Origin of the sequence: Cellulosimicrobium sp. NPDC057127 (genome assembly GCF_042670945.1) — a bacterium.
Classification (GTDB): Bacteria; Actinomycetota; Actinomycetes; order Actinomycetales; family Cellulomonadaceae; genus Cellulosimicrobium.
On sequence record NZ_JBHUUP010000004.1, the window covers coordinates 113,765 to 167,307 of the forward strand.

Sequence of the window (53,543 nt, forward strand, 5' to 3'; positions counted from 1 at the left end):
GCCAGGACCCCGTGTTCTTCCCCGCGGGCGGGTCGACGATCAACGGCGTGTCGAAGCCGGGCGAGATCGTGTGGTCGCGCGTCTACATCGCCGACGGGATCCTCCAGGTCGACCTCGGCCGCGCGAGCGTCGTGGCGCTGCCCGAGGAGGAGACGCGTCGCCGCAAGGAGGCGACGAACCCGGAGTGGCCGATCATGCACGCGGTGCTGCACGGCGTGAGCCGCGACCAGTTCATGGCCCGGCACAAGGCGAACCACCTCAACGTCGCCTACGCGCCCGACGCCGCGACCGCCGACCGTGCACTCACCGCCAAGGCCGCGTTCTTCGCCGGTCTCGGCATGCCCGTCCACCTCTGCGGGGACACCACCCTGTCCCGCTGAGGTGGTCCGACGAACCCCGGGTTGCGCGCCGATCCACCGCCCGGACGGCGCGCAACCCGGGGTTCGGCACATCCGGCCCCCGGTAACCCGGGGTTCGGCGCATCCGGCCCCCGGTAACCCGGGGTTCGGCACGTCCGGCCCCCGGTAACCCGGGGTTCGGCACATCCGGAGACCGGTAACCCGGGGTTCGGCACGTCCGGAGACCGGTCAGCCCGTGACGCGCGGGCCGCGCCGGGAGCCGACGACGCCGACGACGGCCACCACCGCGAGCGCACCGAGCAGCGCGCCCCCGGTGTTGAGGACGACGTCCTGCACGGTCGGGACGCGGCCCGGCAGCACGTTCTGCGTGAGCTCGATCGCCGCCGACAGCGCCGCCCCGGCGAGCGTCACCACGCCGACGGTGGCCCACGCGCCGGGCACCGTGCCGCGACGGCGGCGGGCGCCCTCGCGCGCGAGCAGCAGCCCGAGCGCCCCGAAGGGCAGGAACATCACGACGTTCGCGGACGCCTCGAGGACGGGCAGCGTCATGGGGATGCCCAGCCCGCGCAGCACGTCGAGGGTCGCGGTGGCCCAGCCGGGCGCGGCGGTCGACTGCGGCGAGGGCCACAGGGTCACGACGAGGACGGCGGCGAGGTAGGCGGCGAACGTCCACGTCAGGAGGCGCATCGGCCCAGCGTAGGCGCGGCGCGGCCGTGGGGGCGGACGAGGGGCGGACGACGGGCGGCGACGTCGCCGGACGACCAGGCCGTCGGCACCGGTCCTGCCCTTCGACGCGCGGAGCGGCGCGTTGCTCGGTTCACTGGGCGCCATGGTCACCGTCGGCTTCCACGCCTCCCACGAGCAGATCCCGCCCGGTCCCCTCCTCGACGCGGCACGTCGTGCGGAGGAGGTCGGCTTGGACGCCGCGATGTGCTCCGACCACCTCGCGCCCTGGAGCGAGCGCCAGGGCGAGTCGGGCTTCGCGTGGTCGTGGCTCGGGGCCGCGCTCGCGACGACGACGCTGCCGTTCGGCGTCGTGACCGCGCCGGGCCAGCGCTACCACCCGGTGATCGTCGCGCAGGCGATCGCGACCCTCGGCGCGATGTTCCCGGGCCGGTTCTGGGCCGCGCTCGGCTCGGGCGAGGCGATGAACGAGCACGTGACGGGCGACCGCTGGCCGACGAAGGCCGAGCGCGACGACCGGCTGCGCGAGTGCGTCGACGTCATCCGCGCGCTGCTCGCGGGCGAGGAGGTCACGCACCGCGGGCACGTCACGGTGGACCGGGCGCGCGTCTGGTCGCTGCCCGACGTCGCGCCGCGCCTCGTCGGGCCTGCCGTCACCCCGGCGACGGCCCGCCGCCACGCCGCCTGGGCGGACGGCCTGGTCACGGTGAACCAGCCGGTCGAGACGCTGCGCCGCGTCGTCGGCGAGTACCGCGACGCGGGCGGTCGCGGGGCGCTCGCCCTCCAGGTGCACGTCGCGTGGGGCGCGGACGACGAGGCCGCGTTCGCCGTCGCCGACGACCAGTGGCGCTCGAACCTCCTGCCGCCGAGCGTGAACTGGCACCTGGAGACCCCCGAGCAGTACGACGCCGTCGCGGCGCTCGTGCGGCCCGAGGAGGTGCGGGGCACGGTGCTCGTCGAGCACGACGCGCAGCGGTTCGCCGACCGGGTCGCGGAGATGGTCGCGTGCGGGTTCGACGAGGTGTACCTGCACCACGTCGGGCAGCAGCAGGACGCGTTCCTCGACGCGGCCGGCGAGGCGCTCCTGCCGCGCCTGCGCGAGGCCGCGGGCGCCGCGACCGGCGGCACGGGTGCCGCCACGACCGACGGAGGTGCGGCGTGAGGATCCGCGACACCGGCGACCTGTGGTGGAAGAACGCCGTCGTCTACTGCCTGGACGTGGAGACGTTCATGGACTGGAACGACGACGGCATCGGGGACTTCCCGGGCCTGCTGCAACGCATCGACCACCTCGCCGACCTCGGCGTCACGTGCCTGTGGCTCATGCCGTTCTACTCGACGGCGGACCGCGACGACGGCTACGACATCACCGACTTCCTCGGGGTGGACGAGCGCCTGGGCGACCTGGGCGACGTCGTCGAGCTGGTCCGCACGGCCCGCGACCGGGGCATCCGCGTGATCGTCGACCTGGTCGTCAACCACACCTCGGACCGGCACCCGTGGTTCCGCAGCGCGCGCCGCTCCGTCGACGACACGTTCCGCGACTTCTACGTGTGGCGCACCGACGAGCCGCCGCCCACGAAGGACCAGGTGGTGTTCCCCGACCAGGAGGACGGCATCTGGACGCTCGACGAGCGCACCGACCAGTGGTACCGGCACCGGTTCTACCGGCACCAGCCCGACCTCAACACGGCCAACCCGCAGGTGCGCGACGCGATCGCGAAGACGATCGGCTTCTGGCTCGAGCTGGGCGTCTCCGGCTTCCGCGTCGACGCCGTGCCGTACGCGCTCACCGACGCCGCCGCGAACCCGGACGACGAGATCGACGACCCGCACGACCTCCTGCGCGTGCTGCGCGCGTTCGTCGGCCGCCGCTCGGGCGACGCGATCCTCATGGGCGAGGTGAACCTGCCCTACGTCGACCAGGCGCGCTACTTCGGTGACGGGCAGCCGACGGACGGCGACCCGGGCGGCACGACGAACTCCGAGCTCACCATGCAGTTCGACTTCAACGCGATGCAGGCGATGTACCTGTCGCTCGCCCGGCACGACGCCGGCCCGCTCGCCGCGTCCCTGCGGTCGCGCCCGCCCATCCCGCACGACACGCAGTGGGCGACGTTCGTGCGCAACCACGACGAGCTGACGCTCGACAAGCTCACGGACGAGGAGCGCCAGGAGGTGTTCGCGGCGTTCGGACCCGAGGAGGAGATGCAGCTCTACGGGCGCGGGCTGCGCCGTCGGCTGCCCCCGATGCTGGGCGGCGAGCCGCGCCGGGTGCGCATGGTCTACGCCCTGCTGTTCAGCCTGCCGGGCACGCCCGTGCTGTTCTACGGCGAGGAGATCGGCATGGGCGAGAACCTCGACGTGCCGGGGCGGCTCGCCGTGCGCACGCCCATGCAGTGGACGTCGGACCGTCACGGCGGGTTCTCGCGCGCGAACGCCCGCCGGCTGGCCGCGCCGCTGCCCGACGACGGCTACGCGCCCCAGCACGTGAACGTCGCCGACCAGCGGCGCGACCCCGACTCGCTCCTGATGTTCGTGCGTCTGCTCGCCCACCGCTACCGCGAGTGCCCCGAGCTCGGCTGGGGCGAGCCGCAGGTGCTCGACCAGCCGAACCCGGCGGTCCTCGCGCTGCGGACCACGTGGCAGGACGCCTCGATGGTGACGCTGCACAACCTGTCACCGGACCCGGCGGTCGTGCCGCTCGAGCTGGGCGAGGTGCCGCAGGACGCGCGGCTCGTCGACCTGCTCGACGCGGACGACGTCGAGTGCTCGCCCGACGGCGCGGCCGAGGTCCGGCTCGACGGGTACGGCTACCGCTGGCTGCGCATCACGCACCCGGGCTCGCGCCGGCTGCTGTGAGCCTCAGCGCCCAGGCGTCGGCTCGTCCGGCCCGACGGGCGGGCCGGGCGACGGCGGCTGGTCGGGGTCGAGCGGGTCGTGCCGGCGGGGCTCGTCCGGCGACCGCGCCGGGTCGGGCGGCGGGCCGGGCGACGCCGGAGGCTCGACCCCCGGCTCCCCCGGCCGCGTCGGCTCCACCGGACCGGTGGGCTCCGCCGGCCCGGCGGGGTCGTGCGGCTCGCCCTGGTTCGCGAACCTTTGGCGCTCGTCGCGCGGGAGCCCGGAGAAGTTCGGGTCGTCGGGCACTGCGCCCGGGTCGGGGATCGTGGACATGGCTGCACCTCCGGCCGTTTCCCGACGCCGTCGTCGGCGTCGTCCCTGCCGACGCTAGCCCGGTGCCCGGGATCTCGCCCGCGGCGGGCGGGGCGGTCGGGCGGGAGGGCGCCCTACCCTGAGCACGTGACCACGTTCGCCTCGGACAACTACGCACCGGCCCACCCCGACGTCCTCGCCGCGCTCGCGGCCGCGAGCGCCGGGCACGAGATCTCGTACGGGGAGGACCCGTGGACGGGGCGGCTGCAGGACGTCGTGCGCGACCGCTTCGGTCCGGACGCGGCCGCGTACCCGGTGCTCACGGGGACGGGCGCGAACGTCGTGGCGCTCATGGCGACGCTGCCGCGCTGGGGCGCGGTGGTGGCCTCGGAGCACGCGCACCTCAACACGGACGAGAACGGCGCCCCGGAGCGGGTCGGCGGCGTCAAGGTGCTCACCGTCCCGGCCCCGGACGGGAGGCTGACGCCCGCGGCGGTCGAGCGGTTCGCGGGCGACCTCGGCGACCCGCACCGCGCGCAGCCCCTCGTCGTGTCCCTCACCCAGGCGACGGAGCTCGGCACGGTCTACACGCCCGAGCAGGTCCGGGCGGTGGCCGACGCCGCCCACGCCCACGGCATGCGCGTGCACCTGGACGGGTCGCGGCTCGCCAACGCCGCCGCGTCGCTCGACCTGCCGCTGCGCGCGCTGACCACCGACGCGGGCGTCGACGTGCTGTCGTTCGGCGGGACGAAGAACGGTCTCGCGCTCGGCGAGGCGGTGCTCGTGCTCGACCCGTCGGCGGTGGACGGCGTGGAGTTCGTCCGCAAGGCGACGATGCAGCTCGCCTCGAAGATGCGGTACGTGTCCGCGCAGCTCCTCGCGCTGTTCGAGCCGGTGGGCGCCCCGGTGGCCGACGTCGACGAGCTCGCGGACGCCGACGAGCTGTGGTTGCGCAACGCACGGCACGCCAACGCGATGGCCGCCCGGCTGCGGGCGGGTCTCGAGGGCTCGGCGGGCTCGGGCGTCGTGTTCACGCAGCCGACCGAGGCGAACGCCGTGTTCGCGACGCTGCCGCGCGCCGTCGTCCAGCGGCTGCGCGAGCGGCACCGGTTCTACGACTGGGCGCCGGGCGAGACGCCGGACCGCGTCGAGGTGCGGTGGATGTGCGCGTGGGACACCACGGTGCCGGACATCGACGAGTTCGTGGCGGACGTCCACGCCGCCCTCGCCGAGGTAGAGCGTCCGGTCGCGAGATAGAACCCCCGGGCCTCTACCTCGCGGCCTGAGCTTCTACCTCGCGGCCGCTACGTCGCGGCACCGGCCGGGAGGGCCGCGCCGACGACGCGCGCCACCTCGGGCACGGCGAGGTACCCGGCCGCGACACCGTCGGGGAGCAGCAGCGCGGCCGCGTGGTGCCCGGGCGCGCGGTTGTCGACGACGAGCTCCTCGATCACCGCGGAGCCCGGCCCGAGCGGCAGCTCGCGAGGCCCGAGGTCGTGCAGCGCGAGGGCGTCGCGCGGGTCGCGCGCGGCCACCCACCGGTGCACCGACGACGGCACGCGCAGCGGCGCGCGGGCGGCGAGGACGTCCCGTACCGCCCGGACGGCGAGCGGCGACCCGAGCGTGACGAGCAGGGGCACGTCCCAGTCGGCCCCGCCGCCGGGCCGCCGCAGGTCGTGCTCGCGCAGCACGGAGTACGCGACGACGGACCCCAGCGAGTGCGCGACGACGACGGCCGGCTCGTCGGTCGGCATGGCGGCGGTGAGCGCGTCGTCGATCGGGCGCCGCACGTCGGGGTCGTGCACGTAGGCCCACACGTCGCGCACGAGGAGCAGCAGCGCGACGCCGCTCAGCCCGGGCACGTACCGGTCGAGCGCGGACAGCAGCCGGTTCGCCACCCCGCCCAGGCCCCCCAGGTCCACGCCGACCCCGGACGGCCGGACCGCTCGCGCGTCGTGGGCGCCCGCGTCGTCCACGCCCGCACCACGCAGCACCTCGCGCGCGACGTCCACGAGGAACGCGAGCTCGTCCTCGGGCAGCGCGCCCAGGTCGGTCGCGCCGAGGCCGTTCACGCCCGGATCGGTCGCGCCGAGGTCGGTCGCGCCCGGTACGGCGTGCACGGTGACGGGCGGGGCGACGTCGCCCCGGGCGAGCGCCGCGAGGGTGTCGCCGTAGTAGACGAAGGAGGCGTCGTCGTCGGACAGCCGCCGCGGCGTCCCGGCCGCGTGGAGACCGGCGCGCAGCGCCGTGAGCCACGTGCGCTCCAGCTCCTCCGGGTCGAGGCCCTGGTTGTCGCGGCCGTGGACGAGGACGAGTCGGGTCACGCGGGCGAACCTACCCAGCCGCGCGGCGCCCCGCCGCACGGGCGTCCGTCGTGCCGCACGCGCCGGGACGGTCTACGGTCGCTCCAGGCCCCACCCCCCAGGAGGTACCCATGACCGGTCACACCACGACCTGCACCGTCCACGTCGCGCGCCCGCCGGAGGTCGTGTGGTCGCAGATGGTCCACCCCGGCGCGCGCTGGATGCTCGGCATGAACGTCGAGACCGACTACCGGCCGGGCAGCCCCGTGACGTTCGAGGGCCACTACATGGGCCGCGAGTTCGCGGACTGGGGCAAGGTCGTCGAGGTGGAGCGTCCGCGCCTCCTGCGGTTCACGCACTTCTCCCCGACGATGGACCTGCCGGACGAGCCCGAGAACTACCACGACATCTCGATCACGCTCGAGCCCGACGAGTCCGGCACCGTCGTGCACGTGCTCGAGGAGAACATCGAGACGGCCGACCGCGCGGAGCGCGCCCACGACCTGTGGTGCAAGGCGCTCGCGACGCTCGCCGGGCACGACTGACCGCCGCGCTCGGGCCGCGGTGACGCCCCGCCGACGACGTCGGGGCGTCACCGCGACCGGCTACGGTGTGCGTCGGAGGTGGTCCCGTGGGCAGCCGAGCGCGGACGACGTGGGTCGTCGTCGCCGTCGTCACGACGCTCGCCGCGCTCGCCGCCGTCGCCTGGTACGTGCTGCGGCCCGTAGGCCCGCAGCAGCCTGCGCCCACGCCGACCGCCACCAGCCCTGACGTGCCGGCGTCGCCCGCCCCGTCCCCGACGCCGTCCACGCCGCCGCCCGACCCGCTCGCCGGGTGGACGCTGGAGCAGAAGGTCGGCCAGCTCCTCATGGTCGGCGTGGACGTGCGCTCGCCGCAGCAGGCGAGCTACGACGCCGTGGCTCAGCGGCACGTCGGCAACGTGTTCCTGGCGGGCCGCTCGCAGGCGGGTACCGGCCCGACGGCGGACCTCGTCGCCGGCTTCACGTCCCTCGTCTCCCCCGAGACGACGCAGGGCACCCCGCTGTTCGTCGCGACGGACCAGGAGGGCGGGTACGTCCAGGTGCTGCGCGGTCCGGGGTTCTCCGACATCCCGACCGCGCTCGACCAGTCGCGGCTCGACCCCGGGACGCTGCAGCGCGACGCGACCACGTGGGGCTCCGAGCTCGCCGCCGCGGGGGTGAACCTCAACCTCGCGCCCGTGATGGACCTGGTGCCCGAGGAGTCCGCCGCGCAGAACCCGCCGGTCGGGTACTTCGAGCGCAGCTACGGCTTCACGCCCGACGTCGTGACGTCGCACGCGAACGCGTTCAGCGCCGGCATGGAGGCCGCCGGGGTCGACGTGACGATCAAGCACTTCCCCGGCCTCGGTCGCGTCACCGCGAACACCGACACGACCGCCGGGGTGACCGACTCCGTGACGACGCGCGACGACGCGTCCGTGCAGGTCTTCGCGTCCGGCATCGAGGCCGGCGCGGCGTTCGTCATGACGTCGTCGGCCGTCTACACCCAGATCGACCCCGACCTGCCGGCCGCGCTCTCGCCCGTGGTCGTGGACGGCATGCTGCGCGGGGACCTCGGGTTCGACGGCGTCGTCATCACCGACGACGTCTCGGCCGCCGCACAGGTGCAGCCCTGGTCCCCCGCCGACCGTGCCGTGCTGACGATCGAGGCGGGCGGCGACATGGTGCTCGCCTCCGCCGACCCGACGGTCGTGGCGGAGATGGCCGCCGCGCTCGTCGAGCGCGCCTCCCAGGACGACGCGTTCGCGGCGAAGGTCGACGCCGCGGTCCTGCGGGTCCTCGCGGCCAAGGAGCGCCTGGGCTGACCGGGCGCTGCACGAGATAGAGGGTTCCCGCCGAGGTAGAGGGGAATCTCCCCCTCTCTCTGCGGGAACCCTCTACCTCGCGGGCACCGGGCGGAGCGGCCGGACGCGGGAGGTCAGTGGCCTCCGCTCGCGAGGAAGACGATGCCGCCCGCGACGGCGAGCACGACGACGAGGAAGCAGATCCCGCCCGCGATGAGTCGCGCGATCGAGGGGCGCTCGACCGTCACGACGTCTCCCGAGGGTGTGAGCTGCGCGCCGTCGACGTCGACCGCGGCGGGCGTGGTGCGCCCGGCCGCGAGACGGACGCCCAGCGCGAACAGCGCCGGCAGACCGGCGCCGACGATCAGACCGGCGACGACGACCTTGAGCAGGGAGTCGATCTCGATGAAGGACACGAGGCTCCTCTCAGACGCCGGCGCGCTGGCGGGCGCGCTGCGGCTCGGTGGACGGTGCGGCGGTGACCGCGCCCTCCTCGGACGAGGCGGTGGCGGCGACGGCGGGGGTGACGGCCGCGTCGGCGAGCGCGGGCTCGGCGTCGGCGTCGGACGACGCGGCGCCGTCCTCCCAGTCGTCGTTGACGTTGCGGTGGTCGACGGGCTTGCGGCGCGAGGCGACCCAGATCGCGACGGACGTCGCGATGAGGATGCCGAACACGGCGGCGGTGCCGAGCGCACCGCCGATGCCCGCCTGGATCCAGAAGCACAGCGCGCCGACGAGGCCGGCCGCCGGCAGGGTCAGGCCCCACGCGGCGAGCATGCGGCCGGCGACGCCCCAGCGCACCTTCGCGCCCGGCATGCCGACGCCCGAGCCGAGGATCGAGCCGGTGGCGACGTGCGTCGTCGACAGCGAGAAGCCGAAGAACCCGGACAGCAGGATGACGGCGGCGGAGGACGTCTCGGCGGCCATGCCCTGACGGGTGTCGATCTCGACGAGGCCCTTGCCGAGCGTGCGGATGATGCGCCAGCCGCCGAGGTACGTGCCCAGCGCCATGAACCCGGCGCACGAGACGATGACCCAGAACGGCACGCCCGAGTCCGCCGGGACGGCACCGCCCGCGATGAGGGCGAGGAGGATGATGCCCATCGACTTCTGGGCGTCGTTGGTGCCGTGCGCGAGCGAGACGAGCGACGCGGAGCCCACCTGGCCCCAGCGGAACGCCCGGGTGCTCGTGCTCTCGGGGACGCCGCGCGTCTGGCGCGCGACGAGCCACGTGCCGACGGCGGCCACGCCGATCGCGACCAGCGGGGCGAGCAGCGCGGGGATCAGCACCTTCGCGGCGACGCCCGTCCACAGGACGCCCGACGTGCCGACGGCGGCGAGCACGGAGCCCACCACGCCGCCGACGAGGGCGTGCGACGAGCTCGACGGCAGGCCGAGCAACCACGTCAGCAGGTTCCAGGAGATGCCGCCGACGAGGCCCGCGAGCACCACCTCGAGGGTGATCACCTGGGCGTCGACGAGGCCCTTCGCGATCGTCGCGGCGACCGCGAGCGACAGGAAGGCGCCGATCATGTTGAGGACGGCGGACAGGGCGACGGCGGTCTTGGGCTTGAGGGCGCGCGTGGCGATGGAGGTGGCCATCGCGTTGCCCGTGTCGTGGAAGCCGTTCGTGAAGTCGAAGGCCAGTGCGGTCACGACGACGAGCACCAGCAGAAGCGTCTCGGTCACGTCGTCCATGGTGGGGGCACGCAGAACCCCCGCTCGACCATCCTGTGGATTCTTCTGCCACTGTTCATCGTCAGTTCACCGAGCGTTCGAAGCCCTGTTCGAACGCTCCTCCGTCGCTCCGGCAAGGCCGAGCACGTCGAGGACCCACGCGTCCTCGTACGCCACCTCGCGCCACCCCTCGTACCGGCCGGAGACACCGCCGTGGCCGGCGTTCATCTCGATCCTGAGCAGCGCCGGCGCGCCGGCCGCGCGCAGGCGCGCGACCCACTTCGCGGGCTCGACGTAGAGCACCCGGGTGTCGTTGAGGCTCGTCACGGCGAGGATGCGGGGGTAGTGCGACGCGTCGTCGGGCACGTTCTCGTACGGCGTGTAGGCGCGCATGTAGCGGTAGACGTCGGGGTCGTGCAGCGGGTCGCCCCACTCGTCCCACTCCACGACCGTCAGCGGCAGCGACGGGTCGAGGATCGACGTCAGCGCGTCGACGAACGGGACCTGCGCGAGGACCCCGGCGAACAGCTCGGGCGCGAGGTTGGTGACCGCGCCCATGAGCAGGCCGCCCGCGGACCCGCCCTGGGCGACCATCCGCTCCGGGCTGGTCCAGCCGGCCTCCACGAGGTGCCGGGCGACCGCGACGAAGTCCGTGAACGTGTTCTGCTTCGCGAGCGTCTTGCCGTCGTCGTACCAGGCGCGGCCCATCTCGCCCCCGCCGCGCACGTGCGCGACGGCGAACACGACACCACGGTCGAGCAGCGACAGCCGCGCGACCGAGAACGTCGGGTCGATGCTGATCTCGTACGACCCGTACCCGTACAGCAGCAGCGGCGCGGGCTCCGCCCCGGTGCCCGTCGCGTCGAGGCCGAGCGCGTCGCGGCGCCACACGAGGGAGACCGGCACGCGCGTGCCGTCCTCGGCCGTGGCCCAGTCGCGGCGCTGCACGTAGTCCGCGGGGTCGTAGCCGCCCAGCACGGGCTGGCGCCTGCGCAGCGCGAGCTCGCCGGTCGCGACGTCCAGGTCGTAGACGGACGCGGGCGTGACGAAGCTCGTGCACGACAGCCGGACCGTGGGCTGGTCCCACTCCGGGTTCGGGCCGAGCCCTGCCGTGTACAGCGGCTCGTCGAACGGGACCTCGCGCACGTGCCACGGCGCGCCCGGCGCCGAGAGGTCGACGACGCCGAGGCGCGCGAGCGCGTCACGGCGGTACGACAGCACGAGGTGGCCGGCGAACGCGTCGACGGCCTCCAGGCGCGTGGCCGGGTCGTGCGGCACGACGACGCGCGCCCCCGCCGGGCCGATCGCCGCCGTCTCCGCCTCGTCGGGGGACGGCGCGGCGGCCGTCGCGCCGGTCCCGGGCACGTCGACGACGGCGAGCTCGAAGTTCTCCGCGCCGTCGTTGTGCAGCACGAGCAGCACGTCGGCCGACGCTCCGCCGGCACCGCCGGAGGGCTGTACCGTCATCGGGCCGTCGTCACCGGCGGCACCCCGGGTGCGGTCGAGCGCCGCGAGCCACGACGCCGGCACCACGGCGTGCTCGACCGTGTACTCGACGCCCTCGCGCCGCGGCCACACGACGCGTGCGGGCGACGTCGGGTCGTCCGCGTCGACGAGCCACGTCTCGGACGTGATCTTCGACCCGACGTCGATCTGCACGAACCGGCGCGACCGGGAGACCCCCACGCCCACCCAGTACCGCTCGTCCGGCTCCTCCAGCACGACGACGTCCTGCTCGGCCGGGGTGCCGATCTCGTGGCGCCACACGCGCCAGGGGCGCCACGCGTCGTCCACGGTCGGGTAGAACACGTACCGGCCGTCCGGGGACAGGACGGCGCCCGGGAACGTGCCGGGGACGACGTCGGGCAGGTCCTCGCCCGAGACGAGGTCGCGCACGCGCAGCGTGTACCGCTCGTCGCCGACCACGTCCACCGCGTAGACGAGCAGGCGCCCGTCCTCGGACACGTCGAACGCGCCGAGCGAGAAGTACTCGTGGCCCTCGGCCTCGACGTTGTCGTCGAGGAGCACCTGCTCGCCGGGGACGGGGACGCCCGGCTCGAGGACGGGCGGGGGGGTCCACGCGGCCGGCGCGTCGGGCCCGAGCGTGGCGTCGACCGCGGCGCGCGCGTGGATCGGGTACTGCTTGCCCTCGACCGTGCGCGCGTAGTACCAGTGACCGCCCTGGCGCACCGGGACCGACAGGTCGGTCTCCTGCGTCCTGCCCTTGATCTCCTCGAAGATCTGCTGCCGCAGGCCGGCGAGGTGAGCGAGCTCCGCCTCGGTGTACGCGTTCTCCGCCTCGAGGTGGGCGACCACCTCCGGGGACTCCTTGCCGCGCAGCCACTCGTAGTCGTCGGTGACGGTGTCACCGTGGTGCGTGCGCGTCGTCGGGCGCCGGGGCGCGACGGGGGCGGACGGGAGGGCCGTGACGTCGTCGGGCATCCGGCCAGCGTAGTGCCGGACCACGCCCGGATCAGGCCCGGACCGGGCCCGGACGAGGTCGGCGGACCGACGGTGACCGAGGGCTGGCCGTCGTGTGAACAGTGGCCGAACATCGGCGTGGGCGCGCCACCACCCCCTCCCGCGCCCGGCACCGGGGCGACGACACTGTGCGCGTGTACGACGCGATCACGCACCTCGCCCGCCAGACGACGGCGCGCGCGGCGGCCGACCGCACCGGGCTCGTCGGCCAGCTCGCCCGGCCGGTCATGGTGGTCGGCTCGTCCATCCCGGTCGGCCAGCTCGAGGTCGTCTTCCGCCGCCCCGACGTCGACTGCGTCGCCGTCCAGGACGACGAGGGCGAGGACCGGCTCGGCCTCGTCATGCGAGCGGCGCTCGCGTCGGCCCTGACCGGGCGGCTGGGCTACGGCAGGGCGGTCCTGGAGCGTCGTCCCGCCTCCACCGTGACGGACTGGTCGCCGCTCGTGGTGGACCGGGCGTCCTCCGTCTCCGACGTCGCGACGCACGCCATGTCCCGGCCGGGGACACGGCGCTACGACGACGTGCTGGTCGGCGGCTCGGGCCACTGGGCGAGCGTGAGCGCGGCCGACCTGATGCGCTCGCTCGTCAGCACGCTCGCCGCCCAGTCCACGCGGGACCACCTCACGGGCCTGGCCACCCGCCGGGCCACGTGGCACCTGCTCGCGCAGCGGTGCCGCCTCGTGGCGAGCAGCGGTACGCGCGTCGCCCTCGTGCTGCTCGACGTCCGCGGCATGTCCGCGGTCAACGCGCGCCACGGGCAGCCGACCGGCGACGCCGTCCTCGTCGAGCTCGCGGACCGGCTCGGCACCGCGCTCCCGCGCGGGTGCGAGGCAGGGCGGGTCGACGGCGACCGCTTCGCCGTGCTCGCCACGCTGCCCGCCATGGACGACATCCAGGCCGCGGTGTCCGTCGAGGCCCTGCGCGCCGAGATCGTCGGGCACCTCACCGCGCCGTCCCGCGCGCTCCCGGCGGACGCCTGGCCGTCGGTGGACACCGCGACCGTCTGGTCCGTCGCCGGTGCCGCCGACGCGGACGAGCTCGTCCGCGAGGCGGAGCACCGCCTCGCCGCGGCCCGGTCGGCGCTCCCGGACCCGTACCTCACGGCCTGACGCGCGGCTGCGTCGTGCGGTGCGTCACCCCAGCCGGGTCACGGACCGTTCGTCCACCACGAGCAGCGCCCCCTGCACCGCGAGCGGCCAGGCGTTCTCGCCGAGGTCGGTCCGCCACACGACGTCGCCGTCGGCCAGGTCCACCGCGACGAGGTGCTGGTCGCGACCCGACCAGTCCTGGGTCCCGACGATCACGTGCTCGCCATCGGTGAACGCCGTCGTCCGGGCGAGCGCACCCGCCTCCTCGGGCTCGTCGGGGTCGCGCAGCTCCGCCTCCTCGACGGCCCAGCGCTGCCGCCCCGTGCCGACGTCGAGCGCGACGAGCCCGTCGGCCCGCGAGAGCACGACGGCGCCCCCGGCCACGGCCAGCACCTCGTCGGGGATCCCCGCGTCGGGCGCCGACCACAGCGCTCCGCCCTCGGCCCCGTGCGCCGCGACCACGCCTTGCTCGCGCAGCAGACGCACGTCGAGGTCGTACCCGTCCGACGCCCAGGGCAGGAAGAGCGGTCCGGGCGGCTCCCACCGGACGGACCCGTCGGGCGCGAGGGTCGCCGACCCGTGGTCCTCCGGCACCGCGCCGTCGGACGACCAGCCCATCTGGCCCGTGGCGTCGCGGTAGAACGAGCCGTCCGGGAGCCGGACGACGGCGTCGGCGGGCGCGGCCGGGTCGTCGAGCCGCGTGCCGTCCGGGGCGAACCAGGCCGACACACCGCACCCGTCGACCTGGACCACGCCGCCCGTGGCGCTCCCCCAGAGGTTCTCGAGGTCGGCGAGCGAGCGCGCGCCGTCGCCCACGTCGCTCCAGGTGACGCACCGCCACCCGCCGTCGTCCGCGAAGGGCAGCTCGTGCCGCCAGCGCTCCTCGCCCGTGACCGCGTCCTCGAGCACGACCACGACGTCGCGCCCCACCGGGACGTCTGCCGGCACGCCGGTGGTCTCGTCCATGTCGAGCTCGGCCCCGTGCTCGGCGGGGACCTCCCCGACGCGCAGCGTGCGCACGAGGGAGCCGTCCGGGCCGGGGGCCGCCACCCCGTCGGCGGCGTCGAGGGCCCGACGGGCCAGCACCGCCCCGTCGGCGCCGAGCACGAGGACCTCGCGCGCGACCGGTGGGTCGACCGAGGCCACCGGGGCCACCTGTGCCGGGGTGGTGTCCGGGAAGCCGACGAGGCACACCACCTCGTCGCTCGTGGCGGTGCTCGTCCCGAACCGGTACCCGAACGGGCTGCCGCAGTACACGGCGTCGCCGGCCTCCGTGCGCCAGCGCTCCGCCCCCGTCGCGAGGTCGTGCGCCACGACGTCGTCGTCCTGGACCGTGACGACCGCGCCGGCGACCACGTCGAGCGCCCCGGGGACGGTGCCCTCGACCGACCACCTCTCGTCCGGTGCCGCCAGCATCGGCGCCACACCGCCGGGTGCCTCCCGCAGGCGGGCGAGGTCCGCGCGCGACTGCGCCGCGTCCACCGTCGCCATGCCGCCGAGCACCACCACGACGCCGACGACCGACGCCGCGACGACGCGCCGCCGACGGCGACGGGCCGCCTTGCGCAGGGGACCGTCGTCGGCGCCCGGGTCGTCGTCCCCGTCGTCGAGGCTCCCGTCGTCGCGGCCCCCGCCGTCGAGGCCGTGGACCTCGAGGCCGTGGGGGTCCTGGGTGGCGTCGAGACCGTGGGCGCCGACGTCCTGCGCGACCCCGAGCATCCCGACCTCGGCGTCCGCGGGGTCAGGACGCCGGTCGCCGGGCCGGTGCCCGTGCCGCGGGTCGTCGAGGCGCGCGTCGGGCGGCGTCGTCAGGTCGAGGACCGGGTCCGCGTCGACGTCGTCCGCGAACCCGTCGTCGACGAGCTCGAACGTGTGGCGGTCGGCCTTGGCCGCGCGGCGTCGCAGGGGCACCCCCCGATCGTAGGCGTCGATCATGGGGATCACGCGACGGCCGGGGATCACGCGACGGCTCGGGTCGTGCGACGGCTCGGGATCATGCGACGCCCAGGTACGCCTCCTTGATGCTCGAGTCGGCGAGCAGGTCCCTGCCGGCACCGGTGCGCACCACCTCACCCGTCTCCAGCACGTACGCGCGGTCGGACCGCGACAGCGCCTGCTGCGCGTTCTGCTCGACGAGCAGCACCGTGGTGCCCTGGGCGTTGATCTCCGAGACGATGCGGAAGATCTGCTGGATGATCATGGGCGCGAGACCCATCGACGGCTCGTCCAGCAGGAGCAGCCGCGGCCGGGCCATGAGCGCGCGCCCGATGGCGAGCATCTGCTGCTCGCCGCCCGACATCGTGCCGCCCACCTGGTCCTTGCGCTCGGCGAGCCGGGGGAACAGCTCGAAGACGCGGTCCAGCGTCTCGTCGTGCTCGGCCTTCGACGCGAACGTGCGGGCGTACGCGCCCATCTCGAGGTTCTCGATCACGGTCATGCCCGGGAAGATGCCGCGCCCCTCGGGCGCCTGGACGATGCCCTCGAGCACCCGCAGGTGCGGCTTCATCCGCGTGATGTCCTTGCCGTCGAACAGCACGCGCCCGCGCGCGACGGGGCGGATGCCGGAGATGGCGCGCATCGTCGTCGTCTTGCCCGCGCCGTTGGCGCCGATGAGCGTGACCAGCTCGCCCTCCTCGACGGTGATCGAGATGCCGCGCACCGCCTCGATGCGCCCGTAGGCGACCGTCATGTCCTGCAGCTCAAGCAGAGGCATCGCCACCGCCCCCTTCGCTCGTGGTGCTCGCCCCGTCGGCCACCTCGTCGTCCGGCACGCCGAGGTACGCGGCGACGACCTTGGGGTCGTTCGTCACCTCGTCGGGCGTGCCGTCCGCGATGACGCGGCCGAACTCGAGCACGACGATCCGGTCGGTCACGCCGCGGACGAGGCGCATGTCGTGCTCGATGAGCAGGACGGTGTACCCGTCATCGCGAATGTGGCGGATGAGGTCCATGAGGGCCTCCTTCTCCGCCGGGTTGAAGCCTGCCGCAGGCTCGTCGAGGCACAGCAGCTTGGGCTCCGTCGCGAGGGCGCGCGCGATCTCCAGGCGACGCTGGTCGCCGTAGGAGAGGTTGCGCGCCTTCTCGGTGGCCCGTCCGCCGACCCCGACGAACTCCAGCAGCGCCATGCCGCGGTCGATCGCGTCGCGCTCCTCGCGCCGGTGCCGCCCGAGCCGCAGGAGCGCCCCCGGCACGGACGTGCGGTGCCGTGCGTCCGTGCCGACGACCACGTTCTCCAGCGCCGTCATCTCGTTGAACAGCCGGATGTTCTGGAACGTCCGGGCGATGCCGCGCTGCGTGATCTGGTAGCGCTTGAGCTTGCCGACCGGTGCGCCGTCGAACACCACCCGTCCCGACGTGGGCCGGTAGACCCCCGTCATGGCGTTGAACGCGGTCGTCTTGCCCGCGCCGTTCGGGCCGATGAGGCCGAGGATCTCGCCACGCCGGATCTCGAACGTGACGTCGTCGAGCGCGGTGAGCCCGCCGAACTGGACCGTGACGTGGTCCATCTGGAGCAGCGGCTCGCCGACGCGGGCGTGCACCGTGCGGTCGGGCGCGACCATCGCGTCGACAAGCTCGCGGTTCGCGAGCTCGGGGCGCACGGCCTCGACGTCGACGACGACCGGCTCGTCGAGGACGGCGCCGGGCATGTAGCGGTCGGCGCGCGAGGACTCGGCGCAACCGGACGCCGCGAGGTGCTCGTCGCCGTGCTCGCCGCCCGCCCCGATGCCGCCGGGGTCGTGGGTGCTCATCGGGTCTCCTCCCCGGTCGTCGTCGCCGCGCCGTCCCGACGGGCGACGCCCTGCGCGCTCCTGCGGGCGGCGACGTACAGCTCGCGGCCGTAGGTGAGCAGCTTCTGCCGGACGGGTATCAGCCCCTGCGGCCGGAAGATCATGAGCACCACGAGCGCGAGGCCGAAGAACAGGTAGCGGTAGCTCGCGATCTCGTTGCCGTCGATCGGGATGCCGAACAGCTGCGTCCTGCCGAGGAAGAAGTTCGGCACGTAGACGATGATGAACGCCCCGAGGATGACCCCGAGCTTGTTGCCCTGGCCGCCCAGCACGACCGCGCACAGGAACAGCACCGAGTTGATGACGTTGAAGTTCGTCGGGATGACGAACTGGACCTGTCCCGCGTAGAGCGCGCCCGCGACGCCGCCGATCGACGCACCGATGACGAACGCCCACAGCTTGAACCGGAACGTGGGGACGCCCATGATCTCGGCGGCGTCCTCGTCCTCGCGGATCGCGACCCACGCGCGGCCCACGCGCGAGCGCTCGAGGTTCCCCACGAGCAGTAGCGAGATCACGATGAACAGCAGGCTCACCCAGTACCACCACACGCCCGAGTTGAGCGTGCCGCTCGCGTTGCCCGCGGAGAAGACGCCGCTCGGCAGGTCCTCCGTGACGCCGAGCCGCGGGTAGGCCACGCCGCGCAGGCCCTGGCCCCCGCCCGTGAGCTCGTCGAGGTTGTCCGCGAGCAGGCGCACGATCTCGCCGAAGCCGAGCGTCACGATCGCCAGGTAGTCGCCGCGCAGCCGCAGCGTGGGCGACCCGAGGATCAGCCCGGAGATCGCCGTGATCGCGACGGCGACGGGCAGCGCGGCGAGCCACGCCCACTCGCGGGTGAGCCAGTCGCCCTCGCCCGCCTGGTTCCACGGGCTGTCCGGGCTCGTGAGGATCGCGACCGTGTACGCGCCGATCGCGTAGAAGCCGACGTACCCCAGGTCGAGCAGGCCGGCCTGGCCGACGACGACGTTGAGGCCGATCGCGATGAGCGCGATCATGCCGAACTGCGCCATGACGCCGCCGAAGTTCGTGCCGACGGTCGTCAGCACCGGGATGTTCAGGATCGGCACGAGCGCGACGAACAGCAGGAACGGCACGCCGATCAGCCACTGCGTCGGGCGCGCGAGCGCGTCCCACCAGAGGCGGAGGCGGTCGCCCACGCCGCCGTGCGGACGGTCCTTGGTCGGGACCCGGCCCGCGGGCGGGAGGGTCGGCCGCGGCGACGACCCGGTGGGGGCGTCCGGTCCGGGTGCGGGTGTCGACGTGCTCATGCGCGGGCCCTCCCCAGCGACTCCCCGAGGATGCCCGTCGGGCGGAACATCAGGACGATGATGAGGAGCGCGAACGCGACGACGTCGCGCCACTCCGTACCGAACACGACCTGCCCGTAGTTCTCCATGACACCGAGCAGGAGGCCGCCGAGCAGCGCGCCGCGCAGGTTGCCGATGCCGCCGAGCACCGCGGCGGAGAACGCCTTGATGCCGAGGATGAACCCGCCGGAGTAGATGATCCCGTTCGGCACGCGCAACGTGTAGAGGAGCGCCGCCGCGCCGGCGAGGATGCCGCCGATGAGGAACGTCAGCATGATGACGCGCTCGCGCGAGACGCCCATGAGCGTCGCCGTCACCGGGTCCTGCGCGACGGCGCGGATGCCGCGGCCGAACTTCGTGCGGTTGATGAACAGGTCGGTCGCGAGCGCCAGGACCAGCGCGGACAGGATGATGACGAGCGTGACGTTGGTGACCGCCGCGCCGCCGACCGTGAACTGCACCTCGGGCTGGACGAGCCGGATCGGCTGCTCGGCGTTGACGCCGCCCAGCTCGCCGCCCGTGAGCCGCGGGAGCACGAAGTGCACGAACTCCTGGAGCACGAACGACATGCCTATCGCGGTGATGAGGAACACCAGCGCGGGAGCGCCGCGCCGGCGCAGCGGACGGTACGCGACGCGCTCCAGCCCGACGGCGGCACCGCCGGCCACGACCATGCCGCCGAGCATCGCGACGCCCAGGTAGAAGACCGTCAGTCCGATCCCCATGTCCCACGCGTCGCCCATCGGGTAGAAGCCGAGGAGCAGGAGCGTGGCGTACTGCCCGAACATGCCGAGCATGAAGACCTCGGAGTGGGCGAAGTTGATGAGCCGCAGCACGCCGTAGACGAGCGTGTAGCCGACGGCGACGAGCGCGTAGATCGCGCCGTACGTGAGGCCCTCGATGGTCAGGCCCCAGAAGTTGCGGCCGAGCCCGGCGAGGTCGAAGTCGATGAGCGACTGGTGGACGAGTGGACCGGCGGTCGCGCTGGTCATCAGCGCGTCAGCAAGGGCGGGCATGACGCTCCTTGGGGAGGCTTGCGGGATCGAACGGGGTCGTGGTCCGCGACGGGCGCCCCGCCCGGCCCGCCCCACCGGGAGGCGGGGTGGCTGGGCGAGGCGCCCGTCGTCGTCGGACTACTGGACCTCGTAGATCCAGATGAGCGCTGCGGAGAGCTCGCCCGTCTCGTCCCACTCGTAGGCGCGGGCCAGGCCCTCACCGGAGTAGTTCGCCACGTGGTCGAGCATCCCCGCACGGTCGGTCACGCCCGAGGCGATGCCGGCGAGCATGATCGTCGCGAGGTCGTAGCCCTCGACGGAGTACACGCCCGGTGCCTGGCCGTTGATCTCCTCGTACGTCGCCGCGAACTCGTCCGGCGCGGGACCGCACGGGCAGGACAGGATCGCGCCCTCGGACGAGCCGCCCGCCTGCGAGACGAACTGCGGGTCGTTCGTGCCGTCCGCCGAGACGAACGGGAGGTCGACGCCGCCGTCGCGCAGCTGCTGGACGAAGGGCGCGGCCTCCGCGTAGTAGCCGGCGTAGAACACGGCGTCCGCGTCGGCGCCCGAGATGATCTGGACCGCGGCGGAGAAATCCTTGTCGCCCGTCTTCACCTCGGCGGCGCAGTCCGCGTTCGCGGCGTCGCCGAGGCCTGACGTGATCTGCTCGGCGAGGCCGATGCCGTAGTCGGAGTTGTCGGTGACGACGCAGACGCTGCCGTAGCCGAGCGTGTCCGTCATGTACTGCGCGACGGCCGGGCCCTGCACGGCGTCGTTGGCGAGGCCGCGGTAGAAGGTGGACCAGCCGTTCGTCGTCAGGTCGGGGTTCGTCGCCGACGCGGACAGCGACAGCAGGCCCGCCTGGTTGAACACGTCGCCCGTCGCCGCGGTCTCGCCCGAGAACGCGGGGCCGAGGAGCCCGAGGACGCTCGCGTCGCCGACGATCTGCGGGGCCACCTGGGTGGCCTTCTGGGGGTCGCCCTCGGTGTCGAACTGCTTGATCTCGACCTGGCAGCCCGGGTTGGCCTCGTTGAACGCCTCGACCGCGACGGTCGCGCCGTAGAGGATGTTGAGACCGAGCGCGGCGTTCGGTCCCGTGAGGGCTCCGGCCATCGCGATCGACGTGCCCTCGGCGCACTCGGCGCTGCCGTCGCCCGCCGGGTCGACCGCCCCGCCGGACTCCTCAGCGGGGACCTCGGCGCCCTCCGCGTCGATCTGGACGGACGGGACGATGCTCAGCTCCCCACCCCCGGACTCACCGGTCTCGGTCGAGGTACCGGTCGTCTCCTCGTCGCCGCCGCCCTGGGACTGGGGTCCGCAGGCGGTCAGGACGAGCGTGGCCGCCAGGAGCAGGGCCGCACCTCCGCTCGCCCGCCGTGCTGTGCGATGCATGCCAACCTCCGTGGTCCAGATCCCCCGCGACGACGGGCCGTCGGCCCTCCCCCGCGTTCGATCGCCGATATCACCGTCGAAATCGCGTGGTGAATAGTGACACAGGTCACGGTCACTGGATACCCGCCCCCCGATGCGCCCGTCGGTGGCCTCCGCGGCATCTCGGAGGCCACCGACCGGCGAATCCGCAGGAATCGGCACCTCCGTGATCCTGGGTGACGCGAAGGTAGGCCGGTCGGATTTCGCGAACCGCCGCGAGTTGTTACCGACCTGTAACGCGCGGGTCTCTCTTCGGCCGCGGACCTGGTACGTCCGTGCTGCTGTCGCGCGCGTCGCCCGGGTGGGCACCACGACGCCGGGTCGTACCGTGGGGCGATGGGTATCGCCTCGTCCGCCCTGCACACGCGCTGGTTCGTGCGCGCACCGGTCGCCCTCTTCCGCGCCGGCCTCGGCGGGGTCTTCGGCGGTCGCCTGCTCCTGCTCGTGCACCGCGGGCGGTCGAGCGGACAGGCCCGGTACGCCGTCCTCGAGGTCTCGGGCCGCCCCGCCCGGGACCGGTACGTCGTCGTCGCCGGGCTGGGACCGCGCTCGCAGTGGTACCGCAACGTCGTCGCGGAGCCGCGCGTGCTCGTCCGCACCGGCGCGCGACGGGCGGCCCGTGCCGTCGCGACCACGCTCGAGCCGGACGACGGCGCCCGCCTGCTCGCGGAGTACGCCGCGGCCTCGCCCCGGTCCTGGGGCACGCTCGAGCCGGTCGTGCGCGAGTGGGCGGAGCCGCTCGCGAGATCGCGCGGCGTGGCCGACTGGCGCCGCGTGGTGCCGGTCGTGGAGCTCGCACTGGTTCGCTGAGGGCGTGAGGGCGCGTACGGTGGACCCGGCCCGATCCGTAGCCAAGAACGGGACCAGCCTGTACCGTGGGCCGCGAGATTGCAGTGCCTCGCTTGTCCTCGCGCTGAGGTGACACCCTCGGGTGCACCCCGGCGGACCTTGTTACCCCAAGAGTTGACGACGAACACCGTGATGTACGCCCCCGCGACCGTGGGGGGTGAAGGTTGACACTCTTGAAGGAGTAACCATGGCTACCGGAACCGTGAAGTGGTTCAACAGCGAGAAGGGCTACGGCTTCATCGCTCCCGAGGACGGCTCGGCCGACGTGTTCGCGCACTACTCCGCGATCCAGTCGCAGGGCTTCCGCACGCTGGAGGAGAACCAGCGTGTCGAGTTCGACGTGACGCAGGGCCCCAAGGGCCCGCAGGCGGAGAACATCCGCGCCGTCTGATCTCGACGGCCGCCGGCTCGACCGGCGACGTCTGATCTTTCACCGAACGCCCCCCTGACCGTCGCGGTCGGGGGGCGTTCGTGCGTCCCGGTCTCGGGGCGCCGCACGCACCGCCGGTCGCCGAGCCCCGGGTTGGCCGTCACCCCGACCGCTCCGTGACACGTAACCCCGGGGTCGACACCGCCGGTCGCCGAACCCCGGGTTGGCCGTCACCCCGACCGCTCCGTGACACGTAACCCCGTGTTCGGCGGAGGAACCGCTGACCGACGACGGTCGTTGCACGGGGAGAGGTCTCCGACCTCCAGGCGCCTCGACCCACGCGACCCCGTCGCCGACGGCGACCGTCCCCTCGACCAGACCGCCACACCTCCGGAGGCGAACCATGGGATTCCTCGACCGACTCCTCGGCCGCGAGCCGCGCGACCCGCAGCACGGCGGCCACGGACAGGGCTCGTACGGACAGGGGTCGTACGGACAGGGGTCGTACGGACAGGGCTCGCACGGACACGGCGACGACCTGCGCGGAGGCTACGGCTCCGCCGCGTCGCAGCCCACGCAGTACCCCGCGCCGGGATCCGCGCCTGCGTACGGCACCCAGGACGCACCGGACTCCTCGCAGCGGGGCTCGTCCCGGCAGCGGACACCGGACGAGATCGCGGTGGACCGGTACCGGTACATGCTGCGCACGGCGCCGCCGGACGCGGTCGAGGAGGCGCACGCCGAGGCGTTCGCACGCCTGACCCCGGAGCAGCGCCGCCAGGTGCTCGCCGAGCTGGGCGGGTCGGTCCCGACGAACGAGCGGGCGACGTCCGACTCCCCGCACGACCTCGCGCGCATGGCGACGCGCGCCGAGATGCGCCGACCGGGCACGCTGGAGCGGTCCTTCGGCGGGCAGGGTGGCGGCCCGGGGCTCGGTTCGATGGTGGGCTCGAGCATGCTCGGGACGATCGCCGGTGTCGTCATCGGCTCCGCGGTCGCGAACGCGCTGTTCGGGCCGGCGTTCGGCGACCCGACGCAGCCCGTCGCGGAGGACGCCGCCGCCGCGGAGGACCCGGGGGCCGACGGTGGCGCGGAGAGCGGCGCGGACGCCGGAGCCGAACCGGGCGACGGCGGGGCCGGGGACGCCGGCATGACGGAGGCGGGCGCGGCCGACTCCGGAGACGGCGGGTTCGGTGACTTCGGCGGGTTCGAGGACTTCGGAGGCTTCGGGGAGTTCTGAGCCCCGGGCCCGCGCCCACGTCGCCGCCGGGGCGGGCGGCCTCTGGAACGGTGCCGCCCGCGCTCAGGCCGACGTCGGCGGGGAGCCGAGCCCGAGGAACGCGCCGAGCTCCTCGAGGCTCCGCGGGGTCCCGGGGAGGTGGTCGGTGAGCCCGGGCGAGCGCACCACGACGGCGGTCCACTGCGCGCGCGACACCGCCACGGTGATGCGGTTGCGGGACAGCAGGAACCCGAGCCCCCGGGAGACGTCGTGGCCCGACGACGCGGCGAGCGTCACGACGACGACCGGCGCCTCCTTGCCCTGGAAGCGGTCGACGGTGCCGACCTGCACGTCGGGGTGACCAGCCGCGGAGAGCGCGGACCGCACGGCCCACACGTGGGCGTTGTACGGCGCGACGACGAGGACGTCCGTCTCGCCGAGAGGACGCGGGGTGCCACCCTGCTCGTCGGTCCAGGAACGCCCGAGGAACCGCTCGACCTGCCGGACGACCTCGGCGGCCTCCTCCGTCGACCGGACGGCGTTCCCCGTGTGCTCGACGAGCACCTCCTCGAGGCCGGGGGCCACGCCGTCGAGGTGCCGGGCGGCTGCGACCGGGTGGGCGCCGAGCCGGTCCTCGTAGGAGAGCCGCGACACCGCGGCCGCGAGCCGCGGGTGCATGCGCCGGGAGAGGGACAGGAAGTAGCCGAGCTCGTCGGGGAGCACGCCGTGGTCGTCGGCGAGCCACCCGAGCGCCGAACGGTCGACGGGTTCGGGGTGCTTGCCCTTGCTGACCTGCGGGAGCTGCTGGGGGTCGCCGAGGAGGAGCAGCCGGCTCGCGGCACGTCCCACGGCGACGGTGCTCGCGAGGGAGAACTGGCCGGCTTCGTCGACGACGAGCAGGTCGAACGTGCGCTCCGGGAGCCGCTCGGCGGCGAAGTCCCACGCCGTCCCGCCGACGACCCGCGGTCCGGGCTGCGTCGCGAACGCGGCGAGCGCGGCGCCGTCGAGCTCGGCGCACACGGCGGTGGCCGACGGGCCGTCACCGGCCTGCTTCTTGGCGACGAGGTCGGCGGGGACACCGGCCGCCCCGACGACGGCGCGGAGCATGTTCTCCACCGCGGCGTGCGACTGCGCCACGACGCCGACGCGCCAGCCCTGCCGGACGAGGCGCGCGACGACGTGCGAGCCGACGAACGTCTTGCCGGTGCCGGGCGGTCCTTGCACGGCGACGTACGAGTCGTCGAGCCGTGCGACGGCCGCGGTGATGGCACCCACGACGTCGTCCTCGACCACGGGGGGCAGCCCGTCCCACCGGCCCGGCCCGGCGACCGTCGCGGGTGATCCGGCCGCCGCCCCGTCCAGCCGCGGGGGCCGGCGCAGCAGGACGTCGGTGACCGCGTCGTGCGGCAGCTCGCCCGTGTCGCGCCAGGTGTCCAGGGCGCGGCGCGCGGCCGTCGCGATCGCGGCCTCGAGCGGCTTGGTCCCGGGTCCGGGAGCGGGCGTGAGCGCGAGCGGCAGCCCCTCGAAGGGCTCCGCGCCCCGCGGGAGCTGCTCGCGCACGGTGAGGACGTCGCGCTCGCCGGCGGGCGTCGCCCGGCGTCCGGTGCCGAGGACGGTGCCCCCGGTGAGCCATCCGCGCAGGCCGTCGGCCGACGTCCGGGCGCAGGGAGGCAGCGGCGGGTCGTAGAGGACGTACGGGGTGACGCCGGTGCGCAGGTCCGTCCCCTCGGGCAGCCGTCCGACGAGCTCCAGCCGCCGCGACCACGTCTGCCGCCCGGCCTCGACCTCCCAGGGGGTCACGACGTCCGCCGTCTCCACGAGGAACGCGTTGCGCCGCCCGAGCCACTCGTCGACGGGCAGCGCGAGGCGCGAGTAGTGCTCGTGCCAGAACGGCTTGGCCTCGCGCCGGTGGTACCCGACCGCCGCCCCGTACATCGCGAGCGCCTGGGCCGCTGCGTCCCGCCCGGCCCGCTCCTCCCCCACGGCCTCCCGGATCTCCGCCTCCAGCGCGAGCGCCGCCTCCCGCGCACCCGAGGCGACGTCGCCTGAACCACCCGGGCCGGCCGTCGTCGCACCGGTCCCACCCTCCGACCCCGCACCCGACCCGACCACATCACCGGAACCGGACCCGGAACCGGAACCAGCGGCCCGACGCAACCACTCGAGCAGCCGCAGCGTCGACACGCAGTCGTACCGGTTGTAGTCCGCGATGCCGCGCAGGAGCTCGTCGGCCTCGACGTCACGCCCGGCGTCGCGAAGCGCGGTGTACTCGGCGTACGCGACGACGGACGCGGCGGCGTCCTTCACGTCACCGGCGCGCAGGTCGTCGCCCATGTACAGCGGTTCGAGCTTCTTGATGGATCGCGACCGGTCGGAGACGTGCAGCGCCTGGCGCACGACGGCGTACAGGTCGACGAGCACGCCGTCGCGCAGCAGGTCGTCGACCTCTTCCTCGTACACCCCGTGGCGCGCGGCGATGGACAGCAGGTGCGTCTTCTCGTACGCGGCGTAGTGGTAGACGTGGAGGTCGGGGTGCACGCGGCGCCGCTCGGTGACGTGGTCGACGAACGCGACGAGCGCGTCCCGCTCCGCGGCGAGGTCGTGCGCCCACAGGGCGTGGAACGGCGGGTCCTGCGCGGACCGCTCGGGCCGCTCGACCCAGCCGAAGAGGTAGTCGATGCCGCGGCTGGTGCCGTCGGCGTCGGTCCACAGCGGGTCTCCCTCGAAGTCGAAGAAGAGGTCGCCGGGGCTCGGGGCGGGCAGCGCGTGCACGGGCGCCGGGTCGTCGATGCGCCACGACAGCTCGTGAGGTCCGGCGGCGTCGGCCCAGACGACGGTCCCGTCGACCGGCCCCGTGCCGAGCTGGAGGGCGGCCTGGGCGCGGACGCGCTCGAACGTCGACGTCGGCATCCCCTCGGGCGCCTGCGTCGCGACCGCGAGCTCGTCGATGGTCCGGATGCCACCGGCGTGGAGCCGTGCGCGCTGCGTCTCGTACACCCCGCCGACGAGGAGGACGTCGCGGCGCGCCTCGACCTGCGCACGGCAGTCGTCGCAGCGCCCGCAGGCGCGCACCGCCGGGTCGTCCCACGGGGCGCGACCCTCGCGCGCGAGGTGCTCGCCGGTGAGCCTCAGCAGCCGGTCGCGCCGGTCGCGGTACACCGGGAGCAGATCGGCCAGGCGGTGGGTCGTGCGCGCCCGCGTGCCGAGCACGAGCTCGACCTCCGGGGCCACGGGGACGCCGGCGGCGAGGAGCAGGTCGGCCTGGACGGCGAGCCCCAGGAGCGCGGGGACCTTCGCGCGCCGCGCGAGCCGGGTGCCCGCGACGGCGTACCTTGCCGGACGGTCGTGCCCGGCAGCGCCCTCACGGGCGTCGCGCTCGTCGACCGTGCGGACGAGGAGGTCCGCGCGCCCGTGGAACGTGCCGTCGAAGAGCGTGGCCCCGTGGACGACGTCGGCCCCGCTCTCGAGCGCCCCGAGCGTGCGCGTGTGCGCCGCGACGAGCTCGTCCCAGGCGGCCCCGTGCGGCGGATCCAGCCGCAGCACGCCGCGACCGGTCGCCGGGTCGTACGGACCGAAGCGGTCCACGTGCTGCGCGAGGACCGCCTCCTCGTGGCGCACGCTCAGGCCGGCGACGCGGTCCTGCATCACGTCGGGTGCGCGTTCCTCGCGCGGCGCGCGTCCCAGCCGCTCGTCGAGCCGGCACAGCAGCCGGTACTCGCACTCGGCGGCCACCACGAGGTCGCCTGCGGCGTGCACGAGCAGGGGCGTGGTGACCGGTACCGACGCGTTCGCGGCGCCGCCGACCACGGGCTCGTCGACGAGGAACACGCGCACCTCCACGGTGTCGTCGCCGGGACCGGCGGGCCGGTCGTTCCGGCTCCCTGCCGTTTCTACCAGCGCCCACCCACGAGCGTGGCGTCGCTGCGCGGCGCCGGCCGCCCACGCCGATTGGTCGCCCGAGGCCCCGCTGCTCCATAGTGTTCCCCGTCCGCCACGCCGCCGACGTCCGTCCGAAGGAGCTCTCTTGGCCGTACGGTTCGCCCCTCCGCCCGGATGGCCCGTGCCCCCGGGGTTCACGCCGACGACTGACTGGCACCCGGACCCGTCGTGGCCACCGGCTCCGCCCGGCTGGGTCTTCTGGGTGGACGACGCCGCCGCGCCGGCAGGCGACGACCTGGCGCACCCGGTCGTGAGCTCGACGATGGTGCTCCCGCCCCTCCCTCCCGCCGCGGCCGCCCCGTCGACGACGGCAGGGCTCGGCCCGCTCGCGCTGCCGTCCGTGGACGACGACGTGGACGAACCTGCCGGCAGCGCCCGGCGCTGGCTCGTGCCGTCGGTGGTGGGGCTCGCGGGCGTCGCGGTCGGTCTGCTCGTGGGCATCGGACTGACGCTGTCGGCGCAGGCCGACGCCGAGGAGGCGACCGCCGCGGCGGAGCGCGTCCAGGCGGAGGTCGCGGCCGAGCGCGAGCAGCTCGAGGCCGAGCGCGCCGACCTCGAGGCGCAGCGCGAGCAGGTGGACGCCGCGCAGGCCGGCCTGGCCGAGCGCGAGGCGACGGTGGCGCAGGCCGAGGAGGACCTCGCGACCCGCACCCAGGAGCTCGACGAGCGCGCGGCCGAGCAGGAGCGTCGCGACCAGGACCAGCCGGGCCGGCCGGACGGCGGCGGCCAGGGCGGCGGCGACCAGGGTGAGGACCAGGGCGAGGACCAGGAGGACGACGGCGGCTGGGGCTGGGGCGACTGGGGCGGCTGGGGCTGACCGAGGGAGTCGGCGCGCCCGGTCGACGGCCGGGGACCTGACATCGTCGTCATCACCGTTCGTCCACGGTTACCTCACCGACACGCCACGACCTTCGGGTCGCGGCAGCGGGGTGCGTCGTCGACAGTGGAGGCGTGAGCAGGACGAACGCCGGCACGGCCGAGAGCGACACCCCCATCTACGACGAGCTCGTGACCGAGCACGAGAACCAGCTGCCGCTGGTGCACCTCGGCCGGGCGCTGAGCGGCGAGATGGTGACCGTGGTGCGGCCCACGGGCCTGGACCCGCGGATCGAGCCGTCGACCGACGTCCCCGTCCTGCCGCGCCGCCGCGCCTCCTGAGCGGGGACCTCCTTGCTACAGCACGTGCGCGAGGAAGGCCTTCGTCCGGGCCTCCTGCGGGTCGCCGAGCACCTGCTCGGGCGTGCCGGCCTCGACGATGACGCCCTCGTCCATGAACACCACGGTGTCGGCGACCTCGCGGGCGAAGCCGATCTCGTGCGTGACGACCATCATCGTCATGCCCGAGCGCGCGAGGTCACGCATGACGGCCAGCACCTCGCCGACGAGCTCGGGGTCGAGCGCCGACGTCGGCTCGTCGAAGAGCATGAGCTCGGGGTCCATGGCGAGCGCGCGGGCGATCGCGACGCGCTGCTGCTGACCTCCCGAGAGCTGCGCCGGGTAGTGGTCGGCACGGTCGCCGAGCCCCACCCGGTCGAGCAGCTCGAAGGCGTTCGCCCGCGCCTGCGCCCTGCCGACGCCGCGCACCTGCACGGGCGCCTCCATGACGTTCTCGAGCGCCGTCATGTGCGGGAACAGGTTGAAGCGCTGGAACACCATGCCGATGCGGGAGCGCTGGCGCGCGACGACCCGGGGGTGCAGGCGGTGCAGCCGCGTGCGGCCGTCGCGCTCGACCTCCCGGTAGCCCATGAGCTCGCCGTCGACGCGCACGCGCCCGCCGGTGATCTCCTCGAGCTCGTTGACGCACCGCAGGAGCGTGGACTTCCCCGACCCGGAGGGTCCGAGCACGACGCACACGGACCCGCGCGGCACCTCGAGGTCGACCCCCTTGAGGACGTGCAGGTCGCCGAACATCTTGTGCAGCCCCTGCACCTGCACCATGGGGCGGTCGGTCGCGACCGTGGCGCTCACGGGGTCACCTCCAGGAAGGGGTCGTCCTTGGTCGTGCCCGACGCGGCGATGAGGTCCTGCCGGTTGGGCCTGCGGCGGGCGCTCCGCCCGCCGGGCCCGCGCCCGCGCCGTCGGCCACCGGACTGGTCGCCGAACCCGCGGCCGTAGTACCGCTCCACGTAGTGCTGGCCCACCATGAGGATGCTCGTGATGAGGAGGTACCACAGCGCGGCGACGATGAGCAGCGGGATGGGCAGGAAGGTGCGGTTGCCGATGGCTCCCGTCGCGTACGTGAGGTCGAGGGTGAACGGCACCGCGAGGACGAGCGACGTCGTCTTGAGCATGGAGATCGTCTCGTTGCCCGTCGGCGGCACGATGACGCGCATCGCCTGCGGCAGCACCACGCGCGTGAGGATCTTCGAGTCCTTCATGCCGAGCGCCTTCGCCGCCTCCGTCTGGCCGGTGTCGACCGAGCCGAGCCCGGCGCGCACGATCTCGGCGAGGTAGGCCGCCTCGTTGAGCGCGAGGCCGAGCAGCGCCGCCCAGAACGCCGTGATGACGTCCTGGGTGCGGAACTCGAAGAACTCGGGCCCGAACGGGATGCCGAGGCTGAGCCGGGGGTACAGCACCGCGAGCAGGCCCCAGAACACCAGCTGGGTGTAGATGGGCGTGCCGCGGAAGAACCAGATGTACCCCCAGCTCACCGACCGCATGACCGGGTTGTCCGAGCGCCGCATGACCGCGAGCACCACGGCGAGCACGATCGCGATGACCATGGACCCGAACGTGAGCAGGAGCGTCCAGCCGACGCCGCGGATCACGACGACGTCGCGCAGGTACAGCCACACGACGTCCCAGCGGAAGTTCTCGTTCGTGACGAGGCCGTGCACGGCCATCGCCGCGAGCACGAGCAGGACGACCGCCGAGATCCACCGGCCGGGCCGCGGGACGGGGACCGCGTGGATGCGGTCGGGCACGGGGTCGTCGACGGCGTCACGTCCGGACATGGTCCACCTCGGGTTCGGGCTCGGTTCGGGCAGGACGGCGTCAGCCGACCGAGGGGTTGATCTCCGCGGTGTCGAGCGCGGCGTCCTCGCTGCCCCAGGCGCCGAGGACCTCGGCGAGCGTGCCGTCGTCCATGAGGCCCTGCATCGCGGCGCGGATCGCCTCGGCGAGCTCCGTGTCGTCCTTGGCGACGACGATGCCCTGCGGCGCGGAGTCGAACACCTCGCCGAGCTGCTCGATCTGCCCGCCCGTCTGCTCGACGGCGTAGCCGACGACCGGCGAGTCCGCGTACATGACCTGCGCCTTGCCGCCCACGAGGTTGGTGGTGGCGTCCGCCTGGCTCTCGTACTGCAGGATCTCGATGGGCTCCTCGCCCGCGGCCTCGCACTCGGTGCTCTGCACCGCGATGTCCTCGTCCTGGATCGTGCCGGTCTGCACCGCGACCGTCAGGCCGCACAGGTTCTCCGGGTCGACGTCGTCGGGGTTGCCGGACGCGACGGCGTACGCCGAGCCCGCGTTGAGGAAGGCGATCATGTTCGCCTGCTCCATGCGCTCCTCGGTGATGGTGAACGAGGAGATGCCCGCGTCGTACTTGGTGCCGAGCGCCGGGATGATCGCCGGGAAGTCGGCGGACTGGACCTCGACGTCGAGCCCGAGCGCCGCGCCGACCGCGTGGATGGTGTCGATGTCGAACCCGACGGGCGTCCGCCCGTCCTCGGCGACGAACTCCGCCGGGGCGTACTCGGTGTTCGAGCCGACCGTCAGCGTGCCCGCGGACGCGACGTCCTCGGGCAGGAGGGCGGCGGCCTCCTCGTTCACCTCGACGCTCGAGGGGTCGAAGGTCGGCGCGGCCGAGGACGTCTCCTCGGAGCCGCCGGTCTCCTCGGAGCCGGACTGCTGGGACGCGTCCGTGCACGCGGACAGGACGAGGGCGCTGGTCGCGGTGAGCGCGACGAGGCCTGCGAGGGGGAGCTTGCGCTGGGTCGGACGCATGGGTTCTCCGATCGGGTTGGGCCGGGTGGCGGCAGCGTAGAGCCCGATCGTCTCCGTCGTGTTACGCGGGATGGCGTACGGGGAACAGAGGACCCGGCGGTGCGCAGCACCAGGGGATGAGTGTGCGGGAGGATCGCGTCACCCGCCAAACGCCCAGGTGGTCCGATGCCGAACCGTGATCGGGGCGGCACCGCACGTGGTCGCGGTGCCGCCCTGCTCGCGCGTCAGGTGTCGCGCTCGACGGGCGCCGTGTCGAGGCGGTGGTCGTCCTCGCCGCCGGGCGGGAGGTCCGCGTCGGCGCGTTCGGGCCGCGCCCGCAGCGCCAGCGCGCTCGCGACGAGCCCGCCCCACACCACGACGATCGCCAGGACCAGCAGGATGATCGCGCTCGTGCTCATCGGGTCACCTCCGTGTCGTGGGTGCGCGCCGTCGTCCGGTCCGGCGGGAACGGCGGCCAGGCCGTGAAGGCGTCGGGGCTGCGGTGCCAGCGCAGCGCGGTGAGCACGAGCGCACCGATCACGATCAGCGCCACGGTGCCCCAGCCGAAGAGCGCGAGGTACCAGCCGGGGTAGCCCTCGTAGCCGTCGGCGAGGAGCGTGACGATGCGCGAGACCAGCATGTAGCCGAGCACGACCGGGGCGAGCAGGGCGACGAGCACCTGCCACCACGCGCCGACGCGGAACGTCGAGACGGCGTTGAGGTGGTACTGGAGCTCGGTGCCGCGGCGGCGGACCCACAGCACCAGCACGCACGTGAGGACGGCGGACGCCACGATCCCGATGTTGTTCGCCCACTGGTCGGCGGTGTCGAGGGCGATGAGACCCGTCGTCGTCGAGAAGAGCGCGACGGACACGACGGCGGACACGATGCCCACCCGCAGGGCGGCCTGCCGCGGCGTCCACCCGAACTTCTCCTGGAAGCCGGCGGACACCACCTGGAGGATCGACAGCAGCGACGTGAAGCCCGCCATCGCGAGCGAGAGGAAGAACAGCGCGCCGAAGAACGGCCCGCCGGGCATCTCGGAGACGATCGCGGGGAACGTGACGAACGAGAGGATGGGGCCGGAGATCCCCTCGAGCTCGCCCACGCCCACGCCCTGGCGGCCGGCGAGGAACCCGAGCGTCGCGAACACGCCGATCCCGGCGAGGATCTCGAACGACGAGTTGGAGAACGCCACGACGAGTCCGGGCGAGGTGAGGTTGGCGCGGCGCTTGCGGTACGACGCGTACGTCACCATGATCCCGAACGCGATCGACAGCGAGAAGAAGATCTGGCTGTACGCCGCGATCCACACGTTGGCGTCGCCCAGCGCGGACCAGTCCGGGGTGAACAGCGCGTTGAGCCCGTCGACCGCACCGTCGAGGAACAGCGCCCGCACGACCAGCACGAGGAACGCCGCGACGAGCAGCGGCAGGAACACCATGTTCGCGCGCTGCACGCCCCGGGCGACGCCGGCCGCGAGCACCACGAGCACCACGACCCACACCGCGACGAGCGGCACGAGCACGGACGGGACGACGTCGAGCGAGATCCCCGGGTCGGCGAGCTGCAGGTAGTCGCCCGTGAAGAAGCCCGCCGGGTCGTCACCCCACCGCAGGTCGAACGAGTAGACGAAGAAGCTCAGCGCCCACGCGATGACGGCGGTGTAGTAGACCGCGATGACGAACGAGATCATCACCTGGAACCAGCCCAGGCTCTCGAACGGCCGGGAGATCCTGCGGAACGCCGTGGGCGCGGACCCGCGGAAACGGTGCCCGATCGCGTAGTCCAGGAACAGGATGGGGATGCCCGCGGTCAGGAGCGCGACGAGGTACGGCACGAGGAACGCCCCGCCGCCGTTCTCGTAGGCCACCCCGGGGAACCGCCAGATGTTGCCGAGCCCCACCGCGGAGCCGATGGCGGCGACGATGAACCCGACCTGCCCCGTCCACTGCTCGCGCGGCCGGTGCGCGCCGCGCTCCGCGCCCCGGGACCCGCTCGTCGTGTCTGCCACGCCACCCTCCGTGTACCGTCCGTCGGTCACCCGCGCGTGCGAACGTCACAGCACGTCGACGGGCCTCACCCCGACCGTACCGAGCCGCGGTGACCAGGGCTAGCGGTACGCGAGGTCAGAGCGCCAGGAGCCGCTCGACGAAGCCGCCGCGGAACCGGTGCGCGGGGTCGTACCGCTCCGCGAGCGCGCGGAAGTCGGCGAGACGCGGGTACCGCTCGGCGACCGCGGCGAGCGGCGCCGGATCGGCCGCCGCGACCGCGTGCGAGACCTTGCCCCAGTGCGGGCGTGCGCCGAGGGGCGCGAGCGCGGACTCGAGGTCCGGCAGGAGGCGTGCCACGTCGTCGGGCAACGGCTTCCAGGTGAGGTGGAACCCGACCGTGGGGCCGTCGAACGGGCTGAGCCACAGCGGCTCGGGGTCGGCGGCGACCGTGCGGATCTCCCCCACCTGGAGCAACGGGCCGATGCGCGGGCCGAGCGCGCGCAGCGCCTCGACCGCCGCGAGCGCGTGCCGGCGCGGGACGAGGTACTCCGACTGCAGCTCGTCGCCGTTGCTCGGCGTGAAGTCGAGGCGGAAGTGCGGCAGCCGCTCGTTCCACGGGCCCGGCTCGCCGAGCTGGGCGGTGCAGTGGACGGGGTCGACGCCGGGCAGCGGGTGGCGCTGCTCGCGGGCGGGCGTGGCGCCGAACAGGTCGGCGGGCGGGTCCTCTCCCCGCTCCCCGGGGTCGAGGCGCGTCTTGCGCCAGACCTGCTGCACGCCGTCCGGGCCCCAGTCGGTGAAGAGGCTCACCGAGTACGCGGACGCGGTGAGCTCGTCGAGGTGCGCGGTCACGGCGTCCCAGGGCAGGTCCACGTGCACGTCCTGGCGGACGTCGAACGTCGGCACGGTCTCGAGCTCGAGGCGCGTGACGATCCCCAGTGCTCCCAGCGCGACCACCGCGCCCGCGAGGTCCGTGTCGCCGCGGCGCAGCGTGCGCAGCTCGCCGTCGCCGGTGGCGAGCTCGAGCCCGACGACGGCGCTCGCCAGCGACCCGACGCCGTCGCCCGAGCCGTGCGTCGCCGTGGCGACGGACCCCGCGACGGAGATGTGCGGCAGCGACGCCAGGTTCGCGAGCGCCCGGCCGGCCGCCTGGACGTGCCGCGTGACGTCGCCGTAGCGCAGGCCCGCGGCGACGGACGCGACGCCGGTCGACGGGTCGACCTCGACGGGCGGGCGGCCCTCGTCGTACGCGTCGAGCACGACGTGCGTGCCCGTGGTGTCGGCGACGTCGTCGAACGAGTGCCGCGACCCGAGCGCCTTGACGCGCGGGGCGGTTCGCACGGTCTCGGCGAGCTCGTCGGGCGTCCGCGGGTGCACGACGTCCGTCGCCGCGTAGGTGAGGTTCCCCGCCCAGTTGGTGCTGGTCTGCGTGCTGCCCGGCGTCGTCGTCACGGCGTCCACCCTGCCACGGCGGGCGCTGACGGCGCCGCGGCGCTCACGACGCGACCAGGTTCCCCGCGGCGACGTCCGTGCCGGAGACCCCGACGCGCACGCCGTCGTCGGCGACGGCCACGGACTCCAGCGCGACGCCCTCGGGGAGGTCGAGCGGCACCCGCAGGTCCTCCAGCGCACCGGCGATCCCGGCGGGCAGGTCGTCCACGGACACGACGCCGAGGCCCGTGCGCACGGCCTGGACGTCGACCCCGAGCGTGTCGGGCCCGGCGACGCGCGGCACGACGTCCACGGTGAGGTCGAGGCCGAGCACCGCGAGCCCGACGCCGAGCGCGTCGCCGTCCGTGGTCAGCTCGACGTCGAGACCGGACTGCTCGCGCACGACCTCCTGCAGCGACGACGTGGCGATGACGCCCGACGCCGTCCCGGACGCGACCGTGTACGGCTCCGAGGTGCCGACGCCGTGCGCCTCGACCTGCACGTCGGAGACGGCGTAGCCGCCGAACGACGCGGTGTCGGCGGAGCCGGTCACGTGGTCGAGCTCGCCGCCCGCGAGCTGCGTGAGGAACGGGAACCCGAGGATGTCGATCTGCGCACCGGACACGTCGTCCGCCTGCTGCTCGAACGCCTTCACCGCGCCGTTCTCGGCGGCGCGCACGGTCACGCGGTCCGCGACCACCGCCACGACGACGAGGGCGACCACCGCGACGAGCCATCCGACCAGGCGCTTCATGCGCCCACCCTAGGTCCGCGACGTAGATTGCGGCCATGACCCCTCCGCAGCACCCGTTCCGCATCGGCGTCCAGCTCCAGCCGCAGCACGCCGACTACGCCCAGATCCGCGACGCCGTCCTCCGCGCGGAGGACCTCGGGGTCGACGTGATCTTCAACTGGGACCACTTCTTCCCCCTCACCGGCGACCCGGACGGCAAGCACTTCGAGTGCTGGACCATGCTCGGCGCCTGGGCCGAGCAGACCGAGCGCGTCGAGATCGGCGCGCTCGTCACCTGCAACAGCTACCGCAACCCCGACCTGCTCGCCGACATGGCGCACACCGTCGACCACATCTCGGGCGGCCGGCTGCTCCTCGGCATCGGCGCCGGCTGGTTCGAGCGCGACTACGCCGAGTACGGCTACGACTTCGGCACGGCCGGTTCGCGCATCGCCGACCTGGCCGAGGCGATGCCGCGCATCCGCGCCCGCTGGGCGTCCAAGAACCCCGCCCCGACGCGCGAGATCCCCGTGATGATCGGCGGCGGCGGCGAGAAGAAGACGCTGCGCGTGGTCGCCGAGCACGCCGACGTGTGGCACTCCTTCGGCGACGCGTCGACGCTCGCGCGCAAGAGCGCGATCCTCGACGAGCACGGCGCGGCGGTCGGTCGCCACACGGCGCGGCTCGTCGAGCGGTCGGTCGCGGTGCGGCGGTCGCCGCGCGAGGTCGCGGACGAGCTCGTCGCCGCGGGCGCCACGCTGTTCACCACGGACGCGGACGGCCCCGACTACGACCTCTCCCTCACGCGCGAGTGGGTCGCCTGGCGCGACGCGCAGGGCTGAGGCGTCTCGGCATGCGGTCGGCACACGGCGTCCGGGAACACGCGGCGGCGCGGGAGGGTTGAGGCGCACATGCCCTCCACTCCGCCCGCGCTGCCGCGCGACGGGCGCATCCCCGCCGGTCTCGTCGTCCTCCTGGCCACGCTCACCGCCGTGGGGCCGCTGACGATCGACCTCTACCTCTCGGCGTTCCCGCAGATCGTCGACGAGCTGGGGACCACCGAGTCCCGGGTGCAGCTCACCCTCACCGCGACGCTCGCGGGCCTCGCGCTCGGCCAGCTGCTCGTCGGCTCGGTGTCCGACGCCGTCGGGCGCCGGTCGCCGCTGCTCGTGTCGCTCGCCGTCTACGTCGTGGCGTCGGCGGGCATCGTCGCGGCCGGGTCGGTCGAGCTCCTCACCGCGCTGCGCTTCGTCCAGGGCCTCTCTGGCGCGGCGGGCATGGTGCTGTCGATGGCCATCGTCCGCGACCTCTTCGACGGGTACCGCGTCGGCAAGGTCATCGCGCGGCTGATGCTCGTCGTCGGCGTCGCGCCGATCCTCGCGCCCACGCTCGGTGCCCAGTTCCTGCTCCTCGGCTCGTGGCGCCTGATGTTCGTCGCGCTCGCCGTCGTGGGCGCCGTGCTGTGGGTCGCCGTCGCGCTCCGCCTGCGCGAGTCGCTGCCCGTCGAGCGTCGCCGCACCGGCGGGACGGGTGAGGCGCTGCGCTCGTACGGGAGCCTGCTGCGCGACTGGTCGTTCCTCGGTCTCGCGCTCATCGCCGGCTTCTACATGGCCGCGCTGTTCACGTACGTGTCCGCCTCCACGTTCGTGCTCCAGGAGCAGTTCGGGCTGTCCGCGCAGGAGTACGCGATCCTCTTCGGCGTCGGCGCCGTGTCCGTGACCGCCGGGAGCCAGGTCAACGGCGCGCTCGTGGGTCGGGTGGCCGCGACCTCGATCCTCCAGGCCGCGATCGCCGCCGGGTTCGTGCTCTCGGGCGGCCTGCTGCTCGCCGCGGTCGCCGGCGCACCTCTGCCCGTGCTCGTGACGCTGATCGTCCTGACGCTCGGCACGGCCGGCTTCGTCATGCCGTCCGTCCCGGCGATCGCGCTCGAGCGCAACGCGCACCGGGCCGGGTCCGCGGCGGCGCTCGTCGGGGCGATGCAGTTCGGCGTGGGCGCGGTCATCGCGCCGCTCACCGGCGTGCTCGGCGGGACGCCGTCCGTGACGATGGCGGCCGTTATGTTCGGCGTCGTCGTCGTGGCCGGGGTCCTGCTCCTCACGGTGCGGCCCACGTGGGCGCCGCGGGGCGCCGTCGCGCAGGACGACGCACAGGACGACGCGCTCACCGTCACCGGCTGACCCGGTCGCCGTCCGGCCCGGCGGGCCTGGACGCGCGGACCGGCCCGGCGCACCATGGGGGACGACGGCGCGGTCACCCCGGCCACGCCGCGCGACCGGGAGCGATCCATGGACTTCAAGCTCGAGCTCGTGCCCGTCCCCGTCAGCGACATCGACCGCGCCAAGGCGTTCTACGTCGACCAGGTCGGTTTCCACGCCGACCACGACCACCGCGTGAGCGACACCCTGCGCTTCGTGCAGCTCACCCCGCCCGGCTCCGCGTGCTCGGTGGTGCTCGACCTCGACCTGACCGAGATGCCCGCCGGCTCGCAGCGCGGGCTCCAGGTCGTGGTCGACGACGCCGACGCCGCCCGCGAGCACCTGCTCCGGAACGGCGTCGACGCGACGCCGGTCGAGGAGTTCCCGTGGGGACGGTTCACCACGTTCGCCGACCCCGACGGCAACACCTGGTCGGTCCAGCAGATCGTCCGCCCGGGCTGACGCGCGCCCCTCCTCGGGCTCGCGCCGCCCGGTGCGCGGCCCGCCGGGCGTGCAGGATGGGACGGTGACGCCCGACGACGCCGACTACCCCCGCGCCGTCCGGGACGCCCCGACGCTCGGCGCGCTCGACGACCACCTCGTCGACTGCCGTGCGTGCCCGCGGCTCGTGGCGTGGCGCGAGCAGGTCGGCGTGGTGCGGCGCGCGTCGTTCCGGGAGGACACGTACTGGGCCCGTCCGGTGCCAGGCTTCGGCGACGAGCGCGCCGGGATCCTCGTCGTCGGGCTCGCGCCGGCCGCGCACGGCGCCAACCGCACCGGGCGGATGTTCACCGGGGACCGCAGCGGCGACTTCCTGTTCGCCGCGATGCACCGCACCGGCCTCGCCAACCAGGCGACGTCCGTCCGTGCCGACGACGGCCTGCGCCTCACCGGCATCCGCGTCACCGCGCCCGTGCGGTGCGCTCCGCCCGACAACAAGCCGCTGCCCGAGGAACGGCGCCGCTGCGGCCCGTACCTCGAGCGCGAGGTCGAGCTGCTCGGCGAGACCGTCCGGGTCGCCGTCGTGCTCGGCGGGTTCGGGTGGCAGGCCCTGCTCTCGACCCTCGCCGAGCAGGGCTGGGACGTGCCGCGCCCCCGGCCGCGGTTCGCGCACGGCGCGGAGGTGACGCTGCGCCGTCGGGCGCCCGCTGCCGTCGGCGAGCCCGGCGACCGGACGCTCACCGTCCTGGGCTGCTTCCACGTCAGCCAGCAGAACACCTTCACCGGGCGGCTGACCCCGGCCATGCTCGACGACGTGCTGCTCCGCGCGCGCCACCTCGCCGGCCTCGGCGACCCGGACGCCTGAGCGGCGAGCGCTGCGTCAGCGTCCGAACGCTGCGTCCCTCGACGCAGCGCCCGCGCCGGGACGCAGCGCTCGGCGGCTCAGCGGGCGGCGGCTCAGCGGGCCGCGGTGGTGGGCGACTGGCGGCGCGGCGCGTCCGCCCAGCGGCGGCGCTCGAGCACGCGCGGTCCTACCCGTCCCGCGAGCCGGAGCCGCTCGCGCCGCACGATCACCTCCATGCGTCGCAGATCGCGCTCCAGGGCGGACGATGCTGCTGCCATGCTGCTCTCCTTCGACGTCCCGGCACCCCGCTTGTGTCGCGAGGGCCCCGCATCTGACAGGGCGACCGCATCCCGTGCCGCCCTGCTCCCGCCGGGTAGGGACGACGCCGGACCGGTTTCGTGACAGCGCGCGGCACCCGCGTCCGCGGTCGCCCGGCGAGGCCGTCTCGGCCGCCCCGCTACGCCGTCGGGCGCGCGGCGTCCTCGTACCGGTCCACGAACTCCCCCGTCGGCGGGATCGGGGTGATGACGTCGACGAGCACGCCGTTCGGGTCGGCCGTGATGAAGTGCCGCTGCCCGAACGCCTCGTCGCGCAGCGAGCGCAGGACAGGGAGCCCGGCCGCGGTGAGGCGTTCGTGCACCGCGTCGACGTCCTCGACCTCGAGGTTGAGGAGCAGCCCGGACGCTCGCCCTCGCCCGCTCTCGGGGATCGTCTCGTGGTCGCCGTCGAGGACGGCGAGGTTCACCGTCTCGTCGTGCGCCGACTGCAGGTGCACGTACCAGTCGCTCGTGAACAGCGGCCGGAAGTCCAGGTGGTCGACGTAGAACGCGGTGGTGGCCGCGACGTCGCCGGTCATGATCACCGGGTACCAGCTCGTGATGCGCATGTCGGGTCCTCTCCTCGGGGGGCGGTGACCGTGCCACCGCCTCGACGGGGCCACGGCGCGGCCACATACAGCCTGTCTGTATCTACACGGTGACGTACAGTCTGTCGGTATGCAAGAGGGCGCGTCGCGGTCGCGGCGGAGCAACGAGGAACGGACCCGGGCCACGCGTGGCGCGCTCGTCGACGCCGCACGCACGCTGTTCGTCACGCACGGGTACGCCGGGACGTCCACGCCGCAGGTCGCCGCGGCGGCGCACGTGACCCGCGGGGCGCTCTACCACCACTTCGTGGACAAGCAGGACCTCTTCCGCGCGGTGGTCGAGGCCGAGGCGGCGGCCGTCGCCGCGGAGATCGAGCGTGCCGCCACCCCGGCCGACGACGCCGCGGACGACGCCCGCCACCGGCTCGTCACCGGGGCGGACGCCTACCTCGACGCGATGGCCGTGCCCGGCCGCACCCGGCTCCTCCTGCTCGACGCGCCCGCCGTCCTCGGCGCGGCGGAGGCGGACGAGGTCGACGCCCGCCACGCCCGCCGCACCCTGCGGGACGGGCTGGCGGACGCGCTCGGGGACGACGCGCCCGACGACGCACGCCTCGACGCGCTCACGCTCCTGCTCTCCGCGGCGTTCGACCGCGCCACGCTCGCCGGCGGAGCGGCGGCACGCTGGGCCGTCACGGAGCTGGTCGAACGGGTGTGCGCGCCGCGACCCACTCGATGACGCCGAGCCGCGACCGTTCGTGCTGCACGACGTCGAGGCCGTGCGATTGCACCCAGTCCATCGGCCGTCGCGCGAAGTACTCACCCACGAGCGGACCGGTGACGAGGTCCACGCCCGACTGCACGAGCCGCAACGGCCAGGAGGACGACGCGACGTGGTCCGCGAGCAGGACGAGACCACCCGGCCGCACGACGCGCACCATCTCGGCGAGAGCAGCCTCGTGGTCGGGGATCGCGCACATCGCGAGGGTGCTGACGACGGTGTCGAAGGCGTCGTCGGGCAGGTCGAGCGCCTGGGCGTCACCGAGCCGCAGGTCGGCGTCGACGCCGAGCCCGGCCGCGCGCCGTCGGGCGTGGTCGAGCATGCCCGGGCTCCACTCGACCCCCGTGAACCCTGCGGCGCGGACCTGCTCCGGGTAGTGCGGGAGGTTGAGCCCGGTGCCGACCGCGACCTCCAGCGTGCGACCTTCGGCCAGCCCGCACACCCGTTGCCGGAGACCGGGGAAGAGCCGGCGCTCGGCGGCGGTCATCTCCCGGTCGTAGCCCCGTGCCTCGCGGTCCCACCGGCCGCGCAGCCGGCGCGCCCGGGCCTCGCTCCGGCTGGTCGACCCGCTCCGCTCGTCCACGTCCCCTCGTCCCTCGGTCCGGTCCGCGCGCCCTCGGCCACGCCCTCGGCACAGCACCCGCGGCGGCGCGCTCCCGGGGCCGTGCGCCCCTCTCACGCTCGCACGGAGAGCGTGCTCCCGCCTCCGGCGCGCGGGCGCACCTCGACCCGCTCCGCCACCGCCTGCTTGAGCGCCTCCACGTGCGAGACGACGCCGACCACGCGGCCGCCGCGGCGCAGCCGACCCAGCGCGCCCAGGACCACTTCGAGGGTCTCGGCGTCGAGGCTGCCGAAGCCCTCGTCGACGAACAGCGTGCCGAGCTCGACCCCACCCGCCTCGGCGGTCACGACGTCGGCGAGCCCGAGCGCGAGGCACAGCGACACGTAGAAGGTCTCGCCGCCCGACAGCGTCCTCGGGTCGCGCGCCCTCTCGGTCACGTGGTCGAGCACCTTCATCGCCAGACCCGTGCGCCGGGACCGCACGTCCTCGCGCGTGGTGCTGCGCACCAGCTCGTAGCGTCCCGACGACATCTCGGCGAGCCGCTCGTTGGCGGCGGCCACGACGTCCTCGAACCGCTGCACGAGGACGAACGTGGCGAGCGACAGCGCGTGCGCGTTGTCGCTGCCCGTGCCCGCGGCGAGCGCGGCCATGCGGATGACGGGGCCCGCGTCCCCGCGTGCCGCGTGCCACGCGTCGACCGCGTCTCCGAGCGCCTCCGCGGCGGCGCCTGCCGAGTCGGCCAGGCGCAGGGCGTACTCGTGGCGCCGCGTGACGGCTCCCGCCGCGGCCTCGGCGTCGGCGACGGCCGCGCGTGCCGCGTCGACGTCCGCGACGGCGTCCTCCGCCAGCGCGGCGACGACAGGGTCCGCGAGGCCGGCCCGCAGGGTGGCGAGCGCCGCCCGGTGCCGGGAGACCTCCGCCTCGAGCCGTGCGCGCTCGTCGTCGTCGAGCGCGGCCGCGAGCGCCTGCGCGGCGTCGGCGAAGCCGCCCTCGGCCACGAGGACCTCGACCTCGTCGCCGCGCCGTCGGGCCTCGCGCCGCGCGGCCGCCACCGCGGCGTCGGCCTCGCTGAGAGCGGTCAGGGACCGGGCGCGATCGTCGAGCGCGGCGGCGAGCACCGCCACCGGGTTGCGCGGGCCACCCTCGTGCTCGAGCACGTCGGGAAGGGCGGCACCGGCGAGGAGAGCGCGCGCCGACGCCGCCTCGCGCGCGATCTCGGCGGTGTCGGCCGCCACGGCCGTGGCGAGCTCGTCGAGGCGCGACGTCGCCGCCGCGACGGTCTCGGCGAGCTCGGCGGCGCGCTCGTGCAGCGCTCGCGTCGCGGCGTCGTGCTCCTCGAGCTCCCGCTCGGCGTGCTCGCGCGCGGTGACCGCGGCGCGCGCCCGCGTCACCGCGTCCTCCAGCTCGACGACCCGGGCGTGAGCGGTCCCGACGTCGAGGCCCTCGGCGGCGTGCCGCAGCGCGTCCAGACGCTCGTCGAGCCGGGCGACGTCCGCCGACGCGTCCCGCAGCGCCCGCTCCGCCGCGACGCGCGCGGCCTCGGCCGCCTCGACGTCCTCGGGGGTGACGTGGTCGTCCGTCCGGCGCGCAGGGTCCGGGTGCTCGGGCGAGCCGCAGACCGGGCACGGGGCGTCGTGCACGAGCGACGCGGAGAGCTCGCCCGCGATCCCGGCGATGCGAGCGGTGCGCACGCGCCGCTCCGCCTCGACGGCGTGCACGGCGGCGTCCCCGGCGAGCGACCGCGCCGCCAGCGCGCGGGCGTGCTCGCCGTCCAGCGCCTGCGCCTCGCGCGCCGCCGCGGCGACGGCGCGCGCCCGCCCGGCACGCTCCTCGAGGCCGCCGAGCCGCGCCGCGGCCTCCCCCTGCTCCGCGACCTGCGCCCGGAGCGTCTCGCGCGCAACGGGCCGCTCCGCGAGGTCGGCGAGCACGCGGCCCCGTTCCTCGGCCGCCCGCGCGACCTCCTTGCGTCCGTCCGCGAGCTCGCGCTCGCGCGCGGGCAGACCGGCTCCGACGGGGAGCAGCCGCACGACGCGCACCGACGCGGTGAGCACGTCGGAGCGCACCGCCTCGAGCGCGCCCGGATCGGCATCGGCCAGCTCGGCGGGGACACCCGTCCGGGCGATCTCCAGGCGCTCGAGCGCGTCGACGAGCGCCCGCTCGGCGGCGAGCGCGGCGCGTGCTGCCGGTGCGACGACGGCGGCCCGACCGGCCGCGTCGAGGCGCGCCACGAGCGCGGCCACGTGCGGCTCCTGCGCGGCGAGCCGCTCGCCCTCGGCCCGCAGCGCGGCTCGCCGGTCGAGAGCTGCGGCCGTCGCGCGCACGGCGTCGTGCCGGTCCCGCGCCGCGGCCAGCGCGGCGTGGGCCGCGCGCTCCTCCGCCGCCAGGGCGTGGGCCTGCGCCTCGCGACGTCGTCCGTGCGCGACGGCGTGCGCGTGCACGCCGTACCCGTCGCCGGCGTGCCCGGGTTCGGCGTCCTGAACGGTGCCGGCACCCCGGTCGGGTTCCTCGTCGCGGCCCGCGTCCACGTCCCGGCCGAGAGCGTCGACCAGCGCCTCGATCTCGGCGTCCGTCGCCCGGCGCACGCGCGCGTCGTCCTGGCAGGCCTCGCGCAGCGCACGGGCGTCGTCCGGCCCGATCCCCGAGGCACCGCAGTAGTGCTCGACGGCGCTCGTGACGGCCTGGCGGGCGGCGTCGACCTGTCCGCGCGCGGCCCGGGCGAGCTCGCCGAGGCGCACGGACGCACGCTCGTAGAGCTCGGTGCCGAAGACCTTCTGGAGCAGGTCGCGCCGCCGCTCGGGGTCGGCGCGCAGGAAGCTCGCGAACTCGCCCTGCGGCAGCACGACCGTCTGGACGAGCTGACGGCGGTCGAGGCCGACGAGACGCTGGATCTCCGCGCCCGCCTCGTCGAGACGCGCGGAGAGCAGCTCTCCGGCCGGGTCCTCGTCGTCGGGCGCCGGGACGGCGGGCAGGCGCCAGAGCCGCACCGAGGCCTGCTGCGTCGTCGTGCCCTCGCCCCGCTTCTTGGGCCGCCGGTACTCGGGCGTGCGCCGCACGCGGAACACGCCCGCCGGGACCTCGAGCACGAGGTCGACGAACGACTCGACGGACGCGTCCGCGAAGGCCGAGCGCAGCCGGTCGTCGCTCGCCGCCTCCGAGGCGACCTTGCCGTAGAGGGCGAACACGATCGTGTCGATGATCGTCGACTTGCCGGCGCCCGTCGGACCGTCGAGCAGGAAGATGCCCGAGGTCCCGAGGGCCGCGAGGTCGACGCGGTGGCGGCCGGGGAACGGGCCGATGGCCTGGAACGTGAGCGAGTGCAGGTGCATCAGGCGCTCCGCTCCGCCGCGAGCGCGCCCTCGAGCGCGTCGCGCAGCACGAGCTCCTCGGCCGCGGACGGCGCGTGCCCCGACACGTGCTCGACGAAGTCCCGGGCGACGTCGAGCGGATCCCGGCCCGGGCCGACGGCGGTCACCGTCTCGCGCTCGACCGGCTGCGGGGGGCGGTGCGTCACCTGGAGCGCGTGCGGGAAGCGCGCCCGCACGCGCGCGTACAGCTCGGCGGGCCGCGTCGCGTCCGTGACGACGACGCGCACCCAGTCGTCGCGGTGCGGCTCGCCGGCCGCGCCGAGGAGGTCGTCGAGCGGTCCCGTCACCTCGGCGAGCCGGCGCGGCACGGGCGCCGGGACGAGCTCCACGGCGTCGTGGCCCTCGTCGCGCAGCCGGTCGAGGTCGACGAGCGCGGTGGACTTGCGCTGGTGGACCTCGGAGAACGAGAAGGCGAGCGGCGAGCCCGAGTACCGCGCGACGGGCGGGCCCGCCACCGCGTCCACGGCGCCATGACCTGCGGTTCCACGTGGAACATCCGGCACCGGGACGCGCTGCGGTCCGTGCAGGTGCCCGAGCGCGACGTAGTCGATGCCGTGGCCGGCGAACGTCCCGGCGGGGACCGAGTCGACGCCGCCGACGCGGATGTCGCGCTCGGACTCCGACGGTTCCCCGCCGACCACGAACGCGTGGCCGGACACGACCACGGGCCCGCGGAACCCGCCCGCCCGGCGTGCGGCGAGGTCCGCACCGACCCGGCGCACCGCCGCGGCCATGACGGCCTCGTGCGAGCGCGCGAGCGGGGCGTCGTCCGCCAGCTCGTGGCGCGCCGCGTCCGGGTCCAGGTACGGCAGCGCGTGGACGAGCAGCGCCTCGTCGCTCTCCCCGGTGGCGCCCGGGCGCGGTCCGAGGACCAGGGGCGTGCCGACGTCGGCCACGCGCGTGCGCAGGTGGACGCCCGGACGCAGGAGCCGTTCGGCGAAGCCGAGACGGATCGCGGAGTCGTGGTTGCCGGGCGTGATCACGACGTGGGCGTGCTCCGCGAGGCGCGCGACGGCGTCGGACAGGAGGGCGACCGCCTCGACGGGCGGGATCGCGCGGTCGTAGACGTCCCCCGCGACCACCACGGCGCGCACGCGCTCGGCGCGCGCCAGGTCGACGAGGTGGTCGAGGTGTGCGGCCTGGTGCTCCAGCAGGTCCACGCCGTGGAGCGTGCGCCCGAGGTGCCAGTCGGACGTGTGCAGGATCCGCATAGGGGGACCGTAACGGTCGGCTCCCACAGGACCCGCCAGGCTCCCCGGCGCGACCGCCGGGCGCGACGACCCTCCCTACGGCTCGGCCTGGACCGCGCCGGCCGGGTCTCTCGGGACCGTCGGCGTCAGCCGACGCCCACGACGGCGACCGGCCCGCTGGGCGCGTCGTCGGTGCGGACCACGGGGATGCGCCCGCCCATGCCGATCATCTCGAGGAGCTCGACGATGCTCTCCGACGGGTCGCGCAGCACCACGTCGCGGCTCTCCTCGTCGCCCAGCATGTAGAGCTGGATGATGAAGGCGATCCCGGACGAGTCGATGAACGAGACCCCGGCGACGTCCACGACGACGGGGCCGCGGGTGTCGAGGACGTACGACATCGCCTCGCTCGCGCGGTCCCGCAACGCGGCGTCGACCTCGCCCCACATCGTCACGACGACGCCGCCCTCGGAGGGTGCGTAGGCGATGCCGCTCGCCTGGTCGCTCGCGCTGCCTGTGTCCATGCGGTCCAGCTCCACCGTCTCTCGATCGTCCTGCGTGCTGCCGGCTCCACCTCGGTCTTGTCCAACGCGTCCGGGGCGCTCCCTGTTCCCGTACGGGAGCGGGCGAGGTCGGCAGCGGCACCCGGGCGCCGGTGACCGGGGCACCCTGAGTGTGCACCCGGCACGGCGTCCGCACCACCGGTCGGACCCGCCGGACGGCGGGACGACGCCGGGGCGGTGCTGCCGCGGGCGAACCGGGACGTTACAGGGGGTCCGTGACGTCCGCGACCTGGGCGGCGAGCACCCGCACGAGCTCGGAGCCGTCCACCGTCGCGGCGACGCCGTGCGCCCCCGCGCCGATCGACACGGCGCCGTCGGAGGCGGCCACGCGCTCGTCCGCCACGACGGGCCAGGCGCGCGTCGCGCCGAACGGCGTGATGGTGCCGCGCTCGTACCCGGTGACGTCGCGCGCGACCTCCTTGTCCGGCATCGACAGCCGCGACACGCCGAGCAGGGCACGCAGGCGCGGCCAGGCGATCTGCCGGTCGCCGGGGACGAGGACGAACAGGTAGTCGTCGTCGCCGCGCCGCACGACGATCGTCTTGAGCACGCGCGACGGGTCGACGCCGCGCGCGGCCGCGGCCTCCTCGAGCGAACCGACCCGGCCGTGGCGCGTCAGGGTGAAGCCGATGCCCGACGCCTCCAGCGCCGCGACGGCGCGCTCGTCGCCCGGTCCGGTGCCCTGCCCGCCGTCCTGCCCGCTGCTCCGTCCGCTGCTCCGTCCGCTGCTCACGCCACCGACCCTAGCCCGCTGCGGCGGGCCGGCGCCGGACGTCAGACGTCAGACGTCAGACGTCGTCGAACTCGGTGACGACCGTGCGCCAGTACTCCGCGCCGTCGCGCGTGCGGTGCACGAGCCCGGCGTCGACCATCGCGCGCCGCAGCGAGACCGGGTCGGCCGCGCGCTCCGCGAGCCGCTTCGTGAGCGTCAGCTCGGTGACGGGCTCCTCGAGCGGCAGCACCTGCGCGGCGAGATAGCGCACGACGAGCTGGCGGTCCCGCAGGCGCTTGGGGCTGCGCAGCAGGCGGCCGCCCACGAGGAACCGGTCGGGCCCGGTCGGCTGCGGGGACGGGGTCGAGCTGAGCAGCCCGGCGAAACGGGCCGGGACCGCGCGCAGGAAGCCGCCGTCGTCGCGCACCACGATCCCCGCGGCGAGCAGCGGCACGAGGCGACGCCGGTCGTCGGTCGTGAGGTCCGCCTCGGCCGGCGCGTCGACGACCACCCGGCCGAACAGCGCGAGCCGTCCGTCGTCCGCGAGCGCCGCCACGACCTGCTTCCACGTGTTGTCCGAGCCGCCTGCGTCGCCCATGCCCCGACCCTAGGCACCTGCCGCCGGGACGGGCCAGCGAGATCGCGCGCGGACCGCGGACCGCGGACCGCGGACCGTGCCGGCGGCACGTCCGGCCCGTCAGGCCAGGTGCACGACGTCGCCCGTCCAGCCGCGGCGCAGCCACCGGTCGTGCGACGCGACGACGACGGCACCCGGCCAGCCCTGCACTGCCGTCATGAGCTCCGTCGCGAGCGTCAGGGACACGTGGTTGGTCGGCTCGTCGAGGAGCAGGACGCCGGGCGCCTGGGACACGAGCATCGCGAGCACGAGACGACGGCGCTGGCCGACGGACAGGTCGGCGAGCGGCCGCCCCAGGTCACGCGGCGCGAGGAGCCCGTGCGCGTCGACGCGCGTGCCGTCCTCGGGTCCGCCCGTCCCCTGCACGAGGGCGAGGACCTCGCGCGGGGTGCGCTCGTCGTCGTGCAGGTGCACGTCCTGCTCGAGGAGCCCGACGCGGGCGCCGCGCGCCCGGCCGACCGTGCCGGCGTCGGGCTCGAGGTCCCCGGCGAGCACGTGCAGCAGGGTCGACTTGCCGGCGCCGTTACCCCCGGTCACGAGCAGCCGCGTCCCGCGGGAGATGTCGATCGACGGCACGCCGGACGCCGCCAGGTCCAGCCGCTCGGTGCGCTCCCCCGCGGGCGCCGGTCCGTCCCGGTGCACCACGACGTCCCGCGCCCACAGGACGACGTCGCCCCGCCCGCCCGGTCCCGTGGCCCACCCCGACGACCCCTGCGGTGGCGCGAAGCGCAGCGGAGCGGGCGGGCGACGCACCTGGTCGCGCTCGAGCGCGTCGAGCCGCTGCTGCGCGTTGCGCACGCGCCGCGACACCTGGCTCTGCACCCGCTCGCCCTTGAAGTCGTAGAGGATCTTCGCCTGGTTGCCGCGCTCGCGGTCCTTGCTCACGTCGCGCGCGGTGACGGCGACGGCGCGGCGCAGCGCACGCAGCTCCTCCTGCTCGGCGGCGAACCGCTGCTCCCAGTGCTCCCGCTCGACGCGCTTGGCCTCGAGGTAGTCGACGTAGCCCCCGCCGTACGCGGTGATGCCGGGCGCGGTGATGCCGGGCGCGGCACCGTCCGCCGTCGAGCCGCGCAAGGGCTCGGCCGCCGGGTCGAGGTCGAGGATCTCCGTGCACACCTCGTCGAGGAACACGCGGTCGTGGCTCGCGAGCACGACGGCGCCCGGCAGCGCTCGCAGCGCCGCGGCGAGGAACTCGGCGGCGTCGTCGTCGAGGTGGTTGGTCGGCTCGTCGAGCAGGAGCGCGCCCGGCTGGCGCACGAGCAGCGCGGCGAGGCCGAGACGCGTGCGCTGCCCGCCGGACAGCGAGCCGACGGGGCGGTCCGCGACGCCGCCCACGTCCAGGCCGAGGCCCGCGAGCGTGCGCGCGGCCCGCGCGTCGGCGTCCCACACGTCGGCGAGCTGTGCCCTCGCGAGGGCGCGGTCGTACGCCGCCTCGCGAGCCGACGTGTCAGCACCACGCGTCGGCCCGGCCTCCGGTGGTGCTGACACGTCGACCAGGGCGGCGGCCGCGGCCTCGAGGTCGGACTCGAGCGCGCGCACGGCCGCGAGGGCGTCGTCGACGACCGTGCGGACGGTCGTCGACGGCGGGTACGGGAACTCCTGGTGGAGGAACCCGAGGTCGGCCGGGCGCTCGACGGAGCCGGAGTCGGGCGTCGTGAGGCCGGCCAGGACGCGCAGGAGCGTCGACTTCCCGGCACCGTTCTCGCCGACGAGGCCGGCACGGTGGCCGGGGTCGACGGCGAGGTCGACGCCGCGGAGCACGGCGCGGCCGTCGTAGGACATGTGGACGTCGGACGCGCGGAGGACGGGGGTCATGCGATCACCTGCCAGGGCTGCCCGAGGCGCGCCGATCGCGCACGAGGGCGCGCAGGACCGCGGCTACGGGCTCGGAGGAACGGGCCGGTCGGGGCAGGTGAGCGTCACATCGCGCACGACGCTAGAGCGCCGTCACGGACGACGCGAGCGATTTTCCTCCGTCCGGGACGACAGCGGTCAGCCGCGCGTCCGTCGGACGTGTCAGGGAGCCGGCAGCACGTCCTCGTCCGGCGTCTGCGTGGGTACCGCGGCCGGGTCGTCCGACGCCGGGTCTTCCGGCTCCGCGGGCTCCGTCGGCTCAGGCGTGGGGTCCGGCGTCGGCTCCGGGTCCGGCGTGGGGTCCGGATCCGGCGTCGGCTCCGGGTCCGGCGTCGGGTCGGGGTCCGTCGGCGGGTCGGTCGGGTCCGTCGGCGGGTCCGTGGGATCCGTCGGCGGGTCCGTGGGATCGGTCGGCGGGTCGGTCGGGTCGGTCGGCGGGTCCGTCGGCGGGTCCGTGGGCTTCGGGTCCGTCGGCTTCGGGTTCGTGGGCTTCGGGTTCGTGGGCGTGGGGTCCGTCGGCGTCGGCTTCGGCGTGGGAGCCGGCTTGGGCGGCTGGGGCACCGGGCCGGGGGTGGGCTTCGGCGAGGGGTCCGCGGGCACCGGGCCGGGCGCGGTCGGCACGATCTCCCCCGGCGTGTACCGGTCGGGCATCGGGCCTGCGCCGAAGAACTCGAAGTGCCACGGCTCGGGCTTGACGCCACCGGGCCGGGCCCAGGTCGGGTTGTCCCACCCGTAGTCGGGGCCGTGCGTGCGCAGCCACACGTACTCGGCGGACCTGCCGGACGGCACTGTCCCACCGATGTCGATCGCGAGGCCCCAGCCGTGCTGCGACGTGCCCGGCACGGCGGCGAGGTAGGGCTTGATCACCTTGAGCCGCACCTGCGACTCGTACGTGCGGTAGGAGTCGGTGATCGCCAGCGGCCTGCCGAACTCCTTCTCGAACTCGGCGGCCAGCGCCTCCAGCTGCTCCGCGGCGTCGCACCGCAGGGAGTGGCCGGGGGCGAACGACAGGACGCACAGGGCGTCGGCGGGGATCCGCCCGTTCTCGTAGGCGTCGGTGGAGCCGGCGTACCTGGCCACGACCTCCCGGAGTCGCTCCGAGAGCGCCGCGCTGCTCGCCGACGTGCCGCTCCCCGGGACGACGCCGCCCGCGGGCAGGACGTCGACGGCCGGGATCGTGGACGACGCGCCGAGTAGGTCGGCGAGCCGGGTCGCGGTCCCCACCACGTCCTCGAGCGTGACCGGGCCGTCACCGGCCTCGCCGCCGCCCGTCGCGCCGCCCTCGGCACGGGACCCGGTCACGTCGTCGGTCGCGTCGTCACCGTCGTCCAGGGCGTCGTCCCCCGCACCGCCGCCGAGCGGGTCCTCGTCGTCCGGGGACGTGCCGTCCGCGCCGAAGCCGTCGTCGGGGTAGAGCTCGTCCTCGTCGGGGAGCCCGTCGCCGGCCCCGCCGGGGCGCACGCCGTCGGGCGCGGGGACGCCGTCCCCCGGGAGCACCCGCCCGTCGTCCCCGGCGCCCGGGACGTCCGGCGGCGCCTGCGTCGGCGACGGCGTCGGGCCGGGAGACGGCGAGGGGGACGCGGAGGGCGACGGCGACGGCGTGGCCGACGTCAGCGTCACCGACGGACGCTCCACGTCGGCGAGCACCGGGCCGTCGTCGGACGTCCCGGCCGCCTGGCGGGTGTCGGGCTCGTCGTCGGACGTCCGGCCGTCCTCCGTACCGTCGGTCGGGCGGTCGGACGGCCCGTCGGTGCCGATGCCCGGTCCGGCGAGCCCCGTGCCGCCCTGCCCGGGCACGACCGGGCCGGGCAGCGTCGGCAGGCGGAGGTCGCCGGGCGCGCTGTCGAGGTCACCGACGTCACCGTCGGCGCCGCCGTCGGCCGCGCCGTCGTCCTCCGGCTCGAGCACGGCCGGGACGGTCACGCGGCGGGCGGCGTCCTGCTGCGCGAGGTACGTCGCCAGCAGCACACCGAGGTCGGAACGCGTCTCCTCGATCGAGGGGCTGACGGCGTCGGTCTCCAGCGCGTTGGCCGTGGCGAGCACCGTGATCGCCGCCTGGACCTGCTGCGTCTCGTCGAGCCCCCCACCGAAGTCGTGCGAGACGGTCTCGACCGTCCCCGACACCGCTGTCGGCGCGAAGAACGAGTCACCCTCGCGCGGTTGCGCACTGCCGGCCAGCGCTGCGGCGAGCGTGATGCCGAGGGCCGAGGAGATGAGCACCTGCGAGACGGTGCGCGCACGGCGCGACAGCACGCGGTCGTCCGCGTCGTCACGGTGCGTCGACGTGCTCACGGTGCTCCCTCGTGCGCTGCTCCTGGCGTCCCGCGCAGTACGGACGCCCGGCCCGGTCGCGCGCGTCTTCGCGCACCCGGGCCACGGCGACGACCGTCGCGGTGCCCTCGTCGGTCCTACCGTACACGCACCCCTCCGGGCTCTCACCCGGCTCTCATCCGCCGGAGGCACAATGTCGCCATGAGTTCATCGCAGCGTCATCCCAGGTCGACGTCGCGCCTCGCCGTCGCCGCGATCGCCGCCGTGGCGGCCCTCGGTCTCGGGGCGTGCGCGGAGGACGGTTCCGTCTCCGTGCCGGAGTTCACCCTCTCGGGCGACGGGCTCGAGCAGCTCCTCGAGGACGCGCGCTCCCAGGCCGAGTCCATCGGCGAGGACGTCCGGTCCCTCACCGACGACCTCGGGTCCCTCCCGGACGACGCCCAGGCGCGCGCGGAGGAGGCCGTCACGGCCGCCCAGGAGGCCGCCGACGAGGCGCGCGCGGCGGTCGACGACGCCGCCGCCGCGGGCGACGAGGCACGTGCCGACGCCGAGCAGCGGCTCGCCGAGGCGCAGGACGCTCTCGACCAGGCCTCCCAGGACCTCGAGTCCGTCACCTCCTCGCTCTCCGGCGCCGACGCCTCCGTGCGGTCGGCGCTCGAGGACCTGCGCGCCCAGGTCGACGAGCTGAGCTCGGAGATCGACTCCTCGACGTCCTGAGCCCGCCGGGGACGTTGGTCCCCCGGGGCGGCGACCTTCGCCCGGCGACCCCTCTCCCCCGCCGCGGAAGGCTGGGAACCAAGGAACCCGGCCACCGAGGCCGGGGCCAAGGAGCCCGGCCACGAGGACCGGGTCGACGAGAGGGGACAGCGATGGTGGGGACGATCGACCGGAACGTGAGCAAGCCGCTCCCGACGGTCGCGGGCCACGAGCCCGAGACGCTCAGCCTCGCCGCACGGGCGGGACGGCCCACGCAGGTCGTGCTCGGCGTGCTGCGCATCGTCCTGGGGATCTACTTCCTCTGGGCGTTCTTCGACAAGACCTTCGGCCTCGGGTTCGCGACCCCGGCCGAGCGCGCCTGGGTGAACGGCGGCAGCCCGACGACCGGCTACCTGTCAGGGGTCGAGGGGCCGTTCGCCGGCTTCTTCAACGGCATGGCCGGCGCGGTGTGGGCCGACTGGCTCTTCATGGCCGCGCTCCTCGGCATCGGCCTCGCCCTCACGCTCGGCATCGGGATGCGGGTGGCGGCGGTCAGCGGAGCGGCGCTGCTGCTCTTCATGTACCTCGCGTCGCTGCCGCTCGAGACCAACCCCGTCCTCGACGACCACCTGACGATGGCCCTGACGATCGTGGCCCTCGCGATGATCGGCGCAGGCGACGTGCTCGGCCTCGGCCGCACGTGGAAGAGGCTGCCGCTGGTGCGGCGCAACGCCTGGCTCGTCTGAGGGACCAGGACCGTCCGCCCTCGGCGCAGACCGACGAGGCGGACCGACGGGGCGGACCGAGGACCGCGCGACGCATCTGAGGCCGTCGCAGCGCAGGCCGACCCGGGGGGTGCGGGGTGTGCGGGTGGTGGGGAGACCACCCGCACACCCCGCCGTCGTGGGGGGGGGGGCCCCCCCCCCCCCCCCCCCCCGGGGCCCCCCCCCCCCCCCACCCCCCCCGCCCCCGAGCGCGCGCCCCGCGCCGCCCCCACGGCCCCCCCCCCCCCCCCCGCCC

Annotated in this window: 49 protein-coding genes (1 of these 49 cut by a window edge); 19 read left to right on the forward strand and 30 right to left on the reverse strand. The window is 74.9% G+C overall.

What is annotated here, in order from left to right; all coding sequences use genetic code 11:
- Positions 1-380 carry the end of a fucose isomerase gene (locus ACFTZA_RS05525; RefSeq protein ID WP_378191649.1) on the forward strand. The gene continues 1,273 nt to the left of window position 1, outside the view, so the window shows 380 of its 1,653 coding nt (coding positions 1,274-1,653); its start codon lies off the left edge, out of view; its stop codon occupies positions 378-380.
- Between the two features lie 207 nt (positions 381-587).
- Here ACFTZA_RS05525 and ACFTZA_RS05530 read toward each other — a convergent pair whose 3' ends face one another.
- Positions 588-1,046, reverse strand: coding sequence for a VanZ family protein (locus ACFTZA_RS05530; RefSeq protein ID WP_378191651.1), 459 nt, complete (start codon positions 1,044-1,046; stop codon positions 588-590).
- A gap of 142 nt (positions 1,047-1,188) precedes the next feature.
- Between ACFTZA_RS05530 and ACFTZA_RS05535 the strand changes: the two genes are divergently transcribed.
- Both ACFTZA_RS05535 and ACFTZA_RS05540 read left to right on the forward strand, forming a co-directional pair.
- Positions 1,189-2,205, forward strand: a complete 1,017-nt coding sequence (locus ACFTZA_RS05535) for a TIGR03885 family FMN-dependent LLM class oxidoreductase (RefSeq protein WP_378191653.1) — start codon at positions 1,189-1,191, stop codon at positions 2,203-2,205.
- Complete coding sequence (locus ACFTZA_RS05540) at positions 2,202-3,905, forward strand: alpha-amylase family protein (RefSeq protein ID WP_378191655.1); 1,704 nt, start codon at positions 2,202-2,204, stop codon at positions 3,903-3,905. The genes ACFTZA_RS05535 and ACFTZA_RS05540 overlap by 4 nt, the downstream gene beginning before the upstream one ends.
- Positions 3,906-3,908: 3 nt before the next feature.
- Here the strand turns inward: ACFTZA_RS05540 and ACFTZA_RS05545 are convergent, their stop codons facing one another.
- Complete coding sequence (locus ACFTZA_RS05545) at positions 3,909-4,217, reverse strand: hypothetical protein (RefSeq protein WP_378191657.1); 309 nt, start codon at positions 4,215-4,217, stop codon at positions 3,909-3,911.
- Between the two features lie 126 nt (positions 4,218-4,343).
- Here ACFTZA_RS05545 and ACFTZA_RS05550 point away from each other — a divergent pair, with 126 nt between their 5' ends.
- Positions 4,344-5,453: a threonine aldolase family protein gene (locus ACFTZA_RS05550; protein WP_378191659.1), complete on the forward strand. Its 1,110-nt coding sequence runs from the start codon at positions 4,344-4,346 to the stop codon at positions 5,451-5,453.
- 47 nt (positions 5,454-5,500) lie between these two features.
- On the opposite strand, the gene ACFTZA_RS05555 is transcribed toward ACFTZA_RS05550, so the two are convergent.
- Positions 5,501-6,520 carry a hypothetical protein gene (locus ACFTZA_RS05555; protein ID WP_378191661.1) on the reverse strand — a complete coding sequence of 340 codons (1,020 nt, stop codon included), beginning with the start codon at positions 6,518-6,520 and terminating at the stop codon, positions 5,501-5,503.
- A 110-nt stretch (positions 6,521-6,630) separates the two neighbouring features.
- Between ACFTZA_RS05555 and ACFTZA_RS05560 the strand changes: the two genes are divergently transcribed.
- Both ACFTZA_RS05560 and ACFTZA_RS05565 read left to right on the forward strand, forming a co-directional pair.
- Positions 6,631-7,044: an SRPBCC domain-containing protein gene (locus tag ACFTZA_RS05560; protein ID WP_378191663.1), complete on the forward strand. Its 414-nt coding sequence runs from the start codon at positions 6,631-6,633 to the stop codon at positions 7,042-7,044.
- Between the two features lie 86 nt (positions 7,045-7,130).
- Complete coding sequence (locus ACFTZA_RS05565) at positions 7,131-8,345, forward strand: glycoside hydrolase family 3 N-terminal domain-containing protein (protein ID WP_378191665.1); 1,215 nt, start codon at positions 7,131-7,133, stop codon at positions 8,343-8,345.
- 113 nt (positions 8,346-8,458) lie between these two features.
- On the opposite strand, the gene ACFTZA_RS05570 is transcribed toward ACFTZA_RS05565, so the two are convergent.
- The 3 genes from ACFTZA_RS05570 to ACFTZA_RS05580 all read right to left on the reverse strand — a co-directional run bounded on the left by ACFTZA_RS05570 (position 8,459) and on the right by ACFTZA_RS05580 (position 12,443).
- On the reverse strand, positions 8,459-8,740 hold the full coding sequence (locus ACFTZA_RS05570) for a hypothetical protein (RefSeq protein WP_378191667.1): 282 nt from the start codon (positions 8,738-8,740) through the stop codon (positions 8,459-8,461).
- Between the two features lie 10 nt (positions 8,741-8,750).
- Entirely contained in the window at positions 8,751-10,022 is a 1,272-nt protein-coding gene (locus ACFTZA_RS05575) for an anion permease (protein ID WP_378191669.1), read from the reverse strand.
- 66 nt (positions 10,023-10,088) lie between these two features.
- A complete protein-coding gene (locus tag ACFTZA_RS05580) occupies positions 10,089-12,443 on the reverse strand; it encodes a S9 family peptidase (protein WP_378191671.1) in 2,355 nt (784 codons plus the stop codon).
- 173 nt (positions 12,444-12,616) lie between these two features.
- On the opposite strand from ACFTZA_RS05580, the gene ACFTZA_RS05585 reads away from it, so the two are divergent.
- Positions 12,617-13,591 (forward strand): GGDEF domain-containing protein, encoded by a 975-nt coding sequence (locus ACFTZA_RS05585; RefSeq protein ID WP_378191673.1) that lies wholly within the window; start codon positions 12,617-12,619, stop codon positions 13,589-13,591.
- Positions 13,592-13,615: 24 nt separating this feature from the next.
- On the opposite strand, the gene ACFTZA_RS05590 is transcribed toward ACFTZA_RS05585, so the two are convergent.
- The 6 genes from ACFTZA_RS05590 to ACFTZA_RS05615 all read right to left on the reverse strand — a co-directional run bounded on the left by ACFTZA_RS05590 (position 13,616) and on the right by ACFTZA_RS05615 (position 21,052).
- Positions 13,616-15,481 carry a PQQ-binding-like beta-propeller repeat protein gene (locus ACFTZA_RS05590; RefSeq protein ID WP_378191674.1) on the reverse strand — a complete coding sequence of 622 codons (1,866 nt, stop codon included), beginning with the start codon at positions 15,479-15,481 and terminating at the stop codon, positions 13,616-13,618.
- A gap of 82 nt (positions 15,482-15,563) precedes the next feature.
- Positions 15,564-16,283, reverse strand: coding sequence for an ABC transporter ATP-binding protein (locus ACFTZA_RS05595; RefSeq protein ID WP_378191676.1), 720 nt, complete (start codon positions 16,281-16,283; stop codon positions 15,564-15,566).
- Complete coding sequence (locus ACFTZA_RS05600) at positions 16,270-17,319, reverse strand: ABC transporter ATP-binding protein (RefSeq protein ID WP_378191678.1); 1,050 nt, start codon at positions 17,317-17,319, stop codon at positions 16,270-16,272. The genes ACFTZA_RS05595 and ACFTZA_RS05600 overlap by 14 nt, the downstream gene beginning before the upstream one ends.
- Positions 17,316-18,626, reverse strand: a complete 1,311-nt coding sequence (locus ACFTZA_RS05605; RefSeq protein WP_378191680.1) for a branched-chain amino acid ABC transporter permease — start codon at positions 18,624-18,626, stop codon at positions 17,316-17,318. The genes ACFTZA_RS05600 and ACFTZA_RS05605 overlap by 4 nt, the downstream gene beginning before the upstream one ends.
- Entirely contained in the window at positions 18,623-19,681 is a 1,059-nt protein-coding gene (locus ACFTZA_RS05610; protein ID WP_378191682.1) for a branched-chain amino acid ABC transporter permease, read from the reverse strand. Before ACFTZA_RS05610 ends, ACFTZA_RS05605 begins: the two co-directional genes overlap by 4 nt.
- A 117-nt stretch (positions 19,682-19,798) precedes the next feature.
- Positions 19,799-21,052, reverse strand: a complete 1,254-nt coding sequence (locus ACFTZA_RS05615; protein ID WP_378191684.1) for a branched-chain amino acid ABC transporter substrate-binding protein — start codon at positions 21,050-21,052, stop codon at positions 19,799-19,801.
- Between the two features lie 375 nt (positions 21,053-21,427).
- On the opposite strand from ACFTZA_RS05615, the gene ACFTZA_RS05620 reads away from it, so the two are divergent.
- The 3 genes from ACFTZA_RS05620 (at position 21,428) to ACFTZA_RS05630 (ending at position 23,550) form a co-directional block, all read left to right on the forward strand.
- Positions 21,428-21,901, forward strand: a complete 474-nt coding sequence (locus ACFTZA_RS05620) for a nitroreductase family deazaflavin-dependent oxidoreductase (RefSeq protein WP_378191686.1) — start codon at positions 21,428-21,430, stop codon at positions 21,899-21,901.
- A 226-nt stretch (positions 21,902-22,127) separates the two neighbouring features.
- Positions 22,128-22,331, forward strand: a complete 204-nt coding sequence (locus tag ACFTZA_RS05625; protein WP_378191688.1) for a cold-shock protein — start codon at positions 22,128-22,130, stop codon at positions 22,329-22,331.
- 382 nt (positions 22,332-22,713) lie between these two features.
- On the forward strand, positions 22,714-23,550 hold the full coding sequence (locus tag ACFTZA_RS05630) for a hypothetical protein (protein WP_378191690.1): 837 nt from the start codon (positions 22,714-22,716) through the stop codon (positions 23,548-23,550).
- 63 nt (positions 23,551-23,613) lie between these two features.
- Here the strand turns inward: ACFTZA_RS05630 and ACFTZA_RS05635 are convergent, their stop codons facing one another.
- On the reverse strand, positions 23,614-27,357 hold the full coding sequence (locus ACFTZA_RS05635; protein WP_378191691.1) for a TM0106 family RecB-like putative nuclease: 3,744 nt from the start codon (positions 27,355-27,357) through the stop codon (positions 23,614-23,616).
- Between the two features lie 313 nt (positions 27,358-27,670).
- On the opposite strand from ACFTZA_RS05635, the gene ACFTZA_RS05640 reads away from it, so the two are divergent.
- Positions 27,671-28,285: a hypothetical protein gene (locus ACFTZA_RS05640; protein WP_378191693.1), complete on the forward strand. Its 615-nt coding sequence runs from the start codon at positions 27,671-27,673 to the stop codon at positions 28,283-28,285.
- 134 nt (positions 28,286-28,419) lie between these two features.
- On the forward strand, positions 28,420-28,626 hold the full coding sequence (locus ACFTZA_RS05645; protein WP_378191695.1) for a hypothetical protein: 207 nt from the start codon (positions 28,420-28,422) through the stop codon (positions 28,624-28,626).
- 15 nt (positions 28,627-28,641) lie between these two features.
- On the opposite strand, the gene ACFTZA_RS05650 is transcribed toward ACFTZA_RS05645, so the two are convergent.
- From ACFTZA_RS05650 to ACFTZA_RS05680, 7 genes are all read right to left on the reverse strand, one after another.
- Positions 28,642-29,406 (reverse strand): amino acid ABC transporter ATP-binding protein, encoded by a 765-nt coding sequence (locus tag ACFTZA_RS05650; RefSeq protein ID WP_378191920.1) that lies wholly within the window; start codon positions 29,404-29,406, stop codon positions 28,642-28,644.
- Positions 29,407-29,432: 26 nt separating this feature from the next.
- Positions 29,433-30,422 (reverse strand): amino acid ABC transporter permease, encoded by a 990-nt coding sequence (locus ACFTZA_RS05655; protein ID WP_378191697.1) that lies wholly within the window; start codon positions 30,420-30,422, stop codon positions 29,433-29,435.
- Positions 30,423-30,462: 40 nt separating this feature from the next.
- A complete protein-coding gene (locus tag ACFTZA_RS05660; protein ID WP_378191699.1) occupies positions 30,463-31,413 on the reverse strand; it encodes an ABC transporter substrate-binding protein in 951 nt (316 codons plus the stop codon).
- A gap of 224 nt (positions 31,414-31,637) precedes the next feature.
- Positions 31,638-31,811 (reverse strand): methionine/alanine import family NSS transporter small subunit, encoded by a 174-nt coding sequence (locus tag ACFTZA_RS05665; RefSeq protein ID WP_378191700.1) that lies wholly within the window; start codon positions 31,809-31,811, stop codon positions 31,638-31,640.
- Positions 31,808-33,406 carry a sodium-dependent transporter gene (locus ACFTZA_RS05670; RefSeq protein ID WP_378191702.1) on the reverse strand — a complete coding sequence of 533 codons (1,599 nt, stop codon included), beginning with the start codon at positions 33,404-33,406 and terminating at the stop codon, positions 31,808-31,810. Before ACFTZA_RS05670 ends, ACFTZA_RS05665 begins: the two co-directional genes overlap by 4 nt.
- 115 nt (positions 33,407-33,521) lie before the next feature.
- A complete protein-coding gene (locus ACFTZA_RS05675) occupies positions 33,522-34,835 on the reverse strand; it encodes an FAD-binding protein (protein WP_378191704.1) in 1,314 nt (437 codons plus the stop codon).
- Positions 34,836-34,878: 43 nt separating this feature from the next.
- Positions 34,879-35,568 (reverse strand): DUF2993 domain-containing protein, encoded by a 690-nt coding sequence (locus ACFTZA_RS05680; protein WP_378191706.1) that lies wholly within the window; start codon positions 35,566-35,568, stop codon positions 34,879-34,881.
- Positions 35,569-35,603: 35 nt separating this feature from the next.
- On the opposite strand from ACFTZA_RS05680, the gene ACFTZA_RS05685 reads away from it, so the two are divergent.
- From ACFTZA_RS05685 to ACFTZA_RS05700, 4 genes are all read left to right on the forward strand, one after another.
- Positions 35,604-36,389 (forward strand): LLM class F420-dependent oxidoreductase, encoded by a 786-nt coding sequence (locus ACFTZA_RS05685; protein WP_378191708.1) that lies wholly within the window; start codon positions 35,604-35,606, stop codon positions 36,387-36,389.
- A 69-nt stretch (positions 36,390-36,458) separates the two neighbouring features.
- On the forward strand, positions 36,459-37,724 hold the full coding sequence (locus ACFTZA_RS05690; protein ID WP_378191710.1) for a multidrug effflux MFS transporter: 1,266 nt from the start codon (positions 36,459-36,461) through the stop codon (positions 37,722-37,724).
- A gap of 108 nt (positions 37,725-37,832) precedes the next feature.
- On the forward strand, positions 37,833-38,204 hold the full coding sequence (locus ACFTZA_RS05695) for a glyoxalase superfamily protein (RefSeq protein ID WP_378191712.1): 372 nt from the start codon (positions 37,833-37,835) through the stop codon (positions 38,202-38,204).
- Between the two features lie 64 nt (positions 38,205-38,268).
- Complete coding sequence (locus tag ACFTZA_RS05700) at positions 38,269-39,048, forward strand: uracil-DNA glycosylase (RefSeq protein ID WP_378191714.1); 780 nt, start codon at positions 38,269-38,271, stop codon at positions 39,046-39,048.
- Between the two features lie 92 nt (positions 39,049-39,140).
- Here the strand turns inward: ACFTZA_RS05700 and ACFTZA_RS05705 are convergent, their stop codons facing one another.
- The gene (locus ACFTZA_RS05705) at positions 39,141-39,305 is read right to left on the reverse strand and encodes a hypothetical protein (protein ID WP_378191716.1); all 165 of its coding nucleotides are present in this window, start codon (positions 39,303-39,305) and stop codon (positions 39,141-39,143) included.
- Between the two features lie 179 nt (positions 39,306-39,484).
- A complete protein-coding gene (locus tag ACFTZA_RS05710; protein ID WP_378191718.1) occupies positions 39,485-39,913 on the reverse strand; it encodes a VOC family protein in 429 nt (142 codons plus the stop codon).
- A gap of 109 nt (positions 39,914-40,022) precedes the next feature.
- On the opposite strand from ACFTZA_RS05710, the gene ACFTZA_RS05715 reads away from it, so the two are divergent.
- Positions 40,023-40,631, forward strand: coding sequence for a TetR/AcrR family transcriptional regulator (locus ACFTZA_RS05715; RefSeq protein WP_378191719.1), 609 nt, complete (start codon positions 40,023-40,025; stop codon positions 40,629-40,631).
- On the opposite strand, the gene ACFTZA_RS05720 is transcribed toward ACFTZA_RS05715, so the two are convergent.
- From ACFTZA_RS05720 to ACFTZA_RS05755, 8 genes are all read right to left on the reverse strand, one after another.
- Positions 40,585-41,256, reverse strand: a complete 672-nt coding sequence (locus ACFTZA_RS05720; RefSeq protein ID WP_378191721.1) for a class I SAM-dependent methyltransferase — start codon at positions 41,254-41,256, stop codon at positions 40,585-40,587. The genes ACFTZA_RS05715 and ACFTZA_RS05720 overlap by 47 nt on opposite strands.
- A 92-nt stretch (positions 41,257-41,348) precedes the next feature.
- Positions 41,349-44,561 (reverse strand): AAA family ATPase, encoded by a 3,213-nt coding sequence (locus ACFTZA_RS05725; protein ID WP_378191723.1) that lies wholly within the window; start codon positions 44,559-44,561, stop codon positions 41,349-41,351.
- Positions 44,561-45,811, reverse strand: a complete 1,251-nt coding sequence (locus ACFTZA_RS05730) for an exonuclease SbcCD subunit D (RefSeq protein ID WP_378191725.1) — start codon at positions 45,809-45,811, stop codon at positions 44,561-44,563. Before ACFTZA_RS05730 ends, ACFTZA_RS05725 begins: the two co-directional genes overlap by 1 nt.
- Positions 45,812-45,936: 125 nt before the next feature.
- Positions 45,937-46,314, reverse strand: coding sequence for an STAS domain-containing protein (locus ACFTZA_RS05735; protein ID WP_378191726.1), 378 nt, complete (start codon positions 46,312-46,314; stop codon positions 45,937-45,939).
- A 241-nt stretch (positions 46,315-46,555) separates the two neighbouring features.
- Positions 46,556-46,999: an aminoacyl-tRNA deacylase gene (locus ACFTZA_RS05740; RefSeq protein ID WP_378191922.1), complete on the reverse strand. Its 444-nt coding sequence runs from the start codon at positions 46,997-46,999 to the stop codon at positions 46,556-46,558.
- Positions 47,000-47,141: 142 nt separating this feature from the next.
- The gene (locus ACFTZA_RS05745) at positions 47,142-47,663 is read right to left on the reverse strand and encodes a DUF2087 domain-containing protein (protein ID WP_378191728.1); all 522 of its coding nucleotides are present in this window, start codon (positions 47,661-47,663) and stop codon (positions 47,142-47,144) included.
- A 99-nt stretch (positions 47,664-47,762) separates the two neighbouring features.
- Positions 47,763-49,517: an ABC-F family ATP-binding cassette domain-containing protein gene (locus ACFTZA_RS05750; RefSeq protein WP_378191730.1), complete on the reverse strand. Its 1,755-nt coding sequence runs from the start codon at positions 49,515-49,517 to the stop codon at positions 47,763-47,765.
- 201 nt (positions 49,518-49,718) lie between these two features.
- Positions 49,719-51,848: a M15 family metallopeptidase gene (locus ACFTZA_RS05755; RefSeq protein ID WP_378191732.1), complete on the reverse strand. Its 2,130-nt coding sequence runs from the start codon at positions 51,846-51,848 to the stop codon at positions 49,719-49,721.
- 180 nt (positions 51,849-52,028) lie between these two features.
- On the opposite strand from ACFTZA_RS05755, the gene ACFTZA_RS05760 reads away from it, so the two are divergent.
- Together ACFTZA_RS05760 and ACFTZA_RS05765 are read left to right on the forward strand one after the other, a co-directional pair.
- The gene (locus ACFTZA_RS05760) at positions 52,029-52,544 is read left to right on the forward strand and encodes a hypothetical protein (protein WP_378191734.1); all 516 of its coding nucleotides are present in this window, start codon (positions 52,029-52,031) and stop codon (positions 52,542-52,544) included.
- 176 nt (positions 52,545-52,720) lie between these two features.
- Positions 52,721-53,269, forward strand: a complete 549-nt coding sequence (locus ACFTZA_RS05765; protein ID WP_378191736.1) for a hypothetical protein — start codon at positions 52,721-52,723, stop codon at positions 53,267-53,269.
- The last annotated feature ends 274 nt before the right edge of the window (positions 53,270-53,543 follow it).

What these genes read in the sequence shown, in the direction of transcription:
- ACFTZA_RS05560 (WP_378191663.1), top strand. Translation starts at nt 6,631, where the DNA reads ATGACCGGTCACACCACGACCTGCACCGTCCACGTCGCGCGCCCGCCG.
- ACFTZA_RS05615 (WP_378191684.1), bottom strand. Translation starts at nt 21,052, where the DNA reads ATGCATCGCACAGCACGGCGGGCGAGCGGAGGTGCGGCCCTGCTCCTG.
- ACFTZA_RS05730 (WP_378191725.1), bottom strand. Translation starts at nt 45,811, where the DNA reads ATGCGGATCCTGCACACGTCCGACTGGCACCTCGGGCGCACGCTCCAC.
- ACFTZA_RS05605 (WP_378191680.1), bottom strand. Translation starts at nt 18,626, where the DNA reads ATGAGCACGTCGACACCCGCACCCGGACCGGACGCCCCCACCGGGTCG.
- ACFTZA_RS05725 (WP_378191723.1), bottom strand. Translation starts at nt 44,561, where the DNA reads ATGCACCTGCACTCGCTCACGTTCCAGGCCATCGGCCCGTTCCCCGGC.
- ACFTZA_RS05580 (WP_378191671.1), bottom strand. Translation starts at nt 12,443, where the DNA reads ATGCCCGACGACGTCACGGCCCTCCCGTCCGCCCCCGTCGCGCCCCGG.
- ACFTZA_RS05620 (WP_378191686.1), top strand. Translation starts at nt 21,428, where the DNA reads ATGGGTATCGCCTCGTCCGCCCTGCACACGCGCTGGTTCGTGCGCGCA.
- ACFTZA_RS05735 (WP_378191726.1), bottom strand. Translation starts at nt 46,314, where the DNA reads ATGGACACAGGCAGCGCGAGCGACCAGGCGAGCGGCATCGCCTACGCA.
- ACFTZA_RS05745 (WP_378191728.1), bottom strand. Translation starts at nt 47,663, where the DNA reads ATGGGCGACGCAGGCGGCTCGGACAACACGTGGAAGCAGGTCGTGGCG.
- ACFTZA_RS05715 (WP_378191719.1), top strand. Translation starts at nt 40,023, where the DNA reads ATGCAAGAGGGCGCGTCGCGGTCGCGGCGGAGCAACGAGGAACGGACC.
- ACFTZA_RS05680 (WP_378191706.1), bottom strand. Translation starts at nt 35,568, where the DNA reads ATGAAGCGCCTGGTCGGATGGCTCGTCGCGGTGGTCGCCCTCGTCGTC.
- ACFTZA_RS05650 (WP_378191920.1), bottom strand. Translation starts at nt 29,406, where the DNA reads ATGGTGCAGGTGCAGGGGCTGCACAAGATGTTCGGCGACCTGCACGTC.
- ACFTZA_RS05750 (WP_378191730.1), bottom strand. Translation starts at nt 49,517, where the DNA reads ATGACCCCCGTCCTCCGCGCGTCCGACGTCCACATGTCCTACGACGGC.
- ACFTZA_RS05690 (WP_378191710.1), top strand. Translation starts at nt 36,459, where the DNA reads ATGCCCTCCACTCCGCCCGCGCTGCCGCGCGACGGGCGCATCCCCGCC.
- ACFTZA_RS05575 (WP_378191669.1), bottom strand. Translation starts at nt 10,022, where the DNA reads ATGGACGACGTGACCGAGACGCTTCTGCTGGTGCTCGTCGTCGTGACC.
- ACFTZA_RS05685 (WP_378191708.1), top strand. Translation starts at nt 35,604, where the DNA reads ATGACCCCTCCGCAGCACCCGTTCCGCATCGGCGTCCAGCTCCAGCCG.
- ACFTZA_RS05600 (WP_378191678.1), bottom strand. Translation starts at nt 17,319, where the DNA reads ATGAGCACCCACGACCCCGGCGGCATCGGGGCGGGCGGCGAGCACGGC.
- ACFTZA_RS05705 (WP_378191716.1), bottom strand. Translation starts at nt 39,305, where the DNA reads ATGGCAGCAGCATCGTCCGCCCTGGAGCGCGATCTGCGACGCATGGAG.
- ACFTZA_RS05535 (WP_378191653.1), top strand. Translation starts at nt 1,189, where the DNA reads ATGGTCACCGTCGGCTTCCACGCCTCCCACGAGCAGATCCCGCCCGGT.
- ACFTZA_RS05610 (WP_378191682.1), bottom strand. Translation starts at nt 19,681, where the DNA reads ATGCCCGCCCTTGCTGACGCGCTGATGACCAGCGCGACCGCCGGTCCA.
- ACFTZA_RS05695 (WP_378191712.1), top strand. Translation starts at nt 37,833, where the DNA reads ATGGACTTCAAGCTCGAGCTCGTGCCCGTCCCCGTCAGCGACATCGAC.
- ACFTZA_RS05625 (WP_378191688.1), top strand. Translation starts at nt 22,128, where the DNA reads ATGGCTACCGGAACCGTGAAGTGGTTCAACAGCGAGAAGGGCTACGGC.
- ACFTZA_RS05665 (WP_378191700.1), bottom strand. Translation starts at nt 31,811, where the DNA reads ATGAGCACGAGCGCGATCATCCTGCTGGTCCTGGCGATCGTCGTGGTG.
- ACFTZA_RS05655 (WP_378191697.1), bottom strand. Translation starts at nt 30,422, where the DNA reads ATGTCCGGACGTGACGCCGTCGACGACCCCGTGCCCGACCGCATCCAC.
- ACFTZA_RS05530 (WP_378191651.1), bottom strand. Translation starts at nt 1,046, where the DNA reads ATGCGCCTCCTGACGTGGACGTTCGCCGCCTACCTCGCCGCCGTCCTC.
- ACFTZA_RS05760 (WP_378191734.1), top strand. Translation starts at nt 52,029, where the DNA reads ATGAGTTCATCGCAGCGTCATCCCAGGTCGACGTCGCGCCTCGCCGTC.
- ACFTZA_RS05630 (WP_378191690.1), top strand. Translation starts at nt 22,714, where the DNA reads ATGGGATTCCTCGACCGACTCCTCGGCCGCGAGCCGCGCGACCCGCAG.
- ACFTZA_RS05660 (WP_378191699.1), bottom strand. Translation starts at nt 31,413, where the DNA reads ATGCGTCCGACCCAGCGCAAGCTCCCCCTCGCAGGCCTCGTCGCGCTC.
- ACFTZA_RS05545 (WP_378191657.1), bottom strand. Translation starts at nt 4,217, where the DNA reads ATGTCCACGATCCCCGACCCGGGCGCAGTGCCCGACGACCCGAACTTC.
- ACFTZA_RS05710 (WP_378191718.1), bottom strand. Translation starts at nt 39,913, where the DNA reads ATGCGCATCACGAGCTGGTACCCGGTGATCATGACCGGCGACGTCGCG.
- ACFTZA_RS05595 (WP_378191676.1), bottom strand. Translation starts at nt 16,283, where the DNA reads ATGCCTCTGCTTGAGCTGCAGGACATGACGGTCGCCTACGGGCGCATC.